Origin of the sequence: Marichromatium gracile (assembly GCF_004343155.1) — a bacterium.
GTDB classification, from domain to species: domain Bacteria; phylum Pseudomonadota; class Gammaproteobacteria; order Chromatiales; family Chromatiaceae; genus Marichromatium; species Marichromatium gracile.
The window spans coordinates 170,408-228,078 of record NZ_SMDC01000001.1 but is presented as its reverse complement, the minus strand read 5'-3'; the positions used below and the strand labels follow the sequence as shown (position 1 = coordinate 228,078).

The 57,671-nt window shown below is 67.8% G+C and carries 45 protein-coding genes (2 of these 45 running past the window's edge); 23 read left to right on the top strand and 22 right to left on the bottom strand.

The genetic code is table 11. The features are described 5' to 3' along the window. The 8 genes from EDC29_RS01000 to EDC29_RS00965 all read left to right on the top strand — a co-directional run. A protein-coding gene (locus tag EDC29_RS01000) for a hybrid sensor histidine kinase/response regulator (protein WP_132228202.1) crosses the window boundary here: on the top strand, nt 1-2,321 show its 3' portion. 61 nt of this gene lie to the left of the window's left edge; the window shows 2,321 of its 2,382 coding nt (coding positions 62-2,382); the start codon falls outside the window, past its left edge; its stop codon occupies nt 2,319-2,321. Next, entirely contained in the window at nt 2,321-3,202 is an 882-nt protein-coding gene (locus EDC29_RS00995) for a response regulator (RefSeq protein WP_123139163.1), read from the top strand. The genes EDC29_RS01000 and EDC29_RS00995 overlap by 1 nt, the downstream gene beginning before the upstream one ends. Nucleotides 3,203-3,214: 12 nt before the next feature. Next, a complete protein-coding gene (locus tag EDC29_RS00990) occupies nt 3,215-3,547 on the top strand; it encodes an ArsR/SmtB family transcription factor (protein ID WP_062272170.1) in 333 nt (110 codons plus the stop codon). Nucleotides 3,548-3,613: 66 nt separating this feature from the next. Further along, nucleotides 3,614-4,474, top strand: coding sequence for a polyamine aminopropyltransferase (gene speE / locus EDC29_RS00985; RefSeq protein WP_132228200.1), 861 nt, complete (start codon nt 3,614-3,616; stop codon nt 4,472-4,474). A gap of 425 nt (nt 4,475-4,899) precedes the next feature. Further along, a complete protein-coding gene (locus EDC29_RS00980; RefSeq protein WP_132228199.1) occupies nt 4,900-6,990 on the top strand; it encodes a TonB-dependent receptor in 2,091 nt (696 codons plus the stop codon). 70 nt (nt 6,991-7,060) lie between these two features. Further along, on the top strand, nt 7,061-8,887 hold the full coding sequence (locus EDC29_RS00975; protein ID WP_132228197.1) for an ABC transporter ATP-binding protein: 1,827 nt from the start codon (nt 7,061-7,063) through the stop codon (nt 8,885-8,887). Then, nucleotides 8,884-10,695 (top strand): ABC transporter ATP-binding protein, encoded by a 1,812-nt coding sequence (locus EDC29_RS00970; RefSeq protein ID WP_132228195.1) that lies wholly within the window; start codon nt 8,884-8,886, stop codon nt 10,693-10,695. Before EDC29_RS00975 ends, EDC29_RS00970 begins: the two co-directional genes overlap by 4 nt. A 102-nt stretch (nt 10,696-10,797) precedes the next feature. Beyond that, a complete protein-coding gene (locus EDC29_RS00965) occupies nt 10,798-11,616 on the top strand; it encodes a class I SAM-dependent methyltransferase (protein ID WP_132228193.1) in 819 nt (272 codons plus the stop codon). An 87-nt stretch (nt 11,617-11,703) separates the two neighbouring features. Here EDC29_RS00965 and EDC29_RS00960 read toward each other — a convergent pair whose 3' ends face one another. From EDC29_RS00960 to EDC29_RS00945, 4 genes are all read right to left on the bottom strand, one after another. Beyond that, nucleotides 11,704-12,957, bottom strand: coding sequence for an ammonium transporter (locus EDC29_RS00960; protein WP_123142704.1), 1,254 nt, complete (start codon nt 12,955-12,957; stop codon nt 11,704-11,706). Between the two features lie 92 nt (nt 12,958-13,049). Then, nucleotides 13,050-14,357, bottom strand: coding sequence for an ammonium transporter (locus EDC29_RS00955; protein WP_123139170.1), 1,308 nt, complete (start codon nt 14,355-14,357; stop codon nt 13,050-13,052). A 35-nt stretch (nt 14,358-14,392) separates the two neighbouring features. Then, nucleotides 14,393-14,731 (bottom strand): P-II family nitrogen regulator, encoded by a 339-nt coding sequence (locus EDC29_RS00950; RefSeq protein ID WP_123139171.1) that lies wholly within the window; start codon nt 14,729-14,731, stop codon nt 14,393-14,395. A gap of 73 nt (nt 14,732-14,804) precedes the next feature. Further along, on the bottom strand, nt 14,805-15,527 hold the full coding sequence (locus EDC29_RS00945; protein WP_132228191.1) for a TorF family putative porin: 723 nt from the start codon (nt 15,525-15,527) through the stop codon (nt 14,805-14,807). A 416-nt stretch (nt 15,528-15,943) separates the two neighbouring features. Here EDC29_RS00945 and ubiK point away from each other — a divergent pair, with 416 nt between their 5' ends. The 14 genes from ubiK (at nt 15,944) to EDC29_RS00875 (ending at nt 33,084) form a co-directional block, all read left to right on the top strand. Further along, nucleotides 15,944-16,210, top strand: coding sequence for a ubiquinone biosynthesis accessory factor UbiK (gene ubiK, locus EDC29_RS00940; protein ID WP_062272149.1), 267 nt, complete (start codon nt 15,944-15,946; stop codon nt 16,208-16,210). Nucleotides 16,211-16,229: 19 nt separating this feature from the next. Then, entirely contained in the window at nt 16,230-17,750 is a 1,521-nt protein-coding gene (locus EDC29_RS00935) for a YifB family Mg chelatase-like AAA ATPase (RefSeq protein ID WP_123142706.1), read from the top strand. A 62-nt stretch (nt 17,751-17,812) separates the two neighbouring features. Further along, nucleotides 17,813-19,711, top strand: a complete 1,899-nt coding sequence (locus EDC29_RS00930; RefSeq protein WP_132228189.1) for an ATP-binding cassette domain-containing protein — start codon at nt 17,813-17,815, stop codon at nt 19,709-19,711. A gap of 16 nt (nt 19,712-19,727) precedes the next feature. Further along, nucleotides 19,728-20,270, top strand: a complete 543-nt coding sequence (locus EDC29_RS00925; RefSeq protein WP_165913403.1) for a DUF2939 domain-containing protein — start codon at nt 19,728-19,730, stop codon at nt 20,268-20,270. 224 nt (nt 20,271-20,494) lie between these two features. Beyond that, a complete protein-coding gene (locus EDC29_RS00920; protein ID WP_132228187.1) occupies nt 20,495-22,999 on the top strand; it encodes a glycogen/starch/alpha-glucan phosphorylase in 2,505 nt (834 codons plus the stop codon). 180 nt (nt 23,000-23,179) lie between these two features. Continuing rightward, nucleotides 23,180-24,514 (top strand): Glu/Leu/Phe/Val family dehydrogenase, encoded by a 1,335-nt coding sequence (locus EDC29_RS00915; RefSeq protein ID WP_123139176.1) that lies wholly within the window; start codon nt 23,180-23,182, stop codon nt 24,512-24,514. Between the two features lie 71 nt (nt 24,515-24,585). Further along, entirely contained in the window at nt 24,586-26,472 is a 1,887-nt protein-coding gene (gene speA, locus EDC29_RS00910) for a biosynthetic arginine decarboxylase (RefSeq protein ID WP_123142708.1), read from the top strand. A 28-nt stretch (nt 26,473-26,500) separates the two neighbouring features. Continuing rightward, the gene (locus EDC29_RS00905; RefSeq protein WP_123139178.1) at nt 26,501-26,863 is read left to right on the top strand and encodes a hydrogenase maturation nickel metallochaperone HypA/HybF; all 363 of its coding nucleotides are present in this window, start codon (nt 26,501-26,503) and stop codon (nt 26,861-26,863) included. Between the two features lie 175 nt (nt 26,864-27,038). Then, entirely contained in the window at nt 27,039-27,914 is an 876-nt protein-coding gene (gene hypB, locus EDC29_RS00900) for a hydrogenase nickel incorporation protein HypB (RefSeq protein WP_123139179.1), read from the top strand. Nucleotides 27,915-27,970: 56 nt separating this feature from the next. Further along, the gene (locus tag EDC29_RS00895) at nt 27,971-28,438 is read left to right on the top strand and encodes a hypothetical protein (protein ID WP_123142709.1); all 468 of its coding nucleotides are present in this window, start codon (nt 27,971-27,973) and stop codon (nt 28,436-28,438) included. Nucleotides 28,439-28,554: 116 nt separating this feature from the next. After that, nucleotides 28,555-29,028: a DUF302 domain-containing protein gene (locus EDC29_RS00890; RefSeq protein WP_123142710.1), complete on the top strand. Its 474-nt coding sequence runs from the start codon at nt 28,555-28,557 to the stop codon at nt 29,026-29,028. 8 nt (nt 29,029-29,036) lie between these two features. Further along, the gene (locus tag EDC29_RS00885) at nt 29,037-31,148 is read left to right on the top strand and encodes a glycosyltransferase (protein ID WP_243695627.1); all 2,112 of its coding nucleotides are present in this window, start codon (nt 29,037-29,039) and stop codon (nt 31,146-31,148) included. Continuing rightward, a complete protein-coding gene (locus EDC29_RS00880) occupies nt 31,145-32,020 on the top strand; it encodes a glycosyltransferase family 2 protein (protein ID WP_132228185.1) in 876 nt (291 codons plus the stop codon). Before EDC29_RS00885 ends, EDC29_RS00880 begins: the two co-directional genes overlap by 4 nt. Beyond that, complete coding sequence (locus EDC29_RS00875; protein WP_123142713.1) at nt 32,017-33,084, top strand: NAD-dependent epimerase/dehydratase family protein; 1,068 nt, start codon at nt 32,017-32,019, stop codon at nt 33,082-33,084. Before EDC29_RS00880 ends, EDC29_RS00875 begins: the two co-directional genes overlap by 4 nt. A gap of 71 nt (nt 33,085-33,155) precedes the next feature. On the opposite strand, the gene EDC29_RS00870 is transcribed toward EDC29_RS00875, so the two are convergent. The 18 genes from EDC29_RS00870 to mnmG form a co-directional block, all read right to left on the bottom strand. Further along, the gene (locus EDC29_RS00870; protein WP_132228183.1) at nt 33,156-35,447 is read right to left on the bottom strand and encodes a DUF1631 domain-containing protein; all 2,292 of its coding nucleotides are present in this window, start codon (nt 35,445-35,447) and stop codon (nt 33,156-33,158) included. A 204-nt stretch (nt 35,448-35,651) separates the two neighbouring features. Further along, entirely contained in the window at nt 35,652-37,484 is a 1,833-nt protein-coding gene (gene glmS / locus EDC29_RS00865) for a glutamine--fructose-6-phosphate transaminase (isomerizing) (RefSeq protein WP_132228181.1), read from the bottom strand. Between the two features lie 13 nt (nt 37,485-37,497). Further along, entirely contained in the window at nt 37,498-38,868 is a 1,371-nt protein-coding gene (gene glmU / locus EDC29_RS00860; RefSeq protein WP_123139188.1) for a bifunctional UDP-N-acetylglucosamine diphosphorylase/glucosamine-1-phosphate N-acetyltransferase GlmU, read from the bottom strand. A 319-nt stretch (nt 38,869-39,187) separates the two neighbouring features. Continuing rightward, nucleotides 39,188-39,613, bottom strand: a complete 426-nt coding sequence (locus EDC29_RS00855) for a F0F1 ATP synthase subunit epsilon (protein ID WP_123139189.1) — start codon at nt 39,611-39,613, stop codon at nt 39,188-39,190. Nucleotides 39,614-39,625: 12 nt separating this feature from the next. After that, nucleotides 39,626-41,008 carry a F0F1 ATP synthase subunit beta gene (gene atpD, locus EDC29_RS00850; RefSeq protein ID WP_062272116.1) on the bottom strand — a complete coding sequence of 461 codons (1,383 nt, stop codon included), beginning with the start codon at nt 41,006-41,008 and terminating at the stop codon, nt 39,626-39,628. Between the two features lie 87 nt (nt 41,009-41,095). Beyond that, nucleotides 41,096-41,965 (bottom strand): F0F1 ATP synthase subunit gamma, encoded by an 870-nt coding sequence (gene atpG / locus EDC29_RS00845; RefSeq protein ID WP_123139190.1) that lies wholly within the window; start codon nt 41,963-41,965, stop codon nt 41,096-41,098. 141 nt (nt 41,966-42,106) lie between these two features. After that, nucleotides 42,107-43,648, bottom strand: a complete 1,542-nt coding sequence (atpA, locus tag EDC29_RS00840; protein WP_123139191.1) for a F0F1 ATP synthase subunit alpha — start codon at nt 43,646-43,648, stop codon at nt 42,107-42,109. Nucleotides 43,649-43,661: 13 nt separating this feature from the next. After that, nucleotides 43,662-44,201 (bottom strand): F0F1 ATP synthase subunit delta, encoded by a 540-nt coding sequence (locus tag EDC29_RS00835; RefSeq protein ID WP_062272110.1) that lies wholly within the window; start codon nt 44,199-44,201, stop codon nt 43,662-43,664. A gap of 9 nt (nt 44,202-44,210) precedes the next feature. Beyond that, complete coding sequence (locus tag EDC29_RS00830) at nt 44,211-44,681, bottom strand: F0F1 ATP synthase subunit B (protein ID WP_005222006.1); 471 nt, start codon at nt 44,679-44,681, stop codon at nt 44,211-44,213. Nucleotides 44,682-44,753: 72 nt separating this feature from the next. Then, nucleotides 44,754-45,005 (bottom strand): F0F1 ATP synthase subunit C, encoded by a 252-nt coding sequence (atpE, locus tag EDC29_RS00825; protein WP_005222005.1) that lies wholly within the window; start codon nt 45,003-45,005, stop codon nt 44,754-44,756. Between the two features lie 62 nt (nt 45,006-45,067). Continuing rightward, the gene (atpB, locus tag EDC29_RS00820; protein WP_062272106.1) at nt 45,068-45,937 is read right to left on the bottom strand and encodes a F0F1 ATP synthase subunit A; all 870 of its coding nucleotides are present in this window, start codon (nt 45,935-45,937) and stop codon (nt 45,068-45,070) included. Between the two features lie 9 nt (nt 45,938-45,946). Next, nucleotides 45,947-46,327 carry an ATP synthase subunit I gene (locus EDC29_RS00815; protein WP_123139192.1) on the bottom strand — a complete coding sequence of 127 codons (381 nt, stop codon included), beginning with the start codon at nt 46,325-46,327 and terminating at the stop codon, nt 45,947-45,949. A gap of 224 nt (nt 46,328-46,551) precedes the next feature. Further along, a complete protein-coding gene (locus tag EDC29_RS00810; protein ID WP_132228178.1) occupies nt 46,552-47,466 on the bottom strand; it encodes a ParB/RepB/Spo0J family partition protein in 915 nt (304 codons plus the stop codon). A gap of 1 nt (nt 47,467) precedes the next feature. Then, the gene (locus EDC29_RS00805; protein WP_123139194.1) at nt 47,468-48,256 is read right to left on the bottom strand and encodes a ParA family protein; all 789 of its coding nucleotides are present in this window, start codon (nt 48,254-48,256) and stop codon (nt 47,468-47,470) included. A 234-nt stretch (nt 48,257-48,490) separates the two neighbouring features. Then, nucleotides 48,491-50,782 carry a putative bifunctional diguanylate cyclase/phosphodiesterase gene (locus EDC29_RS00800; protein WP_132228176.1) on the bottom strand — a complete coding sequence of 764 codons (2,292 nt, stop codon included), beginning with the start codon at nt 50,780-50,782 and terminating at the stop codon, nt 48,491-48,493. 190 nt (nt 50,783-50,972) lie between these two features. After that, nucleotides 50,973-54,002 carry a chemotaxis protein CheB gene (locus EDC29_RS00795; RefSeq protein WP_223806939.1) on the bottom strand — a complete coding sequence of 1,010 codons (3,030 nt, stop codon included), beginning with the start codon at nt 54,000-54,002 and terminating at the stop codon, nt 50,973-50,975. Nucleotides 54,003-54,261: 259 nt separating this feature from the next. Continuing rightward, on the bottom strand, nt 54,262-54,924 hold the full coding sequence (rsmG, locus tag EDC29_RS00790; RefSeq protein WP_123142286.1) for a 16S rRNA (guanine(527)-N(7))-methyltransferase RsmG: 663 nt from the start codon (nt 54,922-54,924) through the stop codon (nt 54,262-54,264). Further along, nucleotides 54,921-56,795, bottom strand: coding sequence for a tRNA uridine-5-carboxymethylaminomethyl(34) synthesis enzyme MnmG (mnmG, locus tag EDC29_RS00785; RefSeq protein ID WP_123142287.1), 1,875 nt, complete (start codon nt 56,793-56,795; stop codon nt 54,921-54,923). Before mnmG ends, rsmG begins: the two co-directional genes overlap by 4 nt. A 77-nt stretch (nt 56,796-56,872) precedes the next feature. Here mnmG and EDC29_RS00780 point away from each other — a divergent pair, with 77 nt between their 5' ends. Then, nucleotides 56,873-57,671 carry the 5' portion of an AAA family ATPase gene (locus tag EDC29_RS00780; protein ID WP_132228174.1) on the top strand. 155 nt of this gene lie beyond the right edge of the window, so the window shows 799 of its 954 coding nt (coding positions 1-799); the start codon lies at nt 56,873-56,875; the stop codon falls past the right edge of the window.

The window sequence follows — 57,671 nt, the reverse complement described above, 5'->3', positions numbered from 1 at the left end:
TGGCGGTGGCGATCAATCTGCCGCTGGTGCTCGATCGCACGGCGCTGTTCTATCAGCGCGCCTATCTGCAGAACCTGCGCGCCGACTTCCGCGATCTCGACCAGCACCTGGCCAGTCGACACGAGATGATCCGGTTGCTCGCGCGGTTGCCCGAGCCGGAGCTGATCCTCGGGCTCCAGGGCGAGCCCGGGCAGGTGGCGCTGGCGCGTGAGCGCTATACCCGCTGGGTCAACCAGATCCTCGTCGACCAGCGCGACATCATCCAGATCCTCTTCGTCGACGGCAGCGGGGCGCTGCGCTTCCAGCTCGCGCGTGACCGACAGGATCATGAATGGCGTGCCACCGAGCGCCCACCGCTGCTGCCCGAGCCGCGTTTCCTCGACACCGGGTTGTCGTTGCAGCCGGGGGCGGTGCTGGTCAGTCGCATCCGTATCGACCAGGAGGCCGGCGCGCGCGATCAGCGCCAGCTGATGACCCTGAGCCTGATCAGTCGGCTCGGTGACGAGGGCGGGGCGGTGGTGATGGCGATCGATGTCGGCGGGCTGGCGCAGTTCTATCGCGACACCCTGTGGGTCAACCACGACGGCAGCTATCTGCGCCCCGGCCAGCCGGGCGGCGCCTCGGGCGAGGCCTTCGTCGACTTCTCCGGGCTGGAGGCCATCTTCACCGCAGGCAACCTGGCGCTGTGGAAGGATCGCGCCGGGCGCCAGTTGCTGTGGGTGCCGATGTTCCTCACCGAGGACGGTGCGCCGCTGTGGGTCGGACGCGCGGTCGACCCCTCGCCGATCGATGCCTTCCGCGACGCGCTGATGGTGCGGGTGCTCTCGATCATGCTCGCGCTGGTGGTGGTGGTGATGGTGGTGGCGCGGCTGATCGCCAGACGGCTCGAGCGCTTCGGCCAGTCGCTCACCCGCGGGCTGACCCAGGTGCTGCGCGAGGGGCGGGCGCTGCGCTTTCACTGGCGCGGGCCGCGCGAGATCCGCGCGCTCGGCGCCCAGCTCACCGCGCTGGCCCAGACCCATGCCGAGCACCTGCGCGCCGAGCAGGCCCAGACCCGCGAGCTGGAGCGCTCCAATCGCTACAAGTCGGAGTTTCTCGCCAACGTCAGTCACGAGCTGCGCACCCCGCTCAACTCGATCCTGCTGCTGTCGAAGATGCTCGCCGCCGAGAGTGGCGGGCTCGATCCGGCGCAGCGCCGACAGGCCCAGGTGATCCATGCCGCCGGGCGCGACCTGCGGGCGATGATCGACAACATCCTCGACATCTCGCGGATCGAGGCCGGCCAGGTCGATCTCGATCTCGACAGGGTCGAGCTGCCCCCGCTGCTCGAGTCGCTGGTGGCGCTGATCGAGCCGCAGCTCGCCGACAAGCCGGTGCGCTTGAGCCTGGAGATCGACCCGCGCGCGCCGCGCCAGATCCACTGCGACGGCGACAAGCTGCGCCAGATCCTCAAGAACTTCCTCAGCAACGCGCTCAAGTTCACCGAGCGCGGTCATATCCTGCTCGGTTGCGCGCCGAGCGACGACCCCGAGCTGCCGCTGGCGCTGAGCGTCGCCGACACCGGGATCGGGATCGCCGAGGACAAGCAGGGACTGATCTTCGAGGCTTTCCAGCAGGCCGATGGCTCGACCCGGCGCCGTTATGGCGGCACCGGGCTGGGGCTGTCGATCAGCCGCGAGCTGGCCGCGCTGCTCGGCGGGCGCATCAGTGTCGAGAGCGCGCCCGGGGCCGGGGCGCGCTTCACCCTGCTGCTGCCGCTCACGGCGCCGGGTGGGGCGCCCGATGCGTCGCCGGCGACCGCGGTCCCCCCCGCCACCACGCCAGACACCGTCGCCCCGGTCGCCGTGACGGAGACCGCCTCGCCCGAGGACGGAGACGAGTGGGTGCTGGTGATCGCGCGCGAGGTGCCGCTGCTGGTGCGACTGGCCGCGGCGCTGGGGCGGCGCGGGTTGCGGGTACAGACCGCCGCCGATCTCGAGGAGGCGGGCGAGACCCTGGACGAGGAGGGCGAGGGCTGCATGCTGGTGCTGCTGGCGCTCACCGGGGCGCCCGGTGAGAGCTGTGATAGCATCCACGGCCTGATCGCGCAGTGCCGGGGCGCCGCGCCCGCGGTGGTGCTGCTGGGCGAGGCCGAGGCGTCGCCGCCCGGGCCCTGTCGCGAGGCCGGTGTGCTCGCGCTGCTCGCCAAGTCCGTCGATGACGATCGGCTCGATCGCCTGCTCGCCGAGGTGCGCGGCGCACGGGCCCCATCGACGCGGGATGCACACCAGGCCGGTCGTGCCGCCACCGGATCGGGCGACGCGGCGCGAGGAGAGCGATGATGAGCCATCATGCCGGATTCAAGCTGCTGATCGTCGACGATCACGCGCACAACCTCTTCACCCTGCGCACCCTGATCGAGCGTCATCTCGACTGTGCGGTGCTCGAGGCCAGCTCCGGGCAGCAGGCGCTCGATCTCACCCACGAGCACGCCGACATCGACCTGATCATCCTCGACGTGCAGATGCCGGAGATGGACGGCTTCGAGACCGCCTCGATGCTCAAGCTGCGCAAGCGCACCCGCGACATCCCGATCATCTTCCTCACCGCCGCCTTCAAGTCCGAGGCCTTCCAGCAGCGCGGCTTCGCCGTCGGTGCGGTCGACTATCTGCTCAAGCCGATCGACGACGATCTGCTGATCAACAAGATCGGCACCTATTTCCGCCTGATCGAGAAGGAGCGCGGGCTCAACCGCCAGCTCGAGCAGCAGGTCGCCGAGCGTACCCGCGAGCTGGCCGAGGCGCGCCAGTACCTCGAGAACATCCTCACCTACATGGGCGAGGCGCTGCTGGTGCTCGCCCCCGACGGCACCATCAAGTTCACCAACCCGGCGGCGCGCCACATGCTCGGTTACGAGGAGACGGCGCTGCGCGGGATGGCGATCGGGGACGTCTTCGAGGAGGAGGCCGACGAGCAGGCCGGGGCCTTCATGGGGACCTGGCTCGAGGCGCTGATCCGCACCGGCGCGCTCAGCAAGATCGAGGCGCGGTTCATCGCCAGCGACGGACGCCGGGTGCCGATCCTGTTCTCGCGCACCGCGGTGAGGGATACCCGGGGCGAGATCAGCGATATCATCTGTATTGCCAAGAACATGAGCGGCTATGTCCGGGTCGATCCGGACGATGCCGCGCCCGCGCCGGGGCAGGCGCGGGAACCGTCCTGAGGAGGATGCACGATGACCGATCCGGTTCTGCCCACGGGCCCCGGTGACGAGGAAGACGCCACCCTCACCGCCAACGCCCTCAAGGCGATGGCCCATCCGTTGCGCTGGAAGATCCTGTGCTCGCTCGGCGGGCGCGAGCTCTCGGTCGGCGAGATCGTCGAGCGCGTCGGCACCTCGCAGAGCAACATCTCGCAGCATCTCGAACAGCTGCGCAACAAGAACATCGTGGTCGCCCGCAAGGAGGCCAACCGGATCTATTACCGGATCCGCAACACCCAGCTGCTCGAGCTGATCGGCATCATGCGCGAGGTGTTGTGTCCGGCCAACCTCGACGACCGGCCCTAGCCCCGCGCGTCGACGTCCACCGTCGCGGGGGCCTGACCCCCGACCCCATATCGCAGAGGAATGTCCATGCTCGATCCCAATCAGTGGTTCTCCGAGGTCGTCGCGACCGACGGTTCCGCCTTCTCGCTGAAGATGCGCGCCCGGGTGCACGAGGAGCAGACCCCCTATCAGCGCATCGAGATCTACGACACCGAGGGCTTCGGCCATCTGATGGTGATCGATGGCTGCACCATGCTCTCGACCCGGGACAACTTCCTCTATCACGAGATGATGTCGCACCCGGCGCTGTTCACCCATGCCGCGCCGCGGCGGGTGTGCATCATCGGTGGCGGCGACTGCGGTACCCTGCGTGAGGTGCTGCGTCACGACGGCGTCGAGTCGGCGGTGCAGATCGATATCGACGAGCGCGTCACCCGGCTCGCCGAGCGCTATTTCCCCGAGCTCACCGAGGCCAACGCCGATCCGCGTGCGCAGCTGCTGTTCGAGGACGGGGTGCGCTGGATCCGCGAGGCCGCGCCCGCGAGCCTCGATCTGATCATCGTCGACAGCACCGATCCGGTGGGTCCGGCCGAGGGGCTGTTCACCCGCGATTTCTTCGCCGACTGCGAGCGCGTGCTCGCCCCCGGCGGCATCCTCATCCAGCAGAGCGAATCGCCGCTCTATCACACCCAGTTGCTGCGCGACATGCACCGGGCGCTGCGCGAGGGCGGCTTCGACTCCACCCAGACGCTGTGCTTCCCGCAGCCGATCTATCCCTCCGGCTGGTGGAGCGCGACCATGGCCGGCAAGGGGGTCGCGCTCGATCGCTTCCGCCTCGAGGACGCGCGCGCCAAGCCCTTCGAGACCCGCTACTACAACGCCGAGATCCACCAGGGCGCGCTCGCCCAGCCCGAGTTCCTGCGTCGCGCCCTCGCCGCGACCGACTGATCCTCCCGCCGCCCGGGCGTCCGCCCGGGCCATGCGCCGGTTGCCCGGCGCGCGTCCGTCTCGTCCGTCGTCTCTCGATACAGGGCCCTGTGGGGTGTGCATGTCGCGTCCCGATTCGGGGGCTGCGCTCCCGATCGGGGCAGCGTGCACATGCGCTAATGAGAATAATTGTCATGTACGCGAAATAAGGCGCTGATCGTCCATCTCACCTCGCCAGGATCGGCACGGGACAGGGGCCGAGATCCACCGGATGCGCATCCGTCCGGAGGGTCTCGGTTCCGCGCCATGGGATCAAGACCGCAAGGTCCGTGTGCTCATGACCCCCTGAATCTCTCTGCCGATGTCCCTCGCCGGTCGCCCGAGGTCGTCATGCGCCGGGTCCTCGACCCGCCGGCTGCTCGCGGCGACCAATGGAGATGACTCGTATGCGGTACTCGAACCGGCGCCGTCGGATCGCGGGCGCGATCCTCGGTGTCTCGCTGCCCCTGCAGGGGCTGGCCGCCGGCGCTGACGCGGTGCAGCTCGACACCCTGACGGTAACCTCGCGCCTGAGCGAGGAGTCGCTCGCCGAGATCCCCTTCAGCGTCGACGTGATCGACGCCGGCACGCTCGAGGAGCAGCGTCTGCTCGATCTCGAGGAGGTGTTGCGCCAGACCCCCGGGGTCGACGTCAACTCCTGGGGCGGGGCGAACGACGCCAACATCCGTATCCGCGGTGTCGGCTCGCTCTACCAGGTCAGCGCCGAGGACACCTCGGTGGTGGTCAACCTCGACGGCGTGCCGGTGTCGAGCCGCCATGCCGCGATGGCGACCCTGGACGTCGAGCGCATCGAGGTGCTCAAGGGGCCGCAGGGCACCCTGTTCGGTCGCAACAGCGAGGCCGGTGCGCTCAACGTCCGCAGCCGTCGCCCGACCCGCGAGGCCGAGGGCTATGTGCGCATCGAGGGTGGCGAGGACGGCCAGCAGCTCCAGGAAGCGGCCTTCGGCGGCGCGCTCTCCGAGCAGTGGATGGCGCGGGTGGCGATCCGTCACGAGGGCGCCGACAACTGGATCGAGAATCAGCGCACCGGCGATCCGCTGACCTATCGGCGCGGTCTCGCCGCGCGCGCGAGCCTGCTCTGGGAGCCGAGCGCGGCGACCTCGCTGCTGTTGATCTCCGAGCGCCAGCAGCAGGACGGCTCTGTCTCCAGCATCCTGCTCAGACCCTATGGCGATCCGCCGGTGGTCGATCTCTCGCCCGGCGCGGTCGACGACAACCGCAAGGTGGTCGAGCGTCACTCGCTGGAGTTCGGACAGCGACTCGGCTGGGGCCAACTCACCGCGATCAGCTCGTTGACCAGCGCCGACATCGAGGTCGCCAAGGCCTACGGCACCCGGGTCAGCGAGCAGGTCTTCGGCATGCCGATCGAGTACGTCGCCACGGATGACGGCGATGAGCGGGTGTTCAACCAGGATCTGCGACTGTCCTCGCTGCCCGGTGCCGAGGTGTTCTGGGTGGCCGGGCTCAACCTGTCGCGCTCGCGGCGGACCTGGGACTCGGCGAGCGCCCTGGAGCAGACGCACTACGAGCGTCGTTTCGATACCCATGGCGAGGCGATCTACGGCGAGCTGACCTATCCGCTCGCCGACGCCTGGAAGCTCACCGCCGGCTGGCGTCACACCTGGGAGGAGAAGCGCTACGGCGCCACCTATCACCGTCCGACCTCGACGGTCAGCGAGCGGCGGCGTCTCAGCGACAGCTACGACACCGGTCGCCTGGCGCTCTCGCACAGGCTCAGCGAGTCGACCAACCTCTATGCCGTCGCCGCGCGCGGCTACAAGTCGGGCGGCTTCAACGACTTCGCCACCCAGATCGCCGACAGCGAGCCCTATCGCGCGGCCACCGTCGACAGCCTCGAGATCGGCTTCAAGCACCATGCGCTCGACGGGCGCTTCGATCTCAGCGGCGCGCTCTTCTACAACCGCGTCGCGGATGACCATCTGCTCGGTTTCGATTACCTGACCATGGCCACCCAGGCGGTCAACGCCGACACCGAGAGCCAGGGCGCCGAGCTCGAGGGCAACTGGCGCATCGGCGCCGGGCTGAGCCTGACGGCGGGGCTGAGCTATACCGACGCGACCATCACCGAGGATGTCGTCGGGGTCCAGGGCGGACGGGTCGCCGCCGGCAACCGGGTGCCCGACGTGGCGCGCTGGAGCGGGCTGGTGTCGCTGTCCTGGCAGCACGCGCTCGAGTCCTTCCCCGGTGGCGCGGCGCCGTTGCTCAATGCCCGGCTCACCCATCGCTATGTCGGCGAGCGCCCGGCCGATCCCCAGAACCGCATCGACCTCGACGCCTATCACAAGCTCGATCTACGGCTCGGGCTGATGTTCGGCGCCACCGAGTTCTATGTCTGGGGCGACAACCTGCTCGATGCCGACTACGAGCACTACGCCTACTGGTTCCCGCCCGATATCTCCGTCGGTCTGCCGGCGCAGGGACGCGTCCTCGGGCTCGGGGTGAGCCATCTGTTCTGAACCCAGCGGTCGTCCCCGGCGATGCGCGTCGCGGACGGCCAGTCCAGCCATCCATCTGCGGAGGTCATCGATGAACACCGACCCGGACCAGCCCGCGCGCGCCGCGCCCACCGATATCAGCCCGTGGGCGGTGATGCGCCCGGTCCGTGGCCAGATCGGCGTCGCCATGGCGCTGTCGGCCGCGTCCACACTCTCCACCCTGGCCGCGCTCGGACTGCTTGCCTGGCTGGTGCACGGTCTGATCCAGGACCCCGGCACCATGCCCTGGGCGGCGCTGCTCGGCGCCGCCGGCTGTACCGCGCTCGCCTATGTGCTCAGGGTGCAGTCCTTCTCCCAGTCGCACGCGGCGGCCTTCCGGCTCGAGCAGGTGCTGCGTACCCGGCTCAGTCAGCACCTGGCGCGGATCTCGCTCGGCGAGGCCCAGCGCCTCGGCGCCGGCGCCCTGGCCAAGGTGATGCAGGACGACGTCAAGGAGCTGCACGTGTTCGTCGCCGACAGCACGCCGCTCTATGCCCGCGCCTATGTCGCGCCGCTGCTCACCCTGGTGGCGCTGCTGTGGCTCGACTGGCGTCTGGCGCTCGGCGCGCTCGCGGTGTTGGCGCTCGGTTTCGTGGCGATGAACCTGGCGATGCGTGACCGCGCCGAGATCAGCCGGCGCTATCACCTGGCGCGCGAGCAGGTCGGCGCGGCGGTGGTCGAGTTCGTCCAGGCGATGCCGGTGGTGCGGACCTTCGACAGCGGTCATGCCACCTTCGGGCGCTACCATCGCGCGTTGGAGCAGTATCTGGAGATCGTCACCCGCTGGTATCGCGAGGCCGGGCTGTCGGCGCGGCTCGGGCTGGCGGTGCTCAACCCGCTGCCGACCCTGGTGGTGCTGCTGTGGTGCGGCGCCCTGCTGATCTGGCAGGACGCGCTCGCCTTCTCCACCTGGCTGGCGGTGCTGCTGGTCGGCACCGGCATGGCCGAGGCGCTGATGCCGCTGATGTCGCTGCTGCACCTGATCGACAAGGCCAAGCTCAGCATCGGCCGCATCGAGCAGATCGAGCGGTTGCCGGCACTGGCGGTGGCGCAGCGCGGCAAGGAGCCACTCCCGGGCGACACCAGCGTGGTTTTCGAGGAGGTCGAGTTCCGCTACGAGGGCAGCGAGTCGGCGGCGCTCGCCGGGCTCGACTTCCGCGTCGAGCCGGGCACCGTCACCGCCCTGGTCGGGCCCTCGGGCGCGGGCAAGACCACGGTGGCGCGACTGATCCCGCGCTTCTGGGACGTCACCGCCGGGCGTATCCGCGTCGGCGGGGTCGATGTCCGCGAGATGCGTCCCGAGACGCTGATGCAGCAGGTCGCCTTCGTCTTCCAGGACACCTTCCTGTTCGCCACCTCGATCGCCGACAACATCCGCCTCGGCATGCCCGGGACGGACATGGCGGCGGTGATCGCCGCCGCCCGCGCTGCCCAGGCCCATGACTTCATCATGGCGCTGCCGCAGGGCTACGACACCCAGGTCGGCGAGCGCGGCATCTTCCTCTCCGGCGGGCAGCGCCAGCGCATCACCATCGCCCGCGCCATCCTCCAGGACCGGCCGATCCTGGTGCTCGATGAGGCCACCGCCTTCGCCGACCCGGAGAACGAGGCGGCGCTGGTGCGCGCGCTCTCGCACCTGATGCGCGGCAAGACGGTGATCCTGGTCGCCCATCGTCTCTCCACCATCCGCGACGCCGACCAGATCCTGGTGCTCGACCGCGGTCGGCTGGTCGAGCGTGGCCGTCACCACGAGCTGCTCGAGCACGATGGTCGCTATGCCCGGCTGTGGCGCAGCTACACCCAGGCCCAGCAGTGGGCGCTGGGCGCGCACGCCGTCGAGGAGCAGGCCCCCACCGCCAGCGAGGAGACCCCCGCATGAACGCCGAGACCCTGAACCCGGACCAGACCGAGCGCCTCACCCTGGTGCCCTGGCGCGAGACCTATCGACGGTTGCTCACCACCGCCGGCGAGCATGCCCGCGGGCTGCGCGCGAGCCTGCTCGGGCTGGTGGTCGCCGCGGCCCTGCAGGGGTTGGCGCTGGCCTGCATCCTGCCGCTGTTCATCGCGCTGCTGCGTCCGCAGCCGGAGTGGTCGGCAGTGTTCGTGTGGCTGGCGACGATGACCCTGCTGGCGCTGCTCGCCACCGTGGCGCGCTGGCGTGCCATGGGCTTCGACTTCGACGGTCGGATGTGTCGCGCCACCCACGCGCTGCGGGTACAACTCGGCGAGCAGCTGCGGCGGATGCCGCTCGAGCGGTTGCAGGACAAGCGCACCGGTGAGCTCAGCGCGATGCTGCTCGGCAACGTCGACGAGAACCTCAACTATGCGCTGACGGTGTTCAACATGATCGCCGCGGCGGTGGTCGCTCCCCTGGTGGCGGCGCTGGTCACCCTGTGGTTCGATTGGCGGGTGGGGCTGATCCTGCTGCTGGTGTTCCCGGCGATCGTACCGCTCTATCGCTGGCGCCGGCCGTTGCAGGATCGCGACAAGCGCCGTGTCGCCGCCGCCCACAGCCGCACCTATGCCGATATCCTCGAATACACCCAGGGGCTGCCGGTACTGCGCGCGGCCTGCTGCGAGGGCGAGAAGGCCGAGCGGCTGCAGCAGGGCTTCGCGCAGCTGCGCGAGGTCCAGGAGCAGGCCGAGCGCGCCGCGGCCAGACCGGCGATCCTGATCGCCAGCGTGGTCGAGCTGGGGCTGCTGCTGGTGGTCGCTGCCGGTACCACCTGGGTGGTGCTGGGATCGCTCGACCTGGCGGTGTTGGCGGCGGTGATGGTGATGGTGGTGCGCTTCGCCGAGCCGCTGGCCAACTTCATCAACTTCACCACGGTGCTCGGCATCATCGAGGCGGCGCTCGCGCGCATCGAGGCGCTGCTGGCGATCGCGCCGCTGGCGCAGCAGGAGCCGCAACGCACCCCCGATCGCTACGACATCCGCTTCGAGGGCGTCTCGTTTCGCTATGCCCAGAGCGATACGCCGGTGATCGACGGCATCGATGCCGAGCTGGCGCCGTGCAGTCTCACCGCCCTGGTCGGTCCCTCCGGTTCGGGCAAGACCACGCTCACCCGGCTGTTGATGCGTCATGCCGACGTCCAGGCCGGACGCATCACCATCGGCGGGGTGGATGTGCGCGCGATCCCGCCGAAGACCCTCAACGGACTGATCTCGGCGGTGTTCCAGGACGTCTATCTGTTCGACGACACGGTGCGCGCCAATATCCGCATGGCCCGCCCCACGGCCAGCGACGCCGAGGTCGAGGCCGCGGCGCGCGCCGCCCAGTGCCTGTCGTTCATCGAGCGGCTGCCGCAGGGCTGGGACACCCGGCTCGGTGAGATCGGCGGGCGGCTCTCCGGCGGCGAGCGTCAGCGCATCTCGATCGCCCGGGCGCTGCTCAAGGATGCGCCGATCGTGATCCTCGACGAGCCCACCGCCGCGCTCGACACCGAGAGCGAGGTGGCGGTGCAGCGTGCCATCGACGCCCTGGTGCGCGACAAGACGGTGATCGTGATCGCCCACCGGCTCTCCACCATCGCCGGCGCCGACCGCATCCTGGTGATCGACGACGGGGAGCTGGTCGAGCAGGGACGTCATCAGCAGCTGCTCGCCGCCGACGGGCGCTATCGCGCGATGTGGGACGCCCAGCAGGCGACCAAGGACTGGCACCTGAAGGAGGCGTTGTCGGTCTGATCCGGCGCGCCGCTGTCGCCTCGCGGGCGTGCACCCGTCTCCATTCGTCCGTTCCCGGCGGCGGGATCCGCGTCCTGCCGCCGCTCCAGCGAGTCCTCCACGATGACGACCTCACATCTCCCCAACCTCACCGGCGTCCCCGAGACCATGCTGTGGACGCTGCACAACCGCGCCAGCGAGGCCGCCCGCGCCGACGGGGTGATCCGCGACCCCCTGGCGCTGCGGATCCATCGCACCCTCGACTACGACTACGAGCGCGCCTTCGGCCCCGCCGACTACTCCCACGGCGTGCGCTCGGCGATCTTCGATGCCGAGCTGCGCGCCTTCCTCGCCGCCCACCCCGACGGGATCATCGTCAATCTCGGCGAGGGGCTCGAGACCCAGCGCTTCCGTCTCGACTCGGAGCGCTCGCTGTGGCTGAGCGTCGATCTGCCCGAGGCGATCGCCATCCGCGAGCGCTTCATCACCGCGGACGCGCGTCATCTGCACCTGGCGATGAGCGCGCTCGACACCCGCTGGATCGACCGGGTGCCGCCCGGTCGAGCCGTCTATGTCACCGCCCAGGGCCTGCTGATGTACTTCGACCCCGAGGCGGTGGCCGGGCTGTTGCGCGAGATGGCCGCCCGTCTGCCCGGTGCCTGGTTCGCCTTCGATCACATCCCCGGGTGGCTGTCGCGGCGCACCCTGCGCGGCTGGTGGAAGACGCCGCACTACCGCACCCCGGAGATGCCCTGGGGGATCGCCCGTCACCGGGTCGCGCCGACGCTGCGCGGCTGGGTGCCGGATCTCGCCGAGATCCGCGCGCTCGACTTCGTCGCCCCGCGCGGGGCGGCGCGTCCGCTGTCGTGGCTGGTGGCGCGGCTGCCGCTGGTGCGGCGGATGCTGCCCGGGATCACCCGGGTGCGTTTCGCGGGCGGGTGATAAAAAAAGGGCCCCGGTGAGGGGCCCTGAGTGGCTCAACAACAGAGGAGTGAGCAGCGCGGGAACAACAGGGAGAGACGGGGAGGGTCAGCTGGCGCGACGCGTGGCGGTGAACTCGGGATAGGCCTCGAGACCGCACTCGCCGAGGTCGACGCCGGCATACTCCTCCTCCTCGCTGACGCGCAGCCCCATCACCAGACGGATCAGCAGCCACACCAGCAGCGAGGTGGTGAACACCCAGCCGAGGATGGCGCCGAGCCCGATCGCCTGGGCGGCGAAGCTCGCGCCGGGGTTGGTGATCGGCACCGCCATCAGCCCCCACATGCCGACCACGCCGTGCACCGAGATGGCGCCGACCGGGTCGTCGATGCGCAGTCGGTCGAGGGTGACGATGGAGAACACCACCAGCACGCCGCCGACACCACCGATCAGGGTGGCGAACAGCGGCGAGGGGGTGAGCGGCTCGGCGGTGATCGCCACCAGCCCGGCCAGCGCGCCGTTGAGCGCCATGGTGAGATCGGCCTTGCCGAACAGCAGCCGGGCGGTGATCAGACCGAGCAGGGTGCCGCCGGCGGCGGCCATGTTGGTGTTGACGAAGATCGCCGCCACCGCGTTGGTGTTGTCGAACCCGGTGAGGGCGAGCTGGGAGCCGCCGTTGAAGCCGAACCAGCCGAGCCAGAGCACGAAGGTGCCGAGAGTGGCCAGCGGCAGATTGGCGCCGGGGATGGCGTTGATCGAGCCGTCCTTGCCGTACTTGCCGCGGCGCGCGCCGAGCAGCAGCACCCCGGCGAGCGCGGCCGCGGCGCCGCACAGGTGCACCAGGCCGGAGCCGGCGAAGTCGTTGAAGCCGACCGCCTCGAGCCAGCCGCCGCCCCACTTCCAGTAGCCCTGGATGGGATAGATCACGGCGGTCATCACGGTGGCAAAGAGCAGGAAGGACCACAGCTTCATGCGCTCGGCCACCGCGCCCGAGACGATCGACATGGCGGTGGCGACGAACACCACCTGGAAGAAGAAGTCGGACATGCGGGCGTGGTTGAGGCCCTCGGCGGTGATGGTCGCGGCGTCGTGGTCACCGCCGAAGAGAAAGCCCCAGTCGAGACCGGGGACGAAGCCGTTGCCCGCCGTCGGGTACATGAGGTCGTAGCCGATCAGCATGTAGGTGGTGCTGGCGATGGCGAACAGGGCGATGTTCTTGGTGAGGATCTCGGCGGTGTTCTTGGCGCGGACCAGCCCGGCCTCGAGCATGGCGAAGCCGGCGGCCATCCACATCACCAGGGCGCCGGTGACGAGGAAGTAGAAGGTGTCCAGGGCATAGACGAGCTGCGTGGTGGATTCCACGGGTGGGACCTCCGAATCGGACTGGGCGCGGCGCTCGGGCGCCGCGCGGGGAGCGGGGCGAGCGGCCGGAGCCGCTCGCCGTGGTGGCGGGGTCAGAGGATATAGCCGCGCTCGTCGTGCAGCGAGAGGTCGAGCCCCTCGGTCTCCTGCTCCTCGTCGACGCGCAGCCCGATGGTGGCCTTGAGTCCGAGCAGCAGCAGCAGGCTGACGATGCCGCCGTAGACCAGGGTGGCGATCACCGAGACGAACTGGATCCACACCTGGGCGCCGATGCCGTCGACACCGTCGGCCAGGCCCGCGCCGCCGAGCGCCGGGGCGGCGAACACGCCGGTGAGCAGGGCGCCGACGATACCGGCGACGCCGTGCACGCCCCAGACGTCGAGCGAGTCGTCATAGCCGAGCCAGTGCTTGACCTTGGTCGAGGCGATGAAGGCGAAGATCGCGCCGGCGAAGCCGATGACGATCGCGCCCATCGGGCCGGCGGTGCCCGAGGCCGGGGTGATGGCCACCAGACCGGCGACCGCGCCGGTGGCGATGCCGAGCACCGAGGGTTTGCCGTGGCTGATCCACTCGGCGAACATCCAGGTCAGCGCCGCGGTGGCGGTGGCCAGCTGGGTGACGGTGAGCGCCATCGCCGCGGTGGAGTCGGCGGCGAGTTCGGAGCCGGCGTTGAAGCCGAACCAGCCGACCCACAGCATCGCCGCGCCCATCACCGTCAGCCCGAGATTGTGCGGCGGCATCGCCGTGGTCGGGTAGCCCTTGCGCTTGCCGAGCACGATGGCGGCGACCAGCGCGGCGATACCGGCATTGATGTGGACCACGGTGCCGCCGGCGAAGTCGAGCGCGCCCATCTCGCCGATCCAGCCGCCGCCCCACACCCAGTGGGCGATGGGGATGTAGACCAGGGTCAGCCACAGCGCCATGAAGATCAGCATCGCCGAGAACTTCATCCGTTCGGCGAAGGCGCCGACCATCAGCGCCGGGGTGATGATGGCGAAGGTCATCTGGAAGGTCATGAACAGCGACTCGGGGATGCTCCCGGAGAGGGTGTCGACCTGCAGTCCGGCGAGAAACAGCCGCTCGAAGCCGCCGATCCAGGCGTTGTTGGCACCGCCGTCGGTGAACGCCAGGCTGTAGCCGTAGACCGCCCACAAGAGGCTCATCAGACAGGCGATGGCGAAGCACTGCATCAGCACCGAGAGCACGTTCTTGGCGCGCACCAGACCGGCGTAGAACAGCGACAGGCCGGGCAGGGTCATGAACAGCACCAGCGCGGTGGCGGTCAGCATCCAGGCGGTGTCGCCGGCGCTCAGCGCGGCGTCGTCCTGGCCCCAGGCGAGCAGGGGCGAGAGCAGCAGCGCGACCAGCAGAGGCGCGCGCAGGGTCGTCGAATGTCGCATCGGATTCACCGTTACATCTCCTAGCACTGCCTGGCTCAAAGCGCGTCCGGACCGGTCTCGCCGGTACGGATACGGGTGACCTGGTCGAGGTTGAACACGAAGATCTTGCCGTCGCCGATCTTGCCGGTGCGGGCGGCGGTGCTGATCGCCTCGACCACCTTGTCGACCATGCCGTCGTCGACGGCGATCTCGAGCTTGATCTTGGGGAGGAAGTCGACCACGTATTCGGCGCCGCGGTAGAGCTCGGTGTGGCCCTTCTGGCGACCGAAGCCCTTGACCTCGATCACGGTGATGCCGGAGACCCCGATGTCGCCGAGCGCCTCGCGCACGTCGTCGAGCTTGAAGGGTTTGATGACGGCTGCAACAAGTTTCATCGCGAATGAACTCCTGTGAGGACCGGAATCCCTGCTCCGGTCCGGGGTTGGGGGCGGGCGCGTGTGCTGTCGCTCAGAACTCCTTGTTCCAGCCCACCCAGACCTTGGGGTCGTCGTCGTAGGTGTCGCGACCGACCTGGTCGTAGTTCAGGCTGAAGGTGCCGAAGTCGCCGGCCTCGCGGCTGATCGAGGCGCCCCAGTGGGCGTAGTCGTTGCCGCCGTCGTTGTACTCGAAATCGGTGTAGCCGCCGTAGACGGTCAGACCGAGGTCGAAGGGCAGGGTGAAGTCGAGGCTGGCGTGGTAGTAGAGATCGCCCTGGATGTAGAGCGCCTCGTCGTTGTTGACCCCCGGGGCGCCGTCGGCCTGGCCGTAGACGGTGTAGGCGATGCCGGCGGTGAGCCAGCGGTAGCTGAGGCTGGCGGCGAGTTCGGCGAAGTCGCTGTCGCGACCGTCGGGGTAGGCGTAGTAGACGGCGCCGAGGTCGTAGCCGAGTTCGTCGGTGATGTTGCCGGCGAAGCCGAGATAGGCGTCGAGCTCGTAGCTGGTGTTGTCGCCGAAGTCGACGTTGGAGGCCCAGGTGCCGGCGTAGAAGCCGCTCTCGTGGGCGTAGTCGAGTCCGCCCTGGACGGCGGCCTGATCATCGGTCTGGCTCTGGCCGCGCCAGATGTAGTTGCTGACCACGCCGATGTTGGCGCTCACCGAGTGCGGGCCCTCGGCGCTCGCGCCCTGCCAGGGCATGAATGCCGCGCTCAGTGCGGTGGCGGTCAGGATGGCGCCGATGCGTGCTTGCTGCATTGACTGATACCTCTGTTTGCTTGCGTTGGGTCGTGGCGGTTGTCGTCCATGTGCGCCGCAGTCGGCTGTGTGGGTTGAGCCGGGGACGCGAAAACGTTCAGTGGACATCAGCACATCGCGTGCCAGTTGCCGTTTGGGGCGTGTTGGAGACGCTTTTCGGCATCATGTGCCAAAGTGGCAACAGAAGAGTGCACCGGATTGGTGCCGGTAGGGTGTCGGCGGTCAGATTAGCGCACCAAAAGAAGGCGGCACAGCACCGTCGATCGGCGCAGACGGCACCGTGCGACACACCTATAATGTGGGCCCAAGGGCGCCTCAGCGCGGTTCTTGTCGCCGTCCCGCGGAAGCGGGCGACGGCCTCGTCCAACCTCATCCACAGCGCGCGGGCCGGTGGGTTCGCGCCGAAGGAATCGATCATGTTAGATCCCAAGCAACTCGACGATCTGGTCCAGCGGTTCGCCGCGAACATGCCCAAGGGGCTGCAGGTGTTGCAGGAAGACATCAATCGCAACGTCAAGGCCTCGCTCGAGTCCGGCCTCTCGCGGCTCGATCTGGTGACCCGCGAGGAGTTCGACGTGCAGTCGGCGGTGCTCGCCCGCACCCGCGAGAAGGTCGTGGCGCTCGAGGCCCAGGTCGCGGCGCTCGAGCAGGCGCTCGGCGCGCGTCAGTCGAACGCCGACTGACCCCGGTCGCGACCCGGCGTTGGCGCTCTGCACCCTGCACAGCCGCGCCTGCGTGGGCATCTCGGCCCCGGCGGTGGCCGTCGAGGTCCATCTCTCCTCCGGGCTGCCGGCGCTGTCGTTGGTGGGGCTCCCCGAGGCGGCGGTGCGTGAGAGCAAGGAGCGGGTGCGCGGGGCGCTGCTCAATGCCCGCTTCCGCTTTCCCGACGGTCGTCTGACCATCAACCTCGCCCCCGCCGACCTGCCCAAGGAGGGCGGGCGCTTCGACCTGCCGATCGCGCTCGGCATCCTCGGCGCCTCGGGACAGCTCGGTGCCGCCGAACTCGATGACTGCGAGTGTCTCGGCGAGCTGGCGCTCTCCGGCGCGCTGCGTCCGGTCAGCGGGGTGATCCCCGCGGCGCTGGCCGCGCGCGCGGCCGGGCGCACCCTGATCCTGCCGCGCGCCAATGCCGAGGAGGCGGCGCTGGTCGGCGGGCTCGAGCTGCTGCCGGCCGAGCATCTCGGCGAGGTCTGTGAGCACCTCGCCGGGGTGCGTGCGCTGAGGCCGCACCCGCAGGGGAGCGAGGTCGTCACCGCGCCGACTGTCGCCGACCTCCGCGAGGTGCGCGGTCAGGCGCAGGCCAAGCGGGCGCTCGAGGTCGCCGCCGCCGGCGGCCACAGCCTGCTGCTGATCGGCCCGCCGGGCAGCGGCAAGTCGATGCTGGCGAGCCGGCTGCCGGGGCTGTTGCCGCCGTTGAGCGAGGACGAGGCGCTGGAGAGCGCGGCGATCCGCTCGGTGAGTGCCAGTACGCCGTTCGATCCGGCACGCTGGCGCGAGCGACCGTTCCGCGCCCCCCACCACACCGCCTCGGCGGTGGCCCTGGTCGGCGGCGGGGGCAATCCGCGTCCGGGCGAGATCTCGCTGGCGCACCACGGGGTGCTGTTCCTCGACGAGCTGCCGGAGTTCGACCGGCGGGTGCTGGAGGTGCTGCGCGAGCCGCTGGAGTCGGGTCATATCGACATCTCGCGGGCGGCGCGTCAGGCGCGCTTCCCGGCGCGTTTCCAGCTGGTGGCGGCGATGAACCCCTGCCCCTGCGGTTATCTCGGCGACCCGGGCGGGCGCTGTCACTGCAGTCGCGAGCAGGTCGCGCGCTATCGCGCGCGGATCTCGGGACCGCTGATCGATCGCATCGACCTGCAGCTCGAGGTGCCGCGGGTCGAACTCGGCGCGTTGCTCGCGCCCTCGGCCCCGCAGGCCGAGGACTCGGCGACGGTGCGCGCGCGGGTGTGCGCGGCGCGTGAGCGCCAGCAGCACCGCGCCGGGTGCGCCAACGCCGCGCTCGACACCGCTGGCCTCGAGCGCGACTGCGCGCTCGAGGCCGCGGGGGTACGGATGATGGAGCAGGCGATGGCCAGGCTGGGGCTCTCGGCGCGCGCCTATCACCGGGTGCTCAAGGTGGCGCGCACCATCGCCGACCTGGAGGGCGCGACGCGGATCGCCCCGGCCCATCTCGGCGAGGCGATCGGCTATCGCCGTCTCGATCGCGCCGCCGAGCGGCCCTGAAGACGCATCGCGCGGGTCTCTCGCCCGCGCACCACAGTGTTCGCAACCGATACCGGATCATCATGCTGCAACTTCAAGAGCTCAGCCTGCGCCGTGGCCCCAACCTGTTGCTGGAGGGCGCCGACGTCACCGTCTATCCCGGTCAGCGGGTGGGGCTGGTCGGCGCCAACGGCTGTGGCAAGTCGAGCCTGTTCGCGCTGTTGCTCGGCGAACTCGGCGCCGACGCCGGCGCCGTCTCGCTGCCGCCCGACTGGGTGATCGCCCATGTCGCCCAGCACACCCCGGACACCGAGCGCGCGGCGATCGAATTCGTCCTCGACGGCGACCGCGAGCTGCGCGAGATCGAGCGCGAGCTGGCCCGCGCCGAGGCCGACGGCGACGGGCTGCGCCACGCCGAGTGGCTGGGGCGGCTGGAGGCGATCGACGGCTATGGCGCCGAGAGTCGCGCGGCGCGTCTGCTCCACGGTCTGGGCTTCGCCCCCGGCGACGAGCGCCGCCCGGTCAACAGCTACTCCGGCGGCTGGCGCATGCGCCTGGCGTTGGCGCGCACCCTGATGTGTCGCTCCGACCTGCTGCTGCTCGACGAGCCGACCAACCATCTCGACCTCGATGCGGTGATCTGGCTGGAGGGCTGGCTGCGGGCCTATCCCGGCACCCTGGTGCTGATCTCGCACGATCGCGATTTCCTCGATGCGGTGGTCGGTCAGGTGCTCGCCCTCGAACAGCGCCGCCTGACCCTCTATACCGGCAACTACTCGGCCTACGAGCGTCAGCGCGCCGAGCGTCTCGCCCAGCAGCAGGCCGCCCACGAGCGCCAGCAGCGCGAGATCGCGCACATGCGTGGCTTCGTCGATCGCTTCCGCGCCAAGGCCACCAAGGCACGTCAGGCGCAGAGTCGGCTGAAGGCGCTCGAGCGCATGGAGCTGATCGCCCCGGCCCATGTCGACTCGCCCTTCCGCTTCGCCTTCGCCGTCCCGGAACACCTGCCGCGCCCGCTGTTGCGGCTCGATGCGCTGCGCGCGGGTTATGCCGATCGGGTGATCCTCGACGGGGTCGGGCTGGGGTTCGAGCCGGGCGACCGCATCGGCCTGCTCGGGCGCAACGGCGCCGGCAAGTCGACCCTGATCAAGGTGCTCGCCGGCGAGCTGGCGCCGCTCGCCGGGCGTTGCGAGTGCGCCCAGGAGCTGCGTGTCGGCTATTTCGCCCAGCACCAGCTCGAGGCGCTGCAGGCCGAGGACAGCCCGCTCGCGCACCTGCGCCGACTCGACCCCGAGGCCACCGAGCAGCAGTTGCGCGATTTTCTCGGCGGCTTCGGTTTTTCGGGCGATCGCGCGCTCGATCCGGTGGCGCCCTTCTCCGGCGGCGAGAAGGCGCGCCTGGCGCTGGCGCTGATCATCTACCAGCGTCCCAATCTGTTGCTGCTCGACGAGCCGACCAACCATCTCGACCTGGAGATGCGCCACGCCCTGAGCGAGGCGCTGCAGGGCTTCGAGGGCGCGCTGGTGGTGGTCTCGCACGATCGTCACCTGCTGCGGGTGACCACCGATACCCTGCTGCTGGTCGACGACGGCCAGGTTGCGCCCTTCGCCGGCGATCTCGACGACTATCCCGCCTGGCTCGCCGGACGGGTGGCCGCTGGCACCGGCGCCGATGAGTCGGCCCAGGCGCGTGTCGGCAACGAGCGGCGCGAGCAGCGCCGTCAGGCCGCCGAGCAGCGCAAGGCGATGGCGCCGCTGCGCCAGCGCGAGCGGCGTCTCGAGGCCGCGCTCGAGCAGCTGGCGACGCGGCGCGAGACGCTCGACCAGACGCTCGCCGACCCCGCGCTCTACGAGGAGTCGGCCAAGCCGCGGTTGCTCGAGCTGATGGAAGAGCACCGCCGGCTCGAGGCCGAGCTGGTGGCGACCGAGAGTGAGTGGCTCGATGTCTGCGAGGCACTCGAGCAGTTCCAGGAGACCTGTTGAGCGCCGGACTCGCGCGATGATGCCGCTGTTTCCCGATCCCTTCCGTTTTCGCGCCCACTGGTCGGCCGCCCGCTGGCGCCGCCTGGGGGCGGCCCTGAGACCGCTGCTGCTGGCGCTGCTGGCCTTGCTGTCGCTCTATTGCGTCTGGCCCTATGCGACCCTGTGGCGGATCGATCGCGCCCTGGCCGAAGGCGATTGCTCGGCACTCGACGGATTGGTCGATCTGCCGGCGATCCGCGCCGAGATCGCCCACCGGCTCAACAAGGAGCACGAGAGCGTGATCGGCGAGCTCTCCGACGCCTTCATCCAGTGGCTGGAGGCGGGGATTCGGCGCAACGGTCCCGGCGCGCTCGACGAGCTGGTGACCCGCGACTGGGTGTGCGAGCGGTTGCAGGCCGCGACACCGCCGGGCGAGGCGCTGACCGATCAGCTCGCCGGGGCCTGGTTCGTCGCGCCCCGTGAGTTCGGCGCGCGTCTCGTGTCCGCCGGCGCCGAGACGGTGTACCTCCGACTGCGCCTGCAGCGCCCGGGCTGGCGGCTGGTCACACTGTATTACTGAGTGCCGGTCGCCGCGCTGCGGGTTGCGACTTCATCAACCAGACCCGACCGGCGGCTATGATGATCTGCGGTGAGTCGCGTGTGGGACCGTGCATTCTGGCCCGCAGCCTTGCTGACGCTATTGCTCAGAGGATCCGATCGCGATCCGGGTCGTGTTCGGTAGCCGCCGCGTCGCGGTCTGCCCGACGGCCGATCTTCAAACACGACTGAGGACCCATGTGCGCCATGTCCCCCTACAAGACACTCTTGCAGAACCCGCTCAGCGAGCACCTCTTCGACCTGCCCTCTCTGCCGATGGATGCCGCAGGGCTCGCCCGGGACTTCCAACGCTATTACGGCTATACCCTGGGACGCGACAGTGACTCGCTGGCGGCCTACTACCCCTACGCGGCGCTCGCCATCACCTTGCGCGACCGGCTGATGGAGCGCTGGAAGCGTACCCGCCAGGCCTATGACGGCGACAAGTGCCGCCGCGTCTACTATCTCTCGCTGGAGTTCCTGATGGGGCGGGCGCTGTCCAACGCCATGCTCAACCTCGGGCTCGAGGATGCGCTCACCAAGGGACTGCACGATCTCGGCGTCCAGCTCGAGGAGCTGGCCGAGAACGAGCCCGACCCCGGGCTCGGCAACGGTGGTCTGGGGCGGTTGGCGGCCTGCTTCCTCGACTCCTGCGCCACCCTGCAGCTGCCGGTGCGCGGCTACGGGCTGCGCTACGAATACGGCATGTTCCGTCAGATGATCGAGCACGGCGCCCAGGTCGAGGAGCCCGATCACTGGCTGCGCGACGGCAACCCCTGGGAGCTGGAGCGCCCCGAGTTCACCCAGCGGGTACAGTTCGGCGGGCGCACCGAGCGCTATCTCGATCATCAAGGGCGCGAGGCGGTGCGCTGGGTCGATACCTGCGACGTGCTCGCCGTGCCCTATGACCTCCCGGTGCCCGGTTATCGCAACGATACGGTCAACACCCTGCGGCTGTGGAAGGCGGCGGCCACCGACGACTTCAATCTCGACGAGTTCAACGCCGGCAGCTACACCGAGGCGGTGGCGCAGAAGAACCAGGCCGAGCACATCACCATGGTGCTCTATCCCAACGATGCCAGCGAGAACGGCAAGGAACTGCGCCTGCGCCAGCAGTTCTTCCTCGCCAGCGCCAGCATCAAGGACGTGTTGCGCGACTGGGTGCGGCTGCACGGCGAGGACTTCTCGCGCTTTGCCGAGTTCAATTGCTTCCAGCTCAACGACACCCATCCGGCGGTCTCGGTCGCCGAGCTGATGCGCCAGCTGGTCGACGAGCACCAGCTCTCCTGGGACACCGCCTGGGGCATCACCCGCGAGACCATGGCCTACACCAACCACACCCTGCTGCCGGAGGCGCTGGAGCGGTGGCCGGTACGACTGTTCGAGCAGCTGCTGCCGCGCATCCTCGAGATCATCTACGAGATCAACGCCCGTTTCCTGATGGAGGTCGAGCGGCACTGGCCGGGCGACAACGAGCGGCTGCGGCGGATGTCGCTGATCGAGGAGGGGCACGAGCCGCAGGTGCGCATGGCCTATCTGGCGATCGTCGGCAGCTTCTCGGTCAACGGGGTGGCGGCGCTGCACTCCGAACTGCTCAGACAGGGGCTGTTCCACGACTTCTACGAGCTCTGGCCGGACAAGTTCAACAACAAGACCAACGGCGTCACGCCGCGCCGCTGGCTGGCGATGTGCAACCCGGGGCTGGCGCGGTTGCTCGACGCCGAGCTCGGCGGTGACTGGATGTGCGATCTGGAGCGTCTCGAGGGACTCGCACCGCTGGCCGAGGATGCCGCCTTCCGCGCGCGCTGGCGCGAGATCAAGCAGGAGAACAAGCGTCGTCTGGCCGAGGTGGTGGCGCAGATCTGTCACGTCGACTTCCCGCTCGAGGCGATGTTCGACGTCCAGGTCAAGCGCATCCACGAGTACAAGCGCCAGTTGCTCAACGTGCTGCACGTCGTCCATCTCTACAACCGCATCAAGCAGGGCGACACCCAGGACTGGACCCCGCGCTGCGTGCTGCTCGGCGGCAAGGCCGCGCCCGGCTACGTGATGGCCAAGCAGATCATCAAGTTCATCAACAACGTCGCCGCCGTGGTCAACGCCGATCCCGATACCGCCGGCCTGTTGCGGGTGGCCTTCGTGCCCGACTACCGGGTCTCGCTGATGGAGGTGATCGCCCCGGGCACCGATCTCTCCGAGCAGATCTCGACGGCGGGCAAGGAGGCCTCGGGCACCGGCAACATGAAGTTCATGATGAACGGCGCGGTGACCATCGGCACCCTCGATGGCGCCAACATCGAGATCCGCGAGCAGGTCGGTGCCGACAACTTCTTCCTCTTCGGGCTCACCGCCGAGGAGGTCGTCGCGGCCCGCGCCCATTACGATCCCAACGGCATCATCGCCGCCGATCCGGCGCTGCGCGAGGTGATGGCGCTGATCGAATCGGGTTACTTCAACCGCTTCGAACCGGGGATCTTCGACGCCATCACCCTGTCGATCCGCAACCCGCACGACCCCTGGATGACCGCGGCTGACTTCCGCAGCTATGTCGACACCCAGGAGCAGGCCGCGGCGGCCTATCGCGATCCCGAGCGGTGGTGGCGGATGAGTATCCTCAACAGTGCACACAGTGGCCGCTTTTCTTCCGATCGCACCATCGGCGATTACAATCACGACATCTGGCGACTGCAGACGATCACGCCGCGCGACTGAGCGGCCTGGCCGTTTTCCGTGTTGCAAGCGGGGATATTTCCGAGGAACCTTGTCGGTGGCCGACCCCACGGCCACCGTCGACCAGCCCCCTCAGGGGGCTGGTCGGGTGTCCGGGGCGGTCCTGTCCCCGTGCCGAGCACGCCCCTGTGGTAGGGCTCGGCGGTTATCGCTGGAGCCGTCATGACCGACACCCAATCCTCGCAGTCCACCCCGCTCGCCGATGAACTCGATCCCGAGCGCATCCTCACCGAGCAGTTTCATCGTGCCCGCACCCACCTCAGTGAGGTGCCGCCGGGGCTGGTGGACTATCTGCGCCTGCCGCGGCGCACCATCAACGTCAGCGTCCCGGTGGAGATGGACGACGGACACATCCGCCACTTCGAGGGCTACCGGGTGCTGCACAGCCGCATGTTCGGCCCCGGCAAGGGCGGCATCCGCTATCACCCGGCGGTGAGTCCGGGCGAGGTGAAGGTGCTCGCGGCGCTGATGAGCTGGAAGTGCGCGCTGCTGCACCTGCCCTTCGGTGGTGCCAAGGGCGGTGTGGCCTGCGATCCCAAGGAACTCAGCGAGGGTGAACTCCGACGCATCACCCGGCGCTTCATCTCCGAGCTCGGCGACAACATCGGCCCCTATACCGATGTCCCGGCCCCGGACGTCTATACCGACGCCCAGACCATGGCCTGGATCTACGACACCTACGACCAGCTCCACCCCGGCGAGAACAACCTGCCGGTGGTCACCGGCAAGCCGCGTGAGCTCGGCGGCTCGGCCGGTCGCACCGAGGCGACCAGCCGCGGCTGCGTCTACACCGCCGAGCGGTTGATCGCGCTCGGCGGCGTGCCCGGGCTCGACAGCCTGCAGGGCGCGCGGGTGGTGATCCAGGGCTTCGGTAACGTCGGTCGCATCGCCGCACGGTTGTTCCAGGAGATGGGCGCGCAGGTCTGCGCGGTGAGCGACTCCGGCGGCGCGATCCTCGCCGAGAACGGTGCCGCGCTCGACCTCGATCTGCTCGACACCCACAAGGATACCCACGGCACCGTGGTCGGTCTGCCCGGTAGTCGCACCATCACCAACGACGATCTGCTCGCGCTCGAGTGCGACATCCTGGTGCCGGCGGCGCTCGGCGGTCAGATCCACAGCGGCAACGCCGAGCGAGTGGCGGCGCGGCTGGTGGTCGAGGGCGCCAATCGCCCGATCACCCCGGAGGCCGATGACGTGCTCGCCGCGCGCGGCATCGTGGTGCTGCCCGACATCCTCGCCAACGCCGGTGGCGTGACCGTGAGCTATTACGAGTGGGTGCAGAACATCGAGCATCACAGCTGGTCGCTCGAGGAGGTCAACAACCGGCTGCGTACCCGCATGTTCGATGCCACCGACCGGGTGGTTGCGCGCTGGCGCGGCTTCCCCCAGGATTGCGCCGAGCAGGGGCTGTGCGGCGATCTGCGCACCGCCGCCCTGGTCGAGGCGCTCGATCGACTCGCCAGGGCGACCCTGCAGCGCGGCATCTGGCCCTGATCGGGGCCGCGACCGCCGGGCTCCGGCCCGGCGGTCGGCCATCATCATTCTGGAGCGAGGAGACAGGCGCGGTGGATCAAGCGGCCCGACGCTGCAACGAGATCTATGCCATCGACCGTTGGGGCGAGGGCTATTTCACCATCAACGGGGCGGGGCACCTGTGTGCCCGTCCCGATCCCGAGGGCGCGGTCGAGATCGATCTCGCCGCGCTCGCCGCGCAGCTCGACGCCGAGGGGCTGTCGCTGCCGGTGCTGGTGCGCTTCACCGATATCCTCCGCCATCGTGTCGCCGCGCTCGCCGCGGCCTTCGCCGCGGCCGGTGCCGCCTGCGGTTACCGGGGCGGCTACCAGCCGGTCTATCCGATCAAGGTCAATCAGCAGGCCGGGGTGGTGCGCGAGATCCTGCGCTCCGGCCAGGCAGGGCTTGAGGCCGGCAGCAAGCCCGAGCTGATGGCGGTGCTGGCGCTCTCGCCCCCCGGCGGGCTGGTGGTCTGCAACGGCTACAAGGATCGCGAGTACATCCGTCTGGCGTTGATCGGGCAGCGGCTCGGGCTGCGCGTGCACCTGGTGATCGAGAAGCCCTCGGAGCTGGCGCTGATCCTCGACGAGGCCGAGCGCCTCGGCGTCGAGCCGCTGCTCGGGGTGCGGGTGCGGTTGGCCGCGGCGGCCGCCGGCAACTGGCAGAGCAGCGGTGGCGAGAAGGCCAAGTTCGGGCTCTCGGCCAATCAGGTGCTGGCGCTGGTCGAGGCGTTGCGCGAGGCCGGTCGGCTCGACTGGCTGCGGCTGCTGCATGCCCATCTCGGCTCGCAGATCCCCAGCGTCCAGGACATCCGCGCCGGCGTCGCCGAGCTGACGCGCTTCTATGTCGAGCTGCGTCGATTGGGCGCGCCGGTCGGCTGTCTCGATGTCGGCGGCGGGCTGGGGGTCGACTACGAGGGCACCCGCACCCGCAACTACTGCTCGGTCAACTACGGCTTCGCCGGCTATGCCCGCGCGGTGGTGGAGACGGTGGCCGCCGAGTGTCGTCGCGCCTCCCAGCCCGAGCCCGACCTGCTGAGCGAGTCGGGACGGGCGCTGACCGCCCACCATGCGGTGCTGATCACCAACGTCATCGATCGCGAGCGCGCCGCCGGGCTCGGCGTCGAGCCGCGCGCCGAGGAGGGCCAGCCGCTGCTCGATGCGCTCGCCGAGCAGCTGCGCGAGGCCGGGCGCGGTGCCCCCCAGGAGATCTATGCCGAGTCGCGCGAGCTGCTCGAGGCGCTGCGCGCGGGCTTTGCCGACGATGCCGTCGATCTCGCCACCCGTGCCCGTGCCGAGGAGCTGTTCTTCGCCGTCTGTCGACGCCTGGCGGCGCGGCTCGATCCGGCGGTGCGGCGTCACCGCGAGTTGGCCGATACCGTCAACGCGCTGCTCGCCGACAAGCTGTTCTGCAACTTCTCGCTGTTCCAGTCGATGCCCGACGTCTGGGCGCTCGATCAGCTCTTCCCCATCGCCCCGATCCAGCGTCTCGACGAGTTGCCCGAGGCGCGCGCCCTGGTCCACGATCTCACCTGCGACTCCGACGGCTGTATCGAGCACTATGTCGACGAGGGCGGGGTGGAGACCAGTCTGCCGATCCATGCCGACGCCGCCGAGGGCGCGCCCTATCTGCTCGGGTTCTTCATGGTCGGCGCCTATCAGGAGATCCTCGGCGACATCCACAACCTGTTCGGCGACACCGATGCGGTCAACGTCGAGCTCGACCCCGAGGCCCCGTCTGGCTATCGGCTGTGCGAGGCCGAGCGTGGCGACTCCACCGACGAGCTGTTGAGCTACGTGCACTTCGAGCCGCGGACCCTGCTCGCCCACTACCGGCGCAAGCTCGATGCCGCCGGACTCGATCGCGATACCCGCGAGCGGCTGTTCGTCGAGCTCAAGGCCGGGCTCTACGGCTACACCTATTTCGAGGGCGGGGGCTGATCCCGCCGCGACGCGCGGAGGTTGCGGGATGCATGAACTCTCCATCTGTCAGGCGCTGCTCGATCAGGTCGAGCGGATCGCCGACGAGCACGGCGCCACCCGGGTCGAGCGCATCCTGTTGCGTATCGGGCCGCTCTCCGGGGTCGAGCCCGACTTGCTCGAGCGCGCCTATCCGCTGGCCGCCGCCGGGACTCGCGCCGAGTGCGCGACCCTGGCGATCGAGTCCGCGCCGGTGCGGGTGCGCTGTCTCGACTGTGGCGCGGAGAGCACGGTCGAGCCCAACCGGTTGCTGTGTGCGGCGTGCGACGGTTATCGCACCCGTCTGATCAGCGGCGACGAGATGTTGCTGGCCAACCTGGAACTGTCGATCCCCGACGCCCCGGCGTCATGACCGGATTCTGACTAACCGGTGACGGTCGCGATGACATACACTCACGCCAAGGCTTGGATTCAGGAGACGTTGGCGCCAGCATCCGGTGGATGGATGACCCGGACAGGGTTCGCGCGACCGCTGCCAAGACGTCGCGCCATCGTCCCAACAGCGCATCCCTAGCGGAGATCTCGTCATGTGCGATACCTGTGGCTGCAACATCACCCCCGGCAACGAGCACCTGGTGCGCGATGGCGGACGTCACGCCCGGACCGAGGACGGTCGCGCGGCGGTCAGCGTGCTGCGCAACCTGCTCACGGAGAACGATCATCAGGCCCGTCACAACCGTGAGCACTTCGACCGTCACGGCGTGCTGGCGATCAACCTGATGTCCTCGCCGGGCGCGGGCAAGACCCGCCTGCTCGAGGCGACCATCGAGGTGCTCGGGCCGAGTTGCCGGATCGCGGTGATCGAGGGCGATCTCGAGACCGAGAACGATGCCGAGCGCATCCGCGCCAAGGGCGTGCAGGCGGTACAGATCGCCACCGGCAGCGCCTGTCATCTCGATGCCCACATGGTCCATCAGGCGCTGCATCAGATCGATCTCGACGGCATCGACCTGCTGTTCATCGAGAACGTCGGCAACCTGGTCTGCCCGGCGAGCTTCGACCTCGGCCAGCACCGCAACGTCACCCTGCTGTCGGTGCCCGAGGGCGACGACAAGCCGGCCAAGTACCCGGTGATCTTCCGCGCCGCCGATCTGGTGCTCTGCACCAAGGGCGATCTGCTGCCGGTGCTCGAGGACTTCGACCCCGAGCGCGCCGAGCGTCATCTGCGCGCGCTGGCAAGCGTGGCGCCCTTCGACGTGGTCTCGACCCGTCGACCCGGCGAGCTCGAACCCTGGCTGCTCTGGCTGCGCGACGAGCTGCAGGCGCAGGACACCAGACGTGCGCTCGGGCGCACCATCCACCCGCTGATCCAGCCCGACGGCGCCTTGTTGCACGGCGATGCCCAGGAGGGCGAGCATCACGGCCACGGTCACTTCCATCAAGCCGCGCAGAGTCACGGCTGATCCCGTCGACACCTTGCCCGGTCCCGGACCCCGTCAAGCCACGAGGAGGAACCTCCGTGTCAGTCCCAATGTTCACCAGACGTTCCGCGCGCGCGATCGCGTTGCTCGCCCTGCTGGCGCAGGTGCCGGCGGTGTCGGCGTTCAACTTCGGCGACATGATGAACCCCAGCCGCTGGATGGGCGGTGACCGCTACGACGATGACTATTACGACGGTCCCTACGGCCCCTATGCGCCGCCCTATGGTCCCTATGGCGGTCCGGGATATGGCGCGCCCTATGGTGGTTACGGCATGCCCTATGCGCCGCCCCCGGCCTATCCCGGCGTGCCGGGGACCACGCCGGCGTCACCGGTCGCGCCTGCGGCGGCTGGTGCGCCCGACGCCACCGCCGAGGAGATCGAGGCGCTCAAGCGTCGGGTCGAGGAGCTCGAGGCGCGTCAGCGCGGCGCCCAGCCGCCGCGGCAGACCCCGTCCCCGGGTGACTGGCCCTCGCCGCCCGGCTTCCGCCCGATGAACCAGTACTGACCCCGGTCGTCGGACGCGACCGGCCCCGTCGCCGCGGGGCCGGCGCTGTGCCCGGTGGGCGCGGCTGCTAAGATGCGGCTCGTCAACTGGGCTTCATCGACCGGAGGTCGCGTCCGATGTCACGGATCACTCGCGCGCTCTGCGCGCTGGCGCTGCTCTGCGCCCCACTGTCTTCGCCGCTGGCCGCGGGCGGCGCCGTCGTCCACCAGGCCGAGACCAGCCTCGAGGCCGCGCTCGACGGGCTGCAGGCGGCGATCCTCGAACGCGGTCTCTATATCAACAACGTCCTCGATCTGGGCGAGATGTTCGCCCGCACTGGCGCGGACCTCGGTTTCACCGAGCCGGTCTACGGTGAGGCGCGCTCGGTCGAGTTCTGCAGCGCCGTGCTCTCGCGCGAGATGATGCGCGAGGACCCGACGCGGATCGTCAACTGCCCCTTCGTGGTCAGTCTCTATACCCTGCCGGGCGACCCCGCCACCGTCCATGCCGCCTATCGCGCGGTCCCCGCCGAGCTGCAGGCCGCAAGCCCGGTGATGCGCGAGGTCGCCGAGTTGCTCGACGCGCTCGCCCGCGCGGCGCTGGCCTGGTGATGGCGACCATGGCGATGCCGCAGGGGCTTATCCGCCTGCTCGATCTGGTTCGTCGCTACGGTCCGCGCGCGCTGCACGTGCTGCGTACCGAAGGCCCCCGGGTGCTCGCGCGCAAGCTCGCGCGGCGGCTGGGCACCACGCCGCTGCGCATCCCCGATCCACCCGTCCTGCTCGCCTTCGACGAACCCTTCGAGCCGATCGCGCTGCCCGCGCCCGAGCACCCACGGGTGTCGGTGGTGATCCCGATCCACGGTCAGTTCGGCTACACCCATCATTGTCTGGCCGCGCTCGCGCGCTGCGGCGACACGGCGCGCTTCGAGGTGGTGGTGGTCGACGATTGCTCGCCCGACGACAGCGCCGCGCGGCTCGCCGCCTATCCCGGGGTGCGGCTGATCCGCAACCCCGAGAACCTCGGTTTCGTCGGTACCTGCAACCGTGGCGCCGAGGCCGCGCGCGGCGAGCTGCTGGTGTTCCTCAACAACGACACCCAGGTGCAGTCGGGCTGGCTCGACGCCCTGCTGGCGACCTTCGATGACTATCCGGACGCGGGCATGGTCGGTGCCCGGCTGGTCTATCCCGACGGTCGTCAGCAGGAGGCCGGCGGCATCCTCTTCGCCGACGGCTCGGCGTGGAACCATGGTCATCTCGACGATCCGCATCGTCCCGAGTACGGCTATGTGCGCCCCGTCGACTACTGCTCGGGCGCGGCGCTGGCGATCCCGCGCGCGCTGTTCGAGCGTCTCGACGGTTTCGACCGCACCTTCGCCCCGGCCTATTACGAGGACACCGATCTGGCGATGCGGGTGCGCGCCGCCGGGCTCCGGGTCTACTACCAGCCGGCGGCCTGGGTGGTGCACTTCGAGGGGGTGAGCGCCGGGCGCGACCCCGAGGCGAGCACCGGGCTCAAGCGCTATCAGCGCATCCACGCCGAGACCTTCCGCGCGCGCTGGGGCGAGACGCTCGCCGGGTTCGGCGCGCGCGACGCGGCGCTCGACCGGGTCAAGGACCGCGCCCTGGCGCGCCGTGCCCTGGTGGTCGACAACTACATGGTGACGCCGGACCGCGAGTCGGGCTCGCTGCGCATGGTCAACCTGTTCGCCATCCTGCGCGGGCTCGGCTATCAGGTGACCTTTGCCGCGGCCAACCTGGAGGCGCCCGAGCCCTATGTCGGCGCGCTCCAGCAGCGCGGGGTGGAGGTGCTCTATCGTCCGCACGTGCCCTCGGTCGCGCGTCATCTGGCCACCCAAGGCGCGCGCTACGATCTGGTGGTGCTCAGCCGCGCCGATGCCGCCGCGGCGCTGATGGAGGCCGCGCGGCGTCACTGCGCGCGGGCGCGGATCGTCTTCGACACCGTCGATCTGCACTTCCTGCGCGAGCGTCGGCTCGCCGAGTTGCGCGGCGACGCGGCCACCCGCCGGATCGCCGCGCGGCGTCGCGATCAGGAGCTGGCGCTGATGCGCCGCGCCGACCAGACCTGGGTGGTGAGCGAGGCCGAGCGCGCGCTGCTTGCCACCGAGGCGCCCGATGTCGAGGTGCATCTGGTCTCCAACATCCATCGTCTCTTCGGCTCGGCGCGTCCCGCCGCCGAGCGTCACGGTCTGCTGTTCATCGGCGCCTTCGCCCATCCGCCGAACACCGATGCGGTGCTCTTCCTCGGTCGCGAGCTGATGCCGCTGCTGCGCGAGCGCCTGCCCGGGGTGGTGCTGCGGGTGGTCGGCGCCGAGCCGCCGCCGGAGGTGCGCGCACTCGCCGCGCCGGACATCGAGATCCTCGGCTATGTCCCCGATGTCGCGCCACTGTTCGCCAGCTCGCGGGCGTCGGTGGCGCCGCTGCGCTACGGCGCCGGGGTCAAGGGCAAGATCAATCAGAGCCTCGCCCACGGGCTGCCGGTGGTGGCCACCGCGGTGGCCGCCGAGGGCATGCATCTGGTCGACGGCGAGTCGGTGCTGCTCGGCGAGGACGCCCGCGCGCTGGCTGACGCCATCGCCCGGGTCTGTGTCGACGACGCGCTCTGGCAGCGCCTTTCCGACGGCGGGCTGGCGGTGATGGAGCGCCACTTCGGTTTCGCCGCCGCCGAGCGCGCGGTGCGGGTCGCGCTCGACGAGGAGGTGAGCCGATGAGCGCCACGCCGCTGGTCAGCGTCATCGTCGTCAACTACAACGCTGGAGCGTTGCTCGCCGAGTGCGTGACGGCGGTGCTCGGCTCGACGCTCGCCGTCGAGGTGATCGTCAGCGACAACGGCTCGGTCGACGACAGCCTCACCCGGTTGCGCGCGCGGGTCGGTGCCGATGCGCGGCTGCGGATCGTCGAGAACGGCGCCAACCTCGGCTTCGCTGCGGGCAACAACCGCGCGCTGCCGCTGGCCGGCGCGCCCTGGCTGCTGTTCCTCAACCCCGACTGCATCGTCGCCCCCGATACCCTCGGGCGTATGGTCGAGGCGCTCGAGGCCCATCCCGAGGCGGGGATCGCCGGGTGCATGGTGCGCGATCCGGACGGCGCCGAGCAGGTCGCCTGTCGGCGCGCCATCCCCGATCCCTGGATCGCGCTGCGCCGTCTGCTCGGACTGGAGCGGCTCGGTGGCGCCGGACTCGATCAGCGTCATCTGCCGCCGCCGCGCGAGCCGGTGACGGTCGAGGCGACCTCGGGCTCGTTCATGTTCGTGCGCCGCGCCGCGCTCGAGCAGGTCGGCCCGCTCGACGAGGGTTATTTCCTGCACTGCGAGGACCTCGACTGGTTCGTGCGCTTTGCTGAGGCCGGCTGGCGGGTGCTGCTGGTGCCCGGGGTCGAGGTGGTGCATCACAAGGGCGCCTGCAGCGGTGGTGATCCGCTGGCCGTCGAGCGCCACAAGCATCGCGGCATGGAGCGCTTCTATCGCAAGTTCCAGTACCGGCGCTATCCGCGTCCGTTCAGCTGGCTGGTGATCCTCGGTATCCGTCTGCACCTGGGGCTGCTGGTCGCGCGTCAGTGGCTGCGACGGGGGCGGGCGACATGAGTCTGCGCGCGGATGCACTCGGACTGGTGCTGGTCACCGGCGCTACCGGCCGAGTCGGTCGGGTGCTGGTCGAGGCGCTGCTCGCGCACGGTCAGCGGGTGGCGGTGGTCAGCCGCGCACCGGCGGTGGTCGAGCGGCTGTGGCCGGGGCGGGGGGTGGAGACGCGTCGCGCCGATCTCGCCCGTCCCGAGACCCTCGCCGGGGTCTGTGCCGGGGTCGAGACCCTGATCCATCTCGCCAGCTATGCCCCGGCGGCCGACGAGCCCGACATCTACGAGGCCCCGGGACACTGGACGGTGACCGCCGAGGGCACGCGCGCACTGATGGCCGAGGCGCGCAGCGCCGGGTCGCTGCGGCGGATGCTCTATCTCAGCACGGTCAAGGCGATGGGGGATGCGACCGGGGCGCGCGGCCATCCGGCCGGCCCCGACGAGGTCGAACCCGCGCCCGAGACCGGCTATGGTCGCGCCAAGCTGGTCGCCGAGGGCGAGTTGCTGGCGAGCGCCGCGGCGCTCGGCATCCCCGGCTGCGTGTTGCGCCTGCCGATGGTCTACGGGTTGGCGGGGGAGGGCAATCTGGCGCGGATGATCGCCGCCGTCGCCGCCCATCGCTTCCCGCCCTGGCCACGGATCGACAACCACCGCTCGGCGGTGCACGTCGAGGATGCGGTGGCTGCGGTGCTGCTCGCCGTCGCCCACCCGGCGAGCGCCGGGCGCACCTATTGCGTGACCGATGGCGGTGCCTATTCCACGCGCTGGATCTACGAGCGCATCTGTCGCGCGCTCGACCGTCCGGTGCCGCGCTGGACGGTGCCGCTGTGGGCGCTGCGCGCCGCCGCCGGGGTCGGCACGCTCGGCGAGCGTCTGCTCGGTCGGCGCATGCCCCTGACCCTGGAAGGGCTCGACAAGCTCGTCGGCGATGCCTGGTTCTCCTCGGCCACGCTCGAGCGCGAGCTGGGATTCCGTGCCCGGCTCCGGCTCGATGAGGAGATCGAGGGGTTGGTGCGGATGGTTCGGGGCGGGGATCGGGAGGGGCCTCGCCCCCCCGACTCGTCGGTCGTCTGATCGGGTGCGACTGGCGGTAGCGGCGGCCGTGCCGTCGTCGGTGAGGCGCGACGACGGCGTCGTGGTCCGGGTCAGGTTTCGGGGTCGGTACGGCGCTCCAGGACCTGACTGACCGCACGCTCGGTGAGCGGGTCCTGGCTGAGCAGTCGGGCGCTGCCCTGGCGCAGATGATTGGCGAGGCTGGTGGTGGCGAGCGTGAGGGCGTTGTCACCCTGACGGTTGGTGAACAGATAGACGCCACGATACTCACTGACCCAACTCAGTCGCAGCGTCTTGCGGGTCCCGCGCACGCTCTTGAACTCGACCCAGGCGCCGACCTCGAGGGCGCGCGCGAGACGCAGATGGTGATCGGTCTCTGCGTCGTCGGCATCATCGGATGCCGATGCCGATGCCGATGCCGATGCCGATGCCGATGCCGATGCCGATGCCGATGCCGATGCCGGGGCGGTGGTCGTGTCCTCGACGTTGTCCTGCGCTGGCGGCGAGTCGTTCACGCCCTCGCGATGCAGGGCCGCCATGTGCAGCCGGATCAGCTGACCGAAGAAGCTGTCCCAGGAGGTCTCCTGGTCGATACGCTCGAGCCCCTTGCGCAGCCGGGTGATGAGGTCCGGGAGCAGGGTGAGCAGACGGTCGCGCTCCTCCTGGGTGAGCTTGGGCTCGACCGACCACAGCAGGTCGTCCATCAGCTGCACCGCTTCCCGCCAGTCCTCGCCGTCCTCGCCGGTGTCGATGAACACGTCGACCAACACCTGTCGCCAATGCTCGCCGACGAAGCCGCTGATCAGTGCCGGGGCCTCCGGGTGGGCGTGCTCGGTGATGACGGCCTCGACACGTCGCTCGGCGACCTCGCGCCGATCGCGTCGGGCCAGCTCGCCGAGCACCTTGCTCGCCTTGCCACGGGCCCGCGTCTCTTCCTCGTCGAGGAATTGCTCGAACGCCTGGAGCTGGCGGGCGAAGACCTCGACGTCGTCATCGAAGCCATCGACCACGCCATCGACGATGGCACGGATCCGCTCGATCAGACGCGGTTCGTCCTCCTCGCTGCGGCCGAGGCCGGAGCTGGCGATGAGATCGAGCAGTCGGCGTGCGGGGTGGCGTCGCTCGGAGAAGAAGTGCTTGTCGATCAGCGCGACCTTGAGCACCGGGATCTGCAGCTTGGCCAGCTCGGCGCGGATCGCCGCCGAGAGTTCGGGGTCCTTGAACATGGCGTCGAACAGCATCGAGACGATGTCGATGGTGAGCGCGTCGACCGGGTGCGACCAGTCGGCCATTGGGGTGGCGCGGATTCGTTGCAGTGCGTCGTTCTGCGCCGGGTCGATGGGGGATGCGCCGAGTCCCGGCAGCTGACGGACGTCGCCGCCGCCGCGTTGCAGCCCGGTGAGGGCCTGGATCAGCTCGGCGATGTCGAGCGTCTGCTGGCGCGGTTGTGATGGTGCCGCCCGGGGCGTCGGTGGCATGCCCTGGTGGAACTGGCCGGTGGCCGCTGGGCGCTGGGTGGCGGCTGCCTGCAGCGCCTGGGCGAGCTGTTCGAAGACGTCGCTGTTGCCGTGCTCGCCCTGGTGCGGCGCCGATGCGGCCGTCTGCCGGTGCTCATCGAGCGGTGGGTGAGCGTCAGCGGCGTCGAGTGGTTGGCTGCGTAGTGCGCGCTGGGGGCCGGCGAGCGGGATGTTGGGGAGGATGCCGGCCTCGGCGAGAAAGCGGTTGAGGTCGGCATAGATGCCCGGCAGCTCGGCCGAGGTCTGGCGCTCGAACTCCTGCAGCAGGATCAGTCCGAGCTGTTCGCCGACGTCGAGTGCGCCGAGCGCGTCGAGCATCGTGGTGAAGAGCGCGCGCGGATGCAGCGGGTTGTCGTCCTGAGCGATACGCGAGAGTTGCAGCAGTGCGGCAAAGCGTCGATCGAGCGCGGTGAGCTGCTGCGCGCAGTTGCACGCGGCGCGGGCCGAGAGCTTGGCGATTGCCAGGTCGCGCTCGAAGTCGTCGGTGTCGATCAGGCTCAGCTCGCGCGGCTCCTGGCTCGCGCGCCCGCCTTCCACGGTGGTGCCGCGCAGGGCCGCGACCGCCGCTTCGAACTGCGCGACATAGGTGCTGCGGAACTGTTGCAGCAGCAGCTGGCCATGGCCGGTGAGGAAGTCCATGGCGGCGAAATAGAGTTGTTGCTGCTCGAGGCTGGTGGCGCGATCGGCCATGCCGAGGAAGTCGTCGTTGGCGCTGTCGAGATGCTGGGCGAAGACGGTGGCGAGACCGTGCGCGAGGCGGTCGCGACAGGCCGCGAGCAGGGTGGCTGGATCGGCCGATGCCGGGGCCTCTGGCGGGAGGCCGCGACCGGCGAGCGGGACGACGTTCGATGAGGATCTGTCGGCCATGGTTGGTTCCAGAAGGCAGGGACGGCGCAGCGCGTCCGGTCGCGCGCGCCCGAGCGACGGGGACGATAAGGCGGTCGGCTGTGGCTCAAGTTCGCGGCCTGCAGACCCGGTCCCCTCCTCCCGGGTCTGTTCCTTCTTACGCAGAGTATATGCCGACGTGATCTTGCCGCTGTCAACTCGATCACAGCGGCGAAGGGGACATGTCTACTCGACGGTCACCGACTTGGCCAGGTTGCGCGGTTGATCGACGTCGGTGCCCTTGAGCACGGCGACATGATAGGCGAGCAACTGCAGCGGGATGGTGAAGACCAGCGGGTCGAGCAGGTCGTCGGTCTCGGGCAGACGGATGACATTAACCCCATCGGTCTCGTCGAGCGGGACCTGGAAGTCGGCGAAGACATAGAGCTGGCCGCCGCGCGCCCGGACCTCCTCGAGGTTGGACTTGAGCTTCTCGAGCAGGGCGTTGTTGGGCGCCACCGCGACCACCGGCATCTGCTCGTCGATCAGCGCCAGTGGGCCGTGCTTGAGTTCGCCGGCGGGGTAGGCCTCGGCATGGATATAGGAGATCTCCTTGAGCTTGAGCGCGCCCTCCATGGCGATCGGGTACTGTTCGCCGCGCCCGAGGAAGAGGGTGTGGTGCTTGTCGACGAAGGACTCGGCGAGCATCGCGATCTGCTCGTCGAGTCGCAGCACCTCCTCGATCTTGAGCGGCAGCGAGCGCAACAGCCCGACCAGCCGTGCCTCCTCGGCCTCGTCGATGCCACGTCCGCGCCCGAGCGCCAGGGTCAGCAACAGCAGGGCGACGAGCTGGGTGGTGAAGGCCTTGGTCGAGGCCACCCCGATCTCTGGACCGGCATGGGTGAGCAGCACCAGATCGGACTCGCGCACCAGCGAACTCTCGGGGACGTTGCAGATCGCCAGGGTGGCGCGATAGCCGCTCTGCCTGGCCTGGCGCAGCGCGGCCAGGGTATCGGCGGTCTCGCCCGACTGCGAGAGGGTGACGAACAGCGCCTGTTCGGGGACCACATGCTGGCGGTAGCGGTACTCGCTGGCGACCTCGACGCTGCACGGCAGCCCGGCGAGGGCCTCGATCCAGTAGCGGGCGACCTGCGCGGCATGATAGCTGGTGCCGCAGGCGACGATGGTGACCGCCTTGATCTCGGTGAACAGCGCCTCGGCCTCGTTGCCGAAGCACTCGGGGCGCAGTCGGTTGCCGCTGAGACGGTCGTCGAGGGTATCGGCGATCGCCTGTGGTTGCTCGAAGATCTCCTTGAGCATGTAGTGGCGGTACTCGCCGCGCTCGGCGGCGTCGAGCGCCAGGCTGGAGGTCTTGATCGGACGCTCGACCTCGCGCCCGTCGCGGTCCCAGATGCGCACCCGCTCGCGGGTGAGCTCGGCGATATCCCCTTCCTCGAGGAAGATGAAGCGGTGGGTGACCGGCAGCAGGGCGAACACGTCCGAGGCGATGAAGTGCTCGCCGAAGCCGATCCCGATCACCAGCGGGCTGCCCTCGCGCGCGGCGATCAGGCGCTCGGGGTCCTGGGTGTCGATCACCCCCAGGGCATAGGCGCCCTGCAGCTCGGCGGTGGTGTTGCGCACCGCTTCGAGCAGTCCGTGACCGGCGGCGAGCTGGTCATAGATCGCATGCACCACCACCTCGGTGTCGGTCTCGGAGGTGAAGCGGTGACCGGCCTCGCGCTGGGCGGCGCGCAGCTGCTCGTGGTTCTCGATGATGCCGTTGTGCACGATCGCGCAGCGGTCGCGACAGACGTGCGGGTGGGCGTTGTGGGCGGCCGGTTCGCCGTGGGTCGCCCAGCGGGTGTGGGCGATGCCGAGCAGCCCGGGCAGTGGGTGTGCGTCGACCTCCTCGGCGAGACGCGCGACCTTGCCGAGGGTGCGGGAGCGGTTGAGCTGCCCCGGGCCCTCGAGGATGGCGATACCCGCGGAGTCGTAGCCGCGGTATTCGAGTCGCTTCAGCCCCTCGAGCAGGATGGCCGCGACCGGGCGTTGGGCGATGGCGCCGACGATGCCGCACATAGACTGGAACTCCTTAGGGTTTCGGCTGTTTCTGGGGGCGCTGCCAGCCGTTGACGCTGTGCTGGCGGGCACGCGAGAGGGTGAGCTGCTCGGCCGGCGCGGTACGGGTGATCACCGATCCGGCGCCGATGGTGGCCCCCTCGCCGATGCTCACCGGCGCCACCAGCGCGCTGTTCGAGCCGATGAAGGCGCGGTCACCGATCTCGGTACGCGACTTGTTGGCGCCGTCGTAATTGCAGGTGATGGTGCCGGCGCCGATGTTGACCCCGGCGCCGATGGTGGCGTCCCCCAGATAGGTCAGATGATTGGCCTTGCTGCCGGCGCCGAGGCGGGTGTTCTTGGTCTCGACGAAGTTGCCGACATGGGTGGCATCGCCCAGTTCGCTGCCCGGACGCAGCCGCGCGAAGGGACCGATGCGGGCGTCGGCGCCGACCCGGGCGCCCTCGATCACGCAGTTGGCGAGGATCTCGGTGTTGGCGCCGATGGTGCAGTCGCGCAGCACGCAGTTGGGGCCGATGTGGACCCCCGCGGCGATCTCGACCTCACCCTCGATGACGACATTGACGTCGATGGTGCAGTCGCTCGCGGCGGTGAGCCGGCCGCGCAGGTCGAAGCGCGCCGGGTCCTGCAGGGTGACGCCGGCGCGCATCAGTCGCTCGGCCTGCTGGCGCTGCCAGGCGCGTTCGAGCGCGGCGAGCTGGACGCGGTCGTTGACCCCGGAGACCTCGGTGAGGCTGTCGGGACGGGCACTGGCCACGTCCACGCCGTCGGCCGCGGCCAGTGCGGTGACGTCGGTGAGGTAGTACTCGCCCTGGGCGTTGTCGTCGTCGATGCGCGAGAGCCAGTCGTCGAGACGGGCGCGATCGGCGATCAGGAAGCCGGTGTTCGACTCGCGGATGCGGCGCTGCTGTTCGTCGGCGTCGCGCTCCTCGACGATGCGCTCGATGCGTCCCTCGGCATCGCGCAGGATTCGGCCATAGCCGGTGGGGTCGGGGAGTTCGGCGGTGAGCAGCGCCAGCGGGCTGCCGTCGGCCGCGGCGATCAGTCGCTCGAGGGTGGCCGGCGAGATCAGCGGCACATCGCCATAGAGCACCAGCACGCGGTCGAGATCGGCGAGTGCGGGCATCGCCTGCATCACTGCGTGCGCGGTGCCGCGCTGCTCGGTCTGCTCGACCCAGGTGCAGGAATGGCCATCGAGGGCCGCACGCACCTGATCGCCGGCATGGCCGTGAACGACCACGATTCGTGTCGGCTCGATCGTCTCCGCCGCCTCGAGGACGTGCGCGAGCAGTGGCTTGCCGGCCAGTGGATGGAGGACCTTGGGGAGTCTCGAACGCATCCGCTTGCCGAGCCCGGCGGCCAGTATCACGACGCCTAACTTCATGCCTGAGTGATCCTTGCTGGAGTTGTCGATAGGGAGAGACGCCCATCATCCCTGGAGAGGATGCTCCGCCGGGAGCGGTCACGGGCATCGCGCTCGGTGGCTATCCTAGCCGTCTGGGGCACGTGTCGCGAGCACTGCTGTGTGCGCGTCGTCTTTGGGTGTCATCGCCATATGGCTCGCAGGGAGCATGCGCCGGGCGTTTCGTCAGCGTCAAGCGCACCGTTGGCGAGAATAAGGCCCCTTGGCCGATAAAAAAACGCCCCGACCTTGCGGACGGGGCGTTTTCCTCGTGCAGCGCGCCGGACGTGGCGCGAGCGAATCAGCCGCGCTTGGTCTTGCGCAGCTTCTCGATCGCACGCAGCTGGGCGATCGCCTCGGCCAGCTCGGCCTGGGCCTTGGCGTACTCGAACCCGGCCTGTTGTCCGGCCAGTGCCTCCTCGGCGCGACGCTTGGCGTCCTGGGCCGCCGCCTCGTCGAGGTTCGCGGCCCGGACCGCGGTGTCGGCAAGGACCGTGACCACGTTCGGCTGGACCTCGAGCATGCCGCCGGAGACGTAGAAGTGCTCCTGCTCGCCCTGCTCGTTCTCCACTCGGACGTCGCCGGGCTTGAGACGGCTGATGAAGGCGGTGTGGCGGGGCGCGATGCCCACCTCACCCACTTCCGCGCTGGCGTACACCATGGTCGCCTGCCCGGAGTGGATGGCGCCCTCTGCGCTCACGATATCGACGTGGATCGTCATTGCCATGGGTGGTCTCCGTTAGTTGGCCATCTTTTCGGCCTTGGCCACCGCTTCCTCGATGCTGCCGACCATGTAGAAGGCCTGCTCGGGCAGGTGGTCGTACTCGCCGTTGACGATGGCCTTGAAGCCGGCGATGGTGTCCTTGACCGAGACGAACTTGCCGGGCGCGCCGGTGAAGACCTCGGCGACGAAGAACGGCTGCGACAGGAAGCGCTGGATCTTACGGGCGCGGGCCACGGTCAGCTTGTCCTCGTCGGAGAGCTCGTCCATGCCGAGGATGGCGATGATGTCCTTGAGCTCCTTGTAGCGCTGCAGGGTGCCCTGCACCGCACGCGCGGTCTCGTAGTGCTCCTGGCCGACGACGTTGGGGTCGAGGATACGGCTGGTCGAGTCGAGCGGGTCGACGGCGGGGTAGATGCCCAGCTCGGCGATCTGACGCGACAGCACCAGGGTGGCGTCGAGGTGCGCGAAGGTGGTCGCCGGCGACGGGTCGGTGAGGTCGTCGGCAGGCACGTAGACGGCCTGGAAGGAGGTGATCGAGCCGGTCTTGGTGGAGGTGATGCGCTCCTGCAGGGCGCCCATCTCCGAGGCCAGGGTCGGCTGATAACCCACCGCCGAGGGCATGCGCCCGAGCAGTGCCGAGACCTCGGTACCGGCGAGGGTGTAACGGTAGATGTTGTCGACGAACAGCAGCACGTCACGGCCTTCGTCGCGGAAGTACTCGGCCATGGTCAGGCCGGTCAGGGCGACGCGCAGACGGTTGCCGGGCGGCTCGTTCATCTGGCCGTAGACCAGGGCCACCTTGTCGAGGACGTTCGACTCCTTCATCTCGTGATAGAAGTCGTTACCCTCACGGGTACGCTCGCCGACACCAGCGAACACCGAGAAGCCGGAGTGCTCGGCGGCGATGTTACGGATGAGCTCCATCAGGGTGACGGTCTTGCCGACGCCGGCGCCGCCGAACAGGCCGACCTTGCCGCCCTTGGCGATCGGCATGATCAGGTCGACGACCTTGATGCCGGTCTCGAGGATCTCGGTGGTGGTCGACTGGTCCTCGAGCTTGGGCGCGGGACGGTGGATCGACCAGCTTTCCTCGGCGCCGATGTCGCCCTGCTCGTCGATGGCGTTGCCGAGCACGTCCATGATGCGACCGAGGGTCTTCTGGCCCACCGGGACCTGGATCGGGGCGCCGGTGGCGGCGACCTCGAGGCCACGCTGCAGGCCGTCGGTCGAGCCCATGGCGATGGTGCGGACGACGCCGTCGCCGAGCTGCTGCTGCACCTCGAGGGTGAGGCCGACGGACTCGATCTTCAGTGCTTCATAGACCTTGGGCATCTCGCCGCGCGGGAACTGTACGTCCACCACCGCGCCGATGATTTCCACCACGTTACCGGAACTCATAGTCTTTTCCTCTTCTGCCTTGCGGCGTCTAGCGATTCTGTCTGGGTCTGATCCTGGCCGGGGTCGCCGGGGTCAGCCGGCGGTGGGTCAAACCGCCGCGGCGCCGCTCACGATCTCGGAGATTTCCTGGGTGATAGCGGCCTGGCGCGCCTTGTTGTAGACGAGCTGGAGTTCGTCGATCAGGTTGCCGGCGTTGTCCGAGGCGGCCTTCATCGCGACCATTCGCGCGGCCTGCTCGCAGGCGACGTTCTCGACCACGCTCTGATAGACCAGCGACTCGATGTAGCGGGTGAGCAGGGCGTCGAGGACGGTGTGCGCATCCGGCTCGTAGATATAGTCCCAGTGGTAGGGCAACGCCTCCTCCTGCTTCTCGGCGGGGGCGATGGGCACCAGCTGGCGGATCTCCGGGCGCTGCGTCATGGTGTTGACGAACTCGTTGCTGGCGACATGGATCGCGTCGATCTCGCCAGCCTCGAAGGCGTCGAGCATCACCTTGACGGTGCCGATCAGATCCTCGATGTGCGGGGTGTCACCAAGATGGGTCGCCTGCGCCAGCACCTTGCCGCCGAAGCGCTTGAAGAACCCCAGCGCCTTGCTGCCGATGGCGCAGAAGACCGGCTCGATGCCAGCGGCCTGCTGCTCCTTGATCTCGGCACTCAGACGGCGGAACAGATTGCTGTTGAGGCCGCCGCACAGGCCGCGATCGGAGGAAACCACGATATAACCGACGCGCTTGCGCGGGCGTTCCGTGGCCATGAAGGAATGACGGTACTCGGGCGTCGCTTGCGCCAGATGGTGGATCACCTGGAGCATCTTGTCCGCGTAGGGCCGGGAGGCAGACATGCGATCCTGCGCCTTGCGCATCTTCGATGCTGCAACCATCTCCATGGCGGAAGTGATCTTCTGCGTGCTCTTGATGCTCGCAATCTTGGTGCGGATTTCTTTGGCGCCTGCCATTTGATCAAGCTCCCAGCTTCCAGCGCCCGATCCCCGACTCGAAGGTCGGTCGCGGCGCCTGTTTGATTCGGGTCGGTTGTAAGGTCTCGACAACGCCCAACCGCCGCGGGGCGGCGGTTGGGCGCATGTGGATGCGGGCGCTTACCAAGTATTGTTCGCCTTGAAATCCTTGAGCGCCGCGTGCAGACCCTGCTGGATCTCGTCGTTGAAGCCGCCGGTCGAGTCGATCTTGCTGAGCAGCTCGGCCTGCTGGGACTTCATGTAGCCCTGCAGCGCCGCCTCGAAGTCGACGACCTTCTTGACGTCGACGTCGTCGAGGTAGCCCTCGTTGGCGGCGAACAGCGAGACGGCCATCTGGCCGACGCTCATCGGCGAGTACTGCGCCTGCTTCATCAGCTCGGTGACGCGCTCACCGCGCTCGAGCTGCTTGCGGGTGGTCTCGTCGAGGTCGGAGGCGAACTGCGAGAAGGCTGCCAGCTCACGATACTGCGCGAGTGCCAGACGGATACCACCGCCGAGCTTCTTGATCGCCTTGGTCTGGGCCGCGCCACCGACTCGCGACACCGACAGACCGGCGTTGATGGCCGGACGGATACCCGAGTTGAAGAGGTCGGTCTCGAGGAAGATCTGACCGTCGGTGATCGAGATCACGTTGGTCGGAACGAATGCCGAGACGTCACCGGCCTGGGTCTCGATGATCGGCAGCGCGGTGAGCGAGCCGGTCTTGCCCTTGACGGCACCGTTGGTCGCCTTCTCCACGTAGTCGGGATTGACGCGCGCGGCGCGCTCGAGCAGACGCGAGTGCAGGTAGAAGACGTCACCGGGGTAGGCTTCGCGACCCGGCGGACGACGCAGCAGCAGCGACACCTGACGGTAGGCCCAGGCCTGCTTGGTGAGGTCGTCGTAGACGATCAGCGCGTCCTCGCCCTTGTCACGGAAGTACTCACCCATCGAGCAGCCGGCATAGGGCGCGATGAACTGCATCGCGGCCGAGTCGGAGGCGCTGGCGGAGACGATGATGGTGTGATCCATCGCGCCGTGCTCTTCGAGCTTGCGCACCAGGGCCGCGATGGTCGAGTTCTTCTGACCGACCGCGACGTAGATGCACTTAACGCCGGTGTCCTTCTGGTTGATGATCGCGTCGAGCGCCACCGCGGTCTTACCGGTCTGGCGGTCGCCGATGATCAGCTCACGCTGGCCACGACCGACCGGCACCATGGCGTCGATCGCCTTGAGACCGGTCTGCATCGGCTCATCGACCGACTGACGGGCGATGACGCCGGGGGCCTGCTTCTCGATCGGCGAGGTGGCTGCGGCCTCGATCGGGCCCTTGCCGTCGATCGGGTTGCCGAGCGCGTCGACCACGCGGCCGAGCAGGCCTTCACCGACCGGCACCTCGAGCACGCGCCCGGTGCAGCGCACCCAGTCGCCCTCGGAGAGGTTGGTGTAGTCGCCGAGCACCACCGCGCCGACCGAGTCGCGCTCGAGGTTCAGCGCCAGGCCGTAGGTGTTGCCGGGGAACTCCAGCATCTCGTAGTACTGAGCGTCGGACAGGCCGTGGATACGCACGATGCCGTCGGTCAGGCTGACGATGGTGCCCTCGGTCCGGGCCTCGGTTTGAAGATCGTATTTCTCGATCTTCTGCTTGATGAGATCACTGATCTCGGATGGATTCAGTTGCATGGCGGTGTCCCGTTCAGAATTGCAATGCGTTGGCGAGTCGGTCGATCTTGCCGCGGACCGTGTCGTCGATCACCAGGTCCCCGGCACGGATCTCCAGCCCACCAATCAGCGCGCTGTCGGTCTCGACCGTGAGCTCCACCTGCCCGCCAAGACGCGAGGACAGTGCAGTGGCGAGCGCCGCGCGTTGCGCCTCGTCGATCTCGAACGCACTGCGTACGGTCACGCGCCGCATGCCCTCGTCGGCGCTGCGGCTGACTTCGAACAGTCGGGCGATCTCGGGGACGGCCGCCAGGCGTGCGTTGTCGGCGAGCAACCGGAGCAGGTTGGCAACCTCCTCCGGCAGGTCCTCGCCACAGACTTCGAGGGTGATGTCGCGGATGGTCTCGCGGGACACGTTGGGGTTGGCGATCAGCGCGACCATCTGCGGGTCGCCGGCCACCGCGGCCAACCGCCCGAGTGCGTCGGACCATGCCTCGACCTGTCCGGTTTCCTTCGCGCGCTCGAAGGCCGCTTCGGCATAAGGCCGTGCGATGGTGGTGATGTCTCCGGCCATGGGTATTCCCTAGAGCTGCTTTGCGAACGAGTCGACGATCGACTTGTGGGCGTCGACGTTGATCTCCTTCTGGAGGATCTTCTCCGCTGCCGCGACGGCGAGCGTGGAGACGCGCTCACGCAGCTCTTCGCGTGCGCGGTTGGTCTCCTGATCGATCTCGGCGCGCGCCGCGGCGAGCAGCCGATCGCCCTCGGTCCGGGCGTCGCTCTTGGCCTCCTCGACGATGTCGGTGGCCCGCTTCTGGGCCTGACCGACGATCTCGGCGGCGGAGACCTTGGCCTCCTTCATCAGCTCGAGTGCGCGTTGCTCCCCGAGGGCCTGCTCCTGATGGCCACGTTCGGCGGCGGCGAGGCCTTCGGCGATCTTGGCCTTGCGCTCCGCCAACGCGTTGACGATGGGCGGCCACACATACTTCATACAGAACCCGACGAACACCGCGAAGGTGATCATCTGGGCAAACAGAGTCAGATTGATATTCATACCTATGCCTCTTGCCTGAGCCTCATGTGGGCGAGGAGTCTTCTCGGCCCGCGGGAGGGAGCAGGATGCGCGCTAGGCAGCGAACATCAGGAACAGACCCATGGCGATCGCGATGACGGGCAGTGCGTCGACCAGGCCCATGACGATGAAGAACTGGGTGCGCAGCATCGGGATGAGCTCGGGCTGACGGGCAGCGCCCTCCAGGAAGCGACCGCCGAGGACGCCGATGCCGACGCCGGCGCCGACTGCGCCCAGACCCAGCATCAGGCCAGCGCCGATGTACTTGATGACCTCTGCGAATGCTTGTGCGACTTCGAGTTCCATAGTTCTCTCCAGGATTGAAGGTCAGAGCCTTGATTGAAGGTCAGAGCCTTGAAAAACGGGGTTTAGTGATGCTCCTGGTGTGCCATGTCGAGATAGACGATGGTCAGCACCATGAAGATGAACGCCTGCAGCGTGATGATCAGGATGTGGAACACGGCCCACACGAACTGCAGAACGCCGCCGGTGGCGTTGAGCACGAAGCTGCCACCGTAGAGCAAGGCGATCAGGATGAAGATCATCTCGCCGGCGTACATGTTGCCGAACAGTCGCAGGGCGAGCGAGATCGGCTTGGAGATCAGACTGATCCCTTCGAGCACCAGGTTCGCGGGCATGCCCCACTTGCCGAACGGCTGCAGGGTCAGCTCGCCGAGGAAGCCACCGACGCCTTTCATCTTGACGCTGTAGTAGAGCACCATGATGAAGACCATCAGGGCCATGCCGAAGGTTGCGTTGGGATCGGTGGTCGGCACGATCTTGAGATAGACATGGTGCGGATCGGCGCCGAACAGGGCCATGAACTGGCCGAACAGATAGGGCACCAGATCGACCGGCAGCAGGTCCATCAGGTTCATCAGGAAGACCCAGGCGAAGATGGTCAGCGCCAGCGGGGCGACCATCGGGTTCTTGCCACTGAAGGAACCGCGGACGTTGTCCTCGACGAAGTCGACGATCCACTCGACGAAGTTCTGCGCCGCACCCGGCACGCCGGCGCTGACGCGTTCGGCCACACCCTTGAAGAACCAGAGGAACAGGCCGCCGAGCAGGATCGAAAAGAACATGGTGTCCAGATTGATCGCCCAGAAGCCCATCTCCGCGGCCTCCGCGCTGTTGTGCGCGAGCCCCAAGCCGTGCTCGGGGTGTAGACCGAAGGTGAGGTTGGTCAGATGGTGTTGAATGTATTGTTCAGCGGTGAGCGTTTCGGTAGCAGCCATCGATCATTCTCACTTCGTGTTTCGTTTGGCCTGTTGGGCCGCGATCAGGATCGGCATCACTTGCATGAGGAAGTAGGCCCCCAGCAATGCCGGTATGTTCAGGTCGTCGAATGTTGCGAAGGCAACGACGAACAAACCCAGGACCAACGCGATCTTTGCGACTTCGGCACGATAAAAACGCATGACCAAACGCTCAGGCGCCTGGGCGCGATAGGCGCGAAAGACCCAGGCCGCGAGCATGGCGTTGGCCAGCAGGCAGGATCCAGAACCTATGAGGACCGATAGTGCAACGGAGCGACCGAACGGCAGGGCGAGTAGCACCGACACCAGGCTGAGGATCGTCTGTATTTTCAGGACGTTCCCGGCCTGAAGCGCATCCGGCTGTTGCATCAGATCATCGTGGTTTGGTTGAGCGCGTCGCTCACCGGACGCGAAGTATAGGGGATCGCTAATATCGGGTCAATGTAACCGCGGGGTGCCCGGAGCCTTGCGCGGCGCGGGTTTCGGGCCGATGACGAAGGTCTCGACGAACCCGTTCCCGGGGCTGGATCCCTTTGATCGAGCCGGTGTTTCAGCATCCTTCTCGGGGGGGGCGGCCTCGCCCGGCACACTGCTCAACGGATATGGCCGAGGATGCCGTCGAGCTCGTCGAGGCTGGTGTAGCTGATCACCAGCTTGCCGTTGCCGCGGCTGCCGTGCTGGATCCGCACCTCGGCGCCGAGCCGGTCGGTGAGATCGTTCTGCAGTCGGCGGATGTCGGGGTCGGTCACTCCCTTCCGATCCGCTGCCGCCACCGGGCTCTCGCCCTGCTGTTGCCGTCGCACCAGTCGCTCGGTGTCGCGCACCGAGAGACCGCCGGCGACCACCTGTCGGGCGAGCGCGCACTGCATCTGGCCCTTGACCCCGAGCAGGGCGCGGGCGTGGCCCATCTCCAAGCGGCCATGATCGAGCTGGTCCTTGACCTCGGGCTCGAGTTCGAGCAGGCGCAGCAGGTTGGAGATGGTGGTGCGCGACTTGCCGACCGCCTCGGCCACCTCCTGATGGGTGAGCTCGAACTCCTCGACCAGACGGTGCAGCGCGGTGGCCTCTTCCAGCGGATTGAGATCGGCGCGCTGGATGTTCTCGATCAGCGCGATGGCCAGCGCGCTGGTGGCGTCGAGTTCGCGCACCAGTGCCGGGATCTCGCTGAGGCCGGCCTGCTGACAGGCGCGCCAGCGCCGCTCGCCGGCGACGATCTCGTAGCGCCCCTCGGCCAGCGGTCGCGCCAGGATCGGCTGCAGCACGCCCTGGGCGCGGATCGACTCGGCCAGCTCGCGCAGCGCCTCGGGGTCGAAGTCGCGGCGTGGCTGATAGCGCCCGCGCTGCAGCTGCTCGAGCGGCAGGCGCACGATGCGATCGCCGGGCTGAGCGGTGGCGACGGCCCCGGACTGGGAGGCGGTCTCGGCACCGCCACGGGTGGCGCCGAGCAGGGCGTCGAGTCCGCGCCCCAGCCCCTTCTTCTTGTTCGGTCGGGTGGTTTCCTGGTCCATGTCAGGCGGCGTTGCGGCCCTTCTGCTGGCGGCGCAGCACCTCGCTGGCCAGCGCCATGTAGGCGATCGCGCCCTTGGAGGACGGATCATAGAGCTGGGCCGGCATGCCGTGGCTGGGGGCCTCGGCGAGGCGCACGTTGCGCGGGATGATGGTGCGGTAGACCTTGTCCTTGAAGTGCGCGATGAGCTGGGTCGAGACCTGGTTGGCGAGGTTGTTGCGCGGGTCGTGCATGGTGCGCAGGATGCCCTCGACACGCAGCGTCTCGTTGCGGTTGGCACGGATCTGCTCGATGGTGTCGAGCAGCGCCGAGAGCCCCTCGAGGGCGTAGTACTCGCACTGGATCGGGATCAGCACCCCGCGCGCGGCGACCAGGGCGTTGACGGTGAGCATGTTGAGCGAGGGCGGGCAGTCGACGATCACCAGCTCATAGGCCTGGGCGGCGCGCTCGAGCACCCGCGCCAGACGGTGCTCGCGGTCGGGCGAGTCGATCAGCCCGACCTCGGCGGCGGTGAGATCGGCGTTGGCTGGCAGCAGGTCGAAACCGGGCGAGGGCTCGGTGATGCGCTGCAGACAGTCGGCGATGGGGATGTCGCTGAGCAGCAGGTCGCAGCTCGAGTGCTCGAGCGCGTGCTTGTCGACGCCACAGCCCATGGTGGCGTTGCCCTGGGGGTCGAGATCGACCAGCAGCACGCGTCGCTTCATCGCCGCCAGACAGGCGGCGAGGTTGACCGCGGTCGTCGTCTTGCCGACTCCGCCCTTCTGATTGGCGATGGCGATGATGTTGACCATGCTCGACTCAGTCGCTCCGAAATTTCGATCCGTTAGCCAGCCGTTGCGATGAGTGCGCGCCCCATGGTGGCGGTCGGATCAAGGCTCGTGCCGCGTTTGCGGTAGATGCGAGGCAATGGTACTGAATTTTCAGCTCGCCCGGTATCCGGGCTTGGAACGCACTTCAAGTCATCGCCACCTCCGCCGCCTGGCCGAGGGGGGGGAGGGCTAGGAGTTCGTGTGTCGGCGCCCGGCCTAGTGTGGTGCCGTGGCGGGATGCTGGCGATACCACTCAGCGAAGGCGCCTCCGGTCATCGGCTTGCCGAGGCGGAAGCCCTGAAGATGGTCGCAACCCATCGCGTGGAAGAACCGCTGATCGGCCTCGCTCTCGATGCCGACGACGGTAACGTCGAGTCCTAGGGCCCGCCCGAACTGGATGATGGTGTCGATGATGGCTGGCATGCCGCGCGCCGTGTGTAGCTGTCGTACCAGCGCTTGATTGATCTGGAGTCCGGTCAAGGGTAGTTGATCGAGCTTGCTGAGGCTTGAGCAGCCCAGGCCGAAGTCGTCAATCACTAGCTTGACACCGAGAGCCCTGAGAGCGGCGAGTTGATCTGCGCTGCCGTCTGGGTAATCGAACAAGGTAGATTCACTTAGGTGTAGCACTAGCGCGGAGGGCTCTGTCCCCGCGTCTCGGCAAGCGTCGCATAGTCCTTGAATGAAGTGCGGATGAAGAAACTCTCGTGTCGAAACATTTACTGAGATTGGTATCGGGGGTAACCCCGCAACTCGCCATGACTGATGTTGTCGGCACACTTCCCGGATGACCCAAAGTCCGATCTCATGGGTGAGGTGGAGTGATTCGGCTACAGGTAGAAAGGTTGAGGGTGGGATTGGTTCCTGGTCGTGCTGCGGCCATCGCAGTAGCGCTTCAGCCCCATGCAGACACCCTTGCTTCAAGTCCAGGACCGGTTGATAGACGACACGAAACTCTTCCTTGGCGATTCCTTGACGCAGCTGTCTTTCCAGCGTGGCACTGCTCATTACCTGCTCGTTGAGCGCAGCAGTGACGAATTGATAGTGTCCCGGGCGGATTTGTTTTGCGTGGTACATGGCCAAATCGGCGCTTTGCATGAGCTGCTCGATCGTCTCGCCATCTTGTGGATATAGGCTGATACCGAGGCTGGGTGCGCAGTGTAGTTGCAGCTGACCGATAGTATACGGAGGCGCCAGGGTCGCGATGGCCTTGCCCGCTGTGCGAGCGACGTCCGTGGCGTCGTCGATCTTGCTTAGTACGGCGACGAACTCATCGCCCCCCAGGCGGGCGACGATATCCTCTGCTCGGAACAGTGTCAGCAGTCTCTGGGCCACCGCTTGCAGCAACAGGTCGCCGACCGCGTGACCGTACATGTCGTTAACCGCTTTGAAATCGTCTAGGTCGAAGAACAGTACCGCCAGTTGGCGCTTGCTGCGCCTTGCGCTCACTAGCATTTGATTGGCCAATTGGTCGAGTAGTCGACGTGTCGGCAGGCCGGTCAGTGGATCGTGCTGGGCCAGGCGGAGTGCGTGTAGCTCAGCCTCCTTGCGGCGGGTGATGTCCTGCTGCGCCAACAGGATACGCTGATATGTGTTGTTGGCGTCCTGGATGACCTCGGGTCTGGCCTGGAGCCAGCGGTAGGCACCATCCTTGCGGCGTAGCCGATATTGTATTTCGCACGATTCTCGGTTGGCAGCGAAGCCACGCAGCTTTGCAAGGCTGGGCTCGCGATCATCAGGGTGTAGCAGTTCGGCCCAGTCGTCGAAGTTCTTCGGCAAGGCGCCCTGGTCGTACCCCATCTGCCGCTGCCACTCTAAAGGAAATATCACTTGGTTGGTGTGCGGCGTCCATTCCCAGAACGCCAGCTCGGCGAGTGTTGCTACCAAGTGCAGCCGTGCCTGGCTATCGATGATCTTTTGTTCATCACGCTTGCGGATGGTGATGTCCGTCATGATCAGGCGCCAGTCGTGATGAGCCGTGTCGGTGGTCGTCTCTGGCACCAAGCACGCATCCAGGCTGACCCAGATGATCGGTGTGGCTGTTGATGGGCGAAGGCGAAGCTCGTAGTGCTGAGTCCTTCCTGTCGACCACAGCGCACGCCGGTGCTGGTAGTGGATGTCTTGGTCTTCGGGGAGGATGAATTGCGACAAGGGTTTTCCGACCAAGCCGGCGCGTGATAGTCCCAGCAGGGTTTCTGCGGCAAGGTTTGCCTGCTGGATAATACCTGTCTCACTCAGGGTGAGATAGCCGACGGGGGCGAGGTCGTAGAGGTCGAAGTAGCGGGCGCGGGACAACTCTAGGGCTTCTTGCGTCCGTCGCAGTTCTTCGTTCTGCAGCTCGAGTTCGATCTGATGGACCCGTAACTCGTGATTGCTTTGATTGTCGGTTACAAGTGCTGCGTCACGGATGGCGCAGAGCTGCGCTTCGGCGCGTTGACGCAGCTCTTTGAGGGGAATCGGTACCCCTGGTGGAGGGCGCGCCGGCTGTTCTCGATCTGTTCGATCAGGCATGGATGCAACTCCCTCGAATTAAGCAAAAGACTGGAATCCTCTTTTATCTACGTGTTTGATGCTTAGAAATATAAGGTTGTGCTTGATGGTGCGGTGAGTTGGCGCCAGGTCTTGATGGAGACGGGCCTGACTTCTGCCCTCAACACACGACCGAGAGAGCTGTCGTCGCTGCGTTCGGACTCTTTCCTGTCTATGGCGATTTGGGCGTGTCCACTCGGGGCGAGGTGTCCTTGATGGTGATCAAGACGTTGTCGTGATCGGCGTCTGGATGGACGATCCGTCTAGCGTTGAGGCTGAGAGAGCACGACCCGGTTGCCGCCGACTCATAACCAATCACATGGTCTTCTAGTGCCTTTCCTTTAGCGATAGTCTCCAAGAGTTGCCGACGCAATTCAGGATCGTTCCAGCGGTGCTCGTCAAGGTCGCTTAGTGGTTGATCGATGATCTCGGACTGGGGCAGTTGGAAGAATTGCTGAAACGCATGATTGGCCGAGATCACGTGAAGGTCTCCGCTCAATACCAGTAATGGTTCGCGCACGGCGTCTACGATCCCTTCGGCAAAGGCGCGTGCCTCCTTCAGACTCTCCTCCATTTTTCTGCGTGCGGAGATGTCCATGAAGGTGATAACTGCCCCCTCGATGACATTGTTAAGAGTGCGATATGGACCGATCCTTAGGACATACCAGTCTCCCTGCCTGGTGCGGACCTCTTTTTCCGCAGGCTGCAGGGTATTGAGGACCTGTGCTAAATCCTCTGTCAAATCATCGTAGTTTGTCAGATTGGAGACAATATCCCCCACCGGTCGCCCAACATCGGACTGGATCAGGTTGATCAGCCTGGTTGTTGCCGGTGTGAAGCGGGTGATCCTGAGCTGATGATCGACGAACAGGGTGGCAACACCCGTGCCGGCGAGCAGATTGTTCATGTCGTTGTTGACCCGGGAAAGGTCGGCCACCTTGGCTTGAAGCTCCGTGTTGACCGTTGCCAGTTCCTCGTTGACCGATTGCAGCTCTTCTTTTGACGTCTCCAGTTCCTCATTGGTCGATTGCAACTCCTCGTTGACCGACTGCATCTCTTCGTTGGTCGACTTCAATTCCTCGTTTGATGTCTCCATCTCCTCCAGCGTGGTCTGGAGGTATTCCTCCTTGGTCCGCAACTCTTGCTCCAACTCGGCGATTCGCGAATCGGATTCTCCTGTTTTCGACCTTTTTTCAATGTTTTGGCCGGGTCCGTCCTCGACGGAGCCTGTGATCTCCAGGATCGCAAGATACAATGGTTCTGTATCAACGTGGCCTGTCCGTTGCTCGGGATGCACGCTCAGATCGGCCAGGGTGAAGTCGCCGTTTGTCTTGACTCTCAGTCCCTTCAACCGTACTGAATCCCCGGTCGTGACGACGCGCTGTAGGGCGTTCCTCATGGCATGACATAACCCTTCTCGAGCCATGCTGAAGACATTCATTGTTGGATCCCCCGGTGCCGGCTCGAGGAATTGCCCTGTGCGACCGTAGATATAGCGGATGTCGCCGCGCCCGGTGACCAACAGGGCCGTTGGGTCATAGTGACGAAGCAGCGCCTGCTCGGTTCGTTTCCGTAGATCGGACTTGCCTTTGCTGCGTGACATGCTTTCAGGATCGGAGGAGGGTGTATGGGGGCTGGAGATGGAAAGCATGTGCCTCTGAGGCAACAGGGGCGTCAGGGTAACGTCTTGCTGTTCCTTGGTGGCGAAGAGCTTCCATTTGCGGTCGACCGGCGTGAACAGTGGATGAGCGTCACCGATGGTTTCAGAATTTCCCAGGAACAGGAAGCCGCTGCTTTTCAGTGCATAGTGAAAGAGAGGTATCAGGCGTCGCTGTAGATCTCCGTTTAGATAAATCAGCAGGTTTCTGCAGCTGATCAGGTCAAGCCTGGAGAAGGGGGGGTCCTTGATCAGATCCTGCTCGGAGAATACCAGTAGATCGCGGATTTCCTTGTTGATGCGGTAGCAGCCTTGCTCTTGGCTCATGACAAAGAAGCGTGCTAGCCGTTCGGGAGAGATATCGGTCGCAATATTAGCGGGGTAGATACCGGAACGTGCCCGCTCGATCGCATTGGCGTCGATGTCGGTGGCGAAGATCTGGAGCCGATAGTCTTGCTTCAGGGTCTCCAGATGCTCCTTGAGCAGGATTGCGATAGAGTAGGCCTCTTCGCCGGTGGAACAGCCGCAGATCCATACCCTGACTGGTGACCCGGCCGGTTTCTCATGGAACAGCCGAGGGATAACCTCGCGCTCTAAGATGGCGAAAGCCTCGGGGTCACGGAAGAAGCTGGTGACCCCGATCAGCAGGTCATGGAATAGCGCATCGATCTCCAGCGGATTGTGTTGGAGATATCGTACGTAATCGCGTTGTTGCTCGATCTGGTGTAACGCCATGCGCCGTTCGATGCGCCGTATTAGCGTACTCTGCTTGTATTGCGAGAAATCGTGGCTGCTCTTGTCTCGCAGCAGCAGGCAGATCTTCGTCAGCGTATCCACGCTTTTGGATGAAGGCTCAGAGGTATGCGCTTCCCTGCCGAAGGCATGGGTCACATAGGCCATGAGCTGTGCCGGCATTTCCGCGGGTGGGAGCACGAAATCGACCAATCCGGTGGCGATGGCACTACGTGGCATGCCGTCGTAAGCGGCGGTCTTGGGCGCCTGGGCCATGACCATCCCGCCCTCGCCCTTGATCGCTCTGGCACCGAGCGTGCCGTCACTGCCGGTGCCAGAGAGCACCACACACAAAGCCCGCTCGTGTTGATCCTGCGCCAGTGAGCGGAAGAAGAAGTCGATCGGTAGTCGCTGTCCGCGTGGCGCCGCTGGCTCCAGTAAATGGAGGAGGCCATTGAACAGAGCCATGTCGACATTGGGTGGGATGATGTAGACGCAATCGGGCTTGATGCGCAAGCCGTCAACGATTTCATGCACCTGCATGCAGGTGTGGCGCTTGATTAGTTCGGCGAGGATGCTCTTGTGGTTGGGGTCCAGGTGCTGAACGAGTACGAAGGCCATACCGGTCTGTGTGTCCGGTGGAATGGCGGAGAAAAATGCCTCGAATGCCGCCAGTCCCCCAGCCGATGCGCCGATGCCGACGACCGGAAAGCTCAACTCCGCGGGCGATGCGGACTGTTCCGCCTCGGGTTGTGGTGACTGGGCGGCTGGATCGTCCGCCGTCTGGGGTGCTCCTGCGGGGGGTATGTTCATCATCGATCCTTGGTGGCCGATTGGGCGGAGTACTCGATCGAAGGGATCGGTCGCGTTATGTCGATCGGCGTTCCTTGGTGACGAGACGCGGAGCATGCTGCGACGTGTCGTCTGATCTCAGATCAGCATGGCACATGTCGTCGCATCTCGCGTTGCGGCTTGTGGCGGCGCGGGCGAATGATGGTGGGTTGATCGTCGAGCGTCGTTGCCTGTTTGTGCGGTGTCTGCGGCGGGTCGCCGTCTTGGCTGGGACGCTCAATTAATCGTTACGGATCTCGACCAAGTGACGCGGTTCATCGAGGAAGGGGACGCGCAAGACATGCACGTGGCTGTCTCCGGTCGCGTGCGTGGCCGGGAGTGGGGCCTCTTCGGGGTGGCGTCCGCGCATCAGCAGCATCCGTCCGGGTTGTTCGAGCAGGCATCTCTCCGTGGCGAGCAGTACGTCTGCAGCCGTCACCGCGCGGCTCACGATCGTTTTGAAGCCGTGGCCGGGCCGATAGTCGTCGCTGCGGGCCTGAACCGGTTCGACGTTGGTGAGTCCGAGCTCGAGCACCGCCTGACGCACGAAGCGCACCTTCTTGCCGTTGCTGTCGAGCAGCCAGAAACGGCGCCTGGGCTCCATGATCGCCAGTGGTATCCCCGGTAGACCAGCTCCGGTGCCGATGTCGAGCAGGGTGTCGCCGAACAGGAAGGGGCGGATTGCCAGGCTGTCGAGCAGATGACGCACCACCATCTCGTCGGGGTCGCGCACCGCGGTGAGGTTGTAGGCGCGGTTCCAGCGCAGCAGCAGCTGCAGATAGTCGATCAGTTGCTGGTGCTGGGCCGCCGTCGGCCCGATCCCCAGCGCCGCGCAGCCGGCCTGCAGCCGCTCGCCGAGATGGGTGCGCTGGTCCGGGGTGAGTTCGGTGGTCGCGGTGTTCATGCCGGGTGTCGCTTGAGGTGGATCAGCAGCAGCGACACCGCCGCCGGGGTCACCCCGGGGATGCGCGCGGCCTGGCCGACGGTGGTGGGGCGGGTGCGGCAGAGCTTCTCGCGCACCTCGGCGGAGAGACCGCGCACCGCGGCGAAGTCGAAGGTCTCGGGCAAGGGCTTGTCCTCCTGGGCGCGCTGACGGGCGATCTCGTCGCGCTGGCGAGCGATGTAGCCGGCATAGCGGGTCTGGATCTCGACCTGCTCGGCGACCTCGGGAGCGACCGGGTGATCCGCGGTATCGATCAGGACGTTGACCCCGGCGTGATCGACGCCGGGACGGGCGAGCAGGTCGAGCGCGCGCGCCTCGCGCCGCAGCGGCTCGCCGAGCACCGCCTGCATGGCCGCCGGGTCGGCCCGGTCGGGACGGACGATGGCCGCGGCGAGGCGCTCGCGTTCGCGCTCGATCGCCTCGCGCTTGGCCGCGAAGCGCGCCCAGCGTTCGTCGTCGACCAACCCGAGCGCGCGCCCGGTCTCGGTCAGGCGCAGATCGGCGTTGTCCTCGCGCAGCATCAGCCGGTACTCGGCGCGGCTGGTGAACATGCGATAGGGCTCGTTGGTGCCGCGGGTGACCAGATCATCGACCATCACCCCGATGTAGGCCTCGTCGCGACGCGGCACCCAGGGCGACTCTTCGCGCAGCCGGCGCACCGCGTTGATGCCGGCGAGCAGCCCCTGGGCGGCGGCCTCCTCGTAGCCGGTGGTGCCGTTGATCTGACCGGCGAGGAACAGCCCCTGGAGCTGGCGCGTCTCCAGCCCCGGGGCGAGGTCGCGCGGATCGAAGAAGTCGTACTCGATGGCATAGCCGGGGCGGGTGATGTGGGCCTGCTCCAGCCCCGGGATCGAGCGCACCAGCGCCTCCTGCACGTCGTAGGGCAGGCTGGTGGAGATGCCGTTGGGATAGACCTCGTGGGTGTCGAGCCCCTCGGGCTCGAGAAACACCTGGTGCGAGTCCTTGTCGGCGAAGCGCACGATCTTGTCCTCGATCGAGGGACAGTAGCGCGGGCCGATGCTGTCGATCACCCCGGTGTAGAGCGGCGAGCGCGACAGCCCGGCGCGGATGATCTCGTGAGTGCGGTCATTGGTGTGGGCGATGTGACAGCTCACCTGCGGCGGGTGTTCGGCGGCGCTGCCGAGGAAGGAGAACACCGGCACCGGGTCGTCGCCGGGCTGCTCGGCGAGCCGCGCGTAGTCGATGCTGCGCGCGTCGATGCGCGGCGGGGTGCCGGTCTTGAGCCGCTCGATTCGCGGCATCAGTTCACGCAGTCGCGCGGCCAGGGCGTTGGACGGTGGATCCCCGGCGCGCCCGCCCTCATAGTTGCTGAGACCGATATGGATGCGCCCGCCGAGGAAGGTGCCGACGGTGAGCACCACCGCCCGGGCGCGAAAGCGCAGCCCCATCTGGGTGCTGACCCCGGCCACCCGCTCGCCCTCGACGATGAGGTCGTCGACGGTCTGCTGGAACACCCGCAGTCCGGGCTGGGACTCGAGCGCCGCGCGCACCACGGTGCGATAGCGGATGCGGTCGGCCTGGGCGCGGGTGGCGCGCACTGCCGGACCCTTGCTGGCGTTGAGGGTGCGGAACTGGATCCCGGCGCGGTCGGTGGCGCGTGCCATCAGCCCGCCGAGGGCATCGATCTCGCGCACCAGATGGCCCTTGCCGATACCGCCGATGGCGGGGTTGCAGCTCATGTTGCCGAGGGTGTCGATGTTCTGCGTCAGCAGCAGGGTGCGTGCACCCGCGCGCGCCGCCGCGAGCGCCGCCTCGGTGCCCGCGTGACCGCCTCCAACCACGATGACGTCGTACTGATCGCTCGCAAACATGTCAGGGAACCCGATCCGATGAAGCCCTTCAGTTTAACCCATATCCACGCGCGCGCGGCGGCGCCGGGAGCCTCGCCATGAACCGACCCGAACCCCGCCCCGTCCCCGCGTCGCCGGTCGATCGCTGCGGCGCGGTGCTCGAGGCCGCCGCCGCGGTGATCCTCGGCAAGGAGCACGAGTTGCGCCTGGCGCTGACCTGCCTGCTCGCTCGCGGCCATCTGCTGATCGAGGATCTGCCCGGGGTCGGCAAGACCACGCTCGCGCACCTGTTGGCGCGACTGCTCGGGCTGGACTACGCGCGCATCCAGTTCACCAGCGACCTGCTCCCGGCCGACGTCATCGGGGTGGCGGTCTATGACCGCGCCAGCGAGTCCTTCCGCTTCCACCCGGGTCCGGTGTTCTCCCAGCTGGTGCTCGCCGACGAGATCAACCGCGCCACCCCCAAGGCGCAGAGCGCGCTGCTCGAGGCGATGGAGGAGCGTCAGGTCACCGTCGAGGGCGAGACCCGCGCGCTGCCCGAGCCCTTCTTCGTCATCGCCACCCAGAACCCGCTCCACCAGATCGGCACCTTCCCGTTGCCCGAGTCGCAGCTCGACCGCTTCCTGATGCGTATCGAGCTCGGCTATCCGGCCGCGCACCAGGAGAAGCGGCTGCTCGCCGGCGAGGACCGTCGCGCGCTGGTGGCGCGCCAGGCGCCGGTGCTCGTCCCCGCCGAGCTCGCCGCCCTGCAGGAGCTGGTGGTGGCGGTGCATGCCGCCCCGGCGGTGATCGACTACGTCCACGACCTCCTCGCCTTCACCCGCGCCTCGGGGCGCTTCGCCTATGGGCTCTCGCCGCGCGCCGGGCTGGGGCTGGTGCGTGCGGCCAAGGCCTGGG

Bases quoted from the DNA above. Each gene is read 5' to 3' on its own strand.
- EDC29_RS00995 (WP_123139163.1), top strand. From the start codon at position 2,321: ATGAGCCATCATGCCGGATTCAAGCTGCTGATCGTCGACGATCACGCG.
- EDC29_RS00990 (WP_062272170.1), top strand. From the start codon at position 3,215: ATGACCGATCCGGTTCTGCCCACGGGCCCCGGTGACGAGGAAGACGCC.
- speE (WP_132228200.1), top strand. From the start codon at position 3,614: ATGCTCGATCCCAATCAGTGGTTCTCCGAGGTCGTCGCGACCGACGGT.
- EDC29_RS00980 (WP_132228199.1), top strand. From the start codon at position 4,900: ATGCGGTACTCGAACCGGCGCCGTCGGATCGCGGGCGCGATCCTCGGT.
- EDC29_RS00975 (WP_132228197.1), top strand. From the start codon at position 7,061: ATGAACACCGACCCGGACCAGCCCGCGCGCGCCGCGCCCACCGATATC.
- EDC29_RS00970 (WP_132228195.1), top strand. From the start codon at position 8,884: ATGAACGCCGAGACCCTGAACCCGGACCAGACCGAGCGCCTCACCCTG.
- EDC29_RS00965 (WP_132228193.1), top strand. From the start codon at position 10,798: ATGACGACCTCACATCTCCCCAACCTCACCGGCGTCCCCGAGACCATG.
- EDC29_RS00955 (WP_123139170.1), bottom strand. From the start codon at position 14,357: ATGCGACATTCGACGACCCTGCGCGCGCCTCTGCTGGTCGCGCTGCTG.
- EDC29_RS00950 (WP_123139171.1), bottom strand. From the start codon at position 14,731: ATGAAACTTGTTGCAGCCGTCATCAAACCCTTCAAGCTCGACGACGTG.
- EDC29_RS00945 (WP_132228191.1), bottom strand. From the start codon at position 15,527: ATGCAGCAAGCACGCATCGGCGCCATCCTGACCGCCACCGCACTGAGC.
- ubiK (WP_062272149.1), top strand. From the start codon at position 15,944: ATGTTAGATCCCAAGCAACTCGACGATCTGGTCCAGCGGTTCGCCGCG.
- EDC29_RS00930 (WP_132228189.1), top strand. From the start codon at position 17,813: ATGCTGCAACTTCAAGAGCTCAGCCTGCGCCGTGGCCCCAACCTGTTG.
- EDC29_RS00925 (WP_165913403.1), top strand. From the start codon at position 19,728: ATGATGCCGCTGTTTCCCGATCCCTTCCGTTTTCGCGCCCACTGGTCG.
- EDC29_RS00920 (WP_132228187.1), top strand. From the start codon at position 20,495: ATGTCCCCCTACAAGACACTCTTGCAGAACCCGCTCAGCGAGCACCTC.
- EDC29_RS00915 (WP_123139176.1), top strand. From the start codon at position 23,180: ATGACCGACACCCAATCCTCGCAGTCCACCCCGCTCGCCGATGAACTC.
- EDC29_RS00905 (WP_123139178.1), top strand. From the start codon at position 26,501: ATGCATGAACTCTCCATCTGTCAGGCGCTGCTCGATCAGGTCGAGCGG.
- hypB (WP_123139179.1), top strand. From the start codon at position 27,039: ATGTGCGATACCTGTGGCTGCAACATCACCCCCGGCAACGAGCACCTG.
- EDC29_RS00890 (WP_123142710.1), top strand. From the start codon at position 28,555: ATGTCACGGATCACTCGCGCGCTCTGCGCGCTGGCGCTGCTCTGCGCC.
- EDC29_RS00885 (WP_243695627.1), top strand. From the start codon at position 29,037: ATGGCGATGCCGCAGGGGCTTATCCGCCTGCTCGATCTGGTTCGTCGC.
- EDC29_RS00880 (WP_132228185.1), top strand. From the start codon at position 31,145: ATGAGCGCCACGCCGCTGGTCAGCGTCATCGTCGTCAACTACAACGCT.
- EDC29_RS00875 (WP_123142713.1), top strand. From the start codon at position 32,017: ATGAGTCTGCGCGCGGATGCACTCGGACTGGTGCTGGTCACCGGCGCT.
- EDC29_RS00870 (WP_132228183.1), bottom strand. From the start codon at position 35,447: ATGGCCGACAGATCCTCATCGAACGTCGTCCCGCTCGCCGGTCGCGGC.
- glmS (WP_132228181.1), bottom strand. From the start codon at position 37,484: ATGTGCGGCATCGTCGGCGCCATCGCCCAACGCCCGGTCGCGGCCATC.
- glmU (WP_123139188.1), bottom strand. From the start codon at position 38,868: ATGAAGTTAGGCGTCGTGATACTGGCCGCCGGGCTCGGCAAGCGGATG.
- EDC29_RS00855 (WP_123139189.1), bottom strand. From the start codon at position 39,613: ATGGCAATGACGATCCACGTCGATATCGTGAGCGCAGAGGGCGCCATC.
- atpD (WP_062272116.1), bottom strand. From the start codon at position 41,008: ATGAGTTCCGGTAACGTGGTGGAAATCATCGGCGCGGTGGTGGACGTA.
- atpG (WP_123139190.1), bottom strand. From the start codon at position 41,965: ATGGCAGGCGCCAAAGAAATCCGCACCAAGATTGCGAGCATCAAGAGC.
- atpA (WP_123139191.1), bottom strand. From the start codon at position 43,648: ATGCAACTGAATCCATCCGAGATCAGTGATCTCATCAAGCAGAAGATC.
- EDC29_RS00835 (WP_062272110.1), bottom strand. From the start codon at position 44,201: ATGGCCGGAGACATCACCACCATCGCACGGCCTTATGCCGAAGCGGCC.
- EDC29_RS00830 (WP_005222006.1), bottom strand. From the start codon at position 44,681: ATGAATATCAATCTGACTCTGTTTGCCCAGATGATCACCTTCGCGGTG.
- atpE (WP_005222005.1), bottom strand. From the start codon at position 45,005: ATGGAACTCGAAGTCGCACAAGCATTCGCAGAGGTCATCAAGTACATC.
- atpB (WP_062272106.1), bottom strand. From the start codon at position 45,937: ATGGCTGCTACCGAAACGCTCACCGCTGAACAATACATTCAACACCAT.
- EDC29_RS00815 (WP_123139192.1), bottom strand. From the start codon at position 46,327: ATGCAACAGCCGGATGCGCTTCAGGCCGGGAACGTCCTGAAAATACAG.
- EDC29_RS00810 (WP_132228178.1), bottom strand. From the start codon at position 47,466: ATGGACCAGGAAACCACCCGACCGAACAAGAAGAAGGGGCTGGGGCGC.
- EDC29_RS00805 (WP_123139194.1), bottom strand. From the start codon at position 48,256: ATGGTCAACATCATCGCCATCGCCAATCAGAAGGGCGGAGTCGGCAAG.
- EDC29_RS00800 (WP_132228176.1), bottom strand. From the start codon at position 50,782: ATGCCTGATCGAACAGATCGAGAACAGCCGGCGCGCCCTCCACCAGGG.
- EDC29_RS00795 (WP_223806939.1), bottom strand. From the start codon at position 54,002: ATGAACATACCCCCCGCAGGAGCACCCCAGACGGCGGACGATCCAGCC.
- rsmG (WP_123142286.1), bottom strand. From the start codon at position 54,924: ATGAACACCGCGACCACCGAACTCACCCCGGACCAGCGCACCCATCTC.
- mnmG (WP_123142287.1), bottom strand. From the start codon at position 56,795: ATGTTTGCGAGCGATCAGTACGACGTCATCGTGGTTGGAGGCGGTCAC.